Annotated in this window: 55 protein-coding genes and 5 pseudogenes (1 of these 60 cut by a window edge); 34 read left to right on the top strand and 26 right to left on the bottom strand. The window is 62.3% G+C overall.

Annotation, left to right across the window (positions count from 1 at the left end):
• Both QD408_RS19510 and QD408_RS19505 read right to left on the bottom strand, forming a co-directional pair.
• Window positions 1-2,013 carry the 5' portion of a glucose/quinate/shikimate family membrane-bound PQQ-dependent dehydrogenase gene (locus QD408_RS19510; protein WP_414140432.1) on the bottom strand. The gene continues 327 nt to the left of window position 1, outside the view, so only the first 2,013 of its 2,340 coding nucleotides appear in the window; its start codon is at window positions 2,011-2,013; its stop codon lies beyond the left edge, outside the window.
• A gap of 196 nt (window positions 2,014-2,209) precedes the next feature.
• Window positions 2,210-3,712, bottom strand: coding sequence for a protein adenylyltransferase SelO (locus tag QD408_RS19505; protein ID WP_414140431.1), 1,503 nt, complete (start codon window positions 3,710-3,712; stop codon window positions 2,210-2,212).
• Between the two features lie 270 nt (window positions 3,713-3,982).
• On the opposite strand from QD408_RS19505, the gene QD408_RS19500 reads away from it, so the two are divergent.
• Window positions 3,983-5,440, top strand: a complete 1,458-nt coding sequence (locus QD408_RS19500; protein ID WP_414140430.1) for an MFS transporter — start codon at window positions 3,983-3,985, stop codon at window positions 5,438-5,440.
• A gap of 35 nt (window positions 5,441-5,475) precedes the next feature.
• Here QD408_RS19500 and QD408_RS19495 read toward each other — a convergent pair whose 3' ends face one another.
• Window positions 5,476-6,000, bottom strand: coding sequence for a DUF1697 domain-containing protein (locus QD408_RS19495; protein WP_414140429.1), 525 nt, complete (start codon window positions 5,998-6,000; stop codon window positions 5,476-5,478).
• A gap of 40 nt (window positions 6,001-6,040) precedes the next feature.
• Window positions 6,041-8,152: a S9 family peptidase gene (locus QD408_RS19490; protein ID WP_414140428.1), complete on the bottom strand. Its 2,112-nt coding sequence runs from the start codon at window positions 8,150-8,152 to the stop codon at window positions 6,041-6,043.
• 251 nt (window positions 8,153-8,403) lie between these two features.
• Here QD408_RS19490 and QD408_RS19485 point away from each other — a divergent pair, with 251 nt between their 5' ends.
• Complete coding sequence (locus QD408_RS19485) at window positions 8,404-8,793, top strand: DUF930 domain-containing protein (RefSeq protein WP_088682251.1); 390 nt, start codon at window positions 8,404-8,406, stop codon at window positions 8,791-8,793.
• A 102-nt stretch (window positions 8,794-8,895) separates the two neighbouring features.
• Window positions 8,896-9,693, top strand: coding sequence for a polysaccharide deacetylase family protein (locus tag QD408_RS19480; protein WP_414140475.1), 798 nt, complete (start codon window positions 8,896-8,898; stop codon window positions 9,691-9,693).
• Window positions 9,694-9,742: 49 nt separating this feature from the next.
• On the opposite strand, the gene QD408_RS19475 is transcribed toward QD408_RS19480, so the two are convergent.
• From QD408_RS19475 to QD408_RS19465, 3 genes are all read right to left on the bottom strand, one after another.
• Window positions 9,743-11,035: an NAD(P)/FAD-dependent oxidoreductase gene (locus QD408_RS19475; protein ID WP_414140427.1), complete on the bottom strand. Its 1,293-nt coding sequence runs from the start codon at window positions 11,033-11,035 to the stop codon at window positions 9,743-9,745.
• A gap of 17 nt (window positions 11,036-11,052) precedes the next feature.
• A complete protein-coding gene (locus tag QD408_RS19470) occupies window positions 11,053-12,219 on the bottom strand; it encodes an AI-2E family transporter (protein WP_088682254.1) in 1,167 nt (388 codons plus the stop codon).
• 137 nt (window positions 12,220-12,356) lie between these two features.
• Window positions 12,357-13,322, bottom strand: coding sequence for a VOC family protein (locus QD408_RS19465; RefSeq protein ID WP_414140426.1), 966 nt, complete (start codon window positions 13,320-13,322; stop codon window positions 12,357-12,359).
• 190 nt (window positions 13,323-13,512) lie between these two features.
• Between QD408_RS19465 and QD408_RS19460 the strand changes: the two genes are divergently transcribed.
• The 4 genes from QD408_RS19460 to QD408_RS19445 all read left to right on the top strand — a co-directional run bounded on the left by QD408_RS19460 (window position 13,513) and on the right by QD408_RS19445 (window position 16,233).
• On the top strand, window positions 13,513-13,932 hold the full coding sequence (locus QD408_RS19460) for a universal stress protein (RefSeq protein WP_088682256.1): 420 nt from the start codon (window positions 13,513-13,515) through the stop codon (window positions 13,930-13,932).
• 172 nt (window positions 13,933-14,104) lie between these two features.
• Window positions 14,105-14,773: a PAQR family membrane homeostasis protein TrhA gene (trhA, locus tag QD408_RS19455; protein ID WP_414140425.1), complete on the top strand. Its 669-nt coding sequence runs from the start codon at window positions 14,105-14,107 to the stop codon at window positions 14,771-14,773.
• Window positions 14,774-14,873: 100 nt separating this feature from the next.
• A complete protein-coding gene (locus QD408_RS19450; protein ID WP_414140424.1) occupies window positions 14,874-15,389 on the top strand; it encodes an N-acetyltransferase family protein in 516 nt (171 codons plus the stop codon).
• A gap of 142 nt (window positions 15,390-15,531) precedes the next feature.
• Window positions 15,532-16,233, top strand: a complete 702-nt coding sequence (locus tag QD408_RS19445) for a pentapeptide repeat-containing protein (RefSeq protein WP_414140423.1) — start codon at window positions 15,532-15,534, stop codon at window positions 16,231-16,233.
• Window positions 16,234-16,487: 254 nt separating this feature from the next.
• On the opposite strand, the gene msrB is transcribed toward QD408_RS19445, so the two are convergent.
• Complete coding sequence (msrB, locus tag QD408_RS19440; protein ID WP_414140422.1) at window positions 16,488-16,901, bottom strand: peptide-methionine (R)-S-oxide reductase MsrB; 414 nt, start codon at window positions 16,899-16,901, stop codon at window positions 16,488-16,490.
• A gap of 190 nt (window positions 16,902-17,091) precedes the next feature.
• Here msrB and QD408_RS19435 point away from each other — a divergent pair, with 190 nt between their 5' ends.
• From QD408_RS19435 to QD408_RS19395, 9 genes are all read left to right on the top strand, one after another.
• Window positions 17,092-17,307 (top strand): hypothetical protein, encoded by a 216-nt coding sequence (locus QD408_RS19435; protein WP_088682262.1) that lies wholly within the window; start codon window positions 17,092-17,094, stop codon window positions 17,305-17,307.
• Between the two features lie 129 nt (window positions 17,308-17,436).
• Window positions 17,437-19,803, top strand: a complete 2,367-nt coding sequence (locus QD408_RS19430) for a putative monovalent cation/H+ antiporter subunit A (protein WP_414140421.1) — start codon at window positions 17,437-17,439, stop codon at window positions 19,801-19,803.
• Window positions 19,804-19,807: 4 nt separating this feature from the next.
• Window positions 19,808-20,227 (top strand): Na(+)/H(+) antiporter subunit B, encoded by a 420-nt coding sequence (locus tag QD408_RS19425; RefSeq protein ID WP_414140420.1) that lies wholly within the window; start codon window positions 19,808-19,810, stop codon window positions 20,225-20,227.
• Window positions 20,227-20,604: a Na+/H+ antiporter subunit C gene (locus QD408_RS19420; RefSeq protein WP_088682265.1), complete on the top strand. Its 378-nt coding sequence runs from the start codon at window positions 20,227-20,229 to the stop codon at window positions 20,602-20,604. The genes QD408_RS19425 and QD408_RS19420 overlap by 1 nt, the downstream gene beginning before the upstream one ends.
• Before the next feature lie 240 nt (window positions 20,605-20,844).
• Entirely contained in the window at window positions 20,845-22,395 is a 1,551-nt protein-coding gene (locus QD408_RS19415; protein ID WP_414140419.1) for a Na+/H+ antiporter subunit D, read from the top strand.
• Entirely contained in the window at window positions 22,392-22,865 is a 474-nt protein-coding gene (locus QD408_RS19410) for a Na+/H+ antiporter subunit E (protein ID WP_088682267.1), read from the top strand. The genes QD408_RS19415 and QD408_RS19410 overlap by 4 nt, the downstream gene beginning before the upstream one ends.
• On the top strand, window positions 22,862-23,215 hold the full coding sequence (locus QD408_RS19405; protein WP_414140418.1) for a cation:proton antiporter: 354 nt from the start codon (window positions 22,862-22,864) through the stop codon (window positions 23,213-23,215). The genes QD408_RS19410 and QD408_RS19405 overlap by 4 nt, the downstream gene beginning before the upstream one ends.
• Complete coding sequence (gene mnhG, locus QD408_RS19400; protein ID WP_414140417.1) at window positions 23,212-23,544, top strand: monovalent cation/H(+) antiporter subunit G; 333 nt, start codon at window positions 23,212-23,214, stop codon at window positions 23,542-23,544. Before QD408_RS19405 ends, mnhG begins: the two co-directional genes overlap by 4 nt.
• Before the next feature lie 438 nt (window positions 23,545-23,982).
• A complete protein-coding gene (locus tag QD408_RS19395) occupies window positions 23,983-24,414 on the top strand; it encodes a MucR family transcriptional regulator (RefSeq protein WP_008528845.1) in 432 nt (143 codons plus the stop codon).
• A 273-nt stretch (window positions 24,415-24,687) separates the two neighbouring features.
• On the opposite strand, the gene QD408_RS19390 is transcribed toward QD408_RS19395, so the two are convergent.
• Window positions 24,688-25,110 carry a SufE family protein gene (locus QD408_RS19390; protein ID WP_088682270.1) on the bottom strand — a complete coding sequence of 141 codons (423 nt, stop codon included), beginning with the start codon at window positions 25,108-25,110 and terminating at the stop codon, window positions 24,688-24,690.
• Window positions 25,111-25,400: 290 nt separating this feature from the next.
• A complete protein-coding gene (locus QD408_RS19385) occupies window positions 25,401-25,895 on the bottom strand; it encodes a DUF5330 domain-containing protein (RefSeq protein WP_414140416.1) in 495 nt (164 codons plus the stop codon).
• A 412-nt stretch (window positions 25,896-26,307) separates the two neighbouring features.
• Here QD408_RS19385 and QD408_RS19380 point away from each other — a divergent pair, with 412 nt between their 5' ends.
• From QD408_RS19380 to QD408_RS19365, 4 genes and pseudogenes are all read left to right on the top strand, one after another.
• Window positions 26,308-27,888 carry a sensor histidine kinase gene (locus QD408_RS19380; RefSeq protein WP_245313532.1) on the top strand — a complete coding sequence of 527 codons (1,581 nt, stop codon included), beginning with the start codon at window positions 26,308-26,310 and terminating at the stop codon, window positions 27,886-27,888.
• Window positions 27,860-28,780: a peptidoglycan-binding protein gene (locus QD408_RS19375; protein WP_414140415.1), complete on the top strand. Its 921-nt coding sequence runs from the start codon at window positions 27,860-27,862 to the stop codon at window positions 28,778-28,780. Before QD408_RS19380 ends, QD408_RS19375 begins: the two co-directional genes overlap by 29 nt.
• A gap of 124 nt (window positions 28,781-28,904) precedes the next feature.
• Window positions 28,905-30,351, top strand: a pseudogene (locus tag QD408_RS19370) (methyl-accepting chemotaxis protein).
• Window positions 30,352-30,409: 58 nt separating this feature from the next.
• The gene (locus QD408_RS19365; RefSeq protein ID WP_414140414.1) at window positions 30,410-30,757 is read left to right on the top strand and encodes a DUF1491 family protein; all 348 of its coding nucleotides are present in this window, start codon (window positions 30,410-30,412) and stop codon (window positions 30,755-30,757) included.
• A gap of 126 nt (window positions 30,758-30,883) precedes the next feature.
• On the opposite strand, the gene QD408_RS19360 is transcribed toward QD408_RS19365, so the two are convergent.
• The 5 genes from QD408_RS19360 to QD408_RS19340 form a co-directional block, all read right to left on the bottom strand.
• Window positions 30,884-31,933, bottom strand: a complete 1,050-nt coding sequence (locus QD408_RS19360) for a DUF2336 domain-containing protein (protein WP_414140413.1) — start codon at window positions 31,931-31,933, stop codon at window positions 30,884-30,886.
• Between the two features lie 249 nt (window positions 31,934-32,182).
• A complete protein-coding gene (locus tag QD408_RS19355; RefSeq protein ID WP_088682277.1) occupies window positions 32,183-32,389 on the bottom strand; it encodes a hypothetical protein in 207 nt (68 codons plus the stop codon).
• Window positions 32,390-33,055: 666 nt separating this feature from the next.
• A complete protein-coding gene (locus QD408_RS19350) occupies window positions 33,056-33,604 on the bottom strand; it encodes a DUF1254 domain-containing protein (RefSeq protein WP_088682278.1) in 549 nt (182 codons plus the stop codon).
• A complete protein-coding gene (locus QD408_RS19345; RefSeq protein ID WP_414140412.1) occupies window positions 33,597-34,184 on the bottom strand; it encodes a DUF1214 domain-containing protein in 588 nt (195 codons plus the stop codon). Before QD408_RS19345 ends, QD408_RS19350 begins: the two co-directional genes overlap by 8 nt.
• Before the next feature lie 142 nt (window positions 34,185-34,326).
• The gene (locus QD408_RS19340) at window positions 34,327-36,528 is read right to left on the bottom strand and encodes a transglycosylase domain-containing protein (protein WP_414140411.1); all 2,202 of its coding nucleotides are present in this window, start codon (window positions 36,526-36,528) and stop codon (window positions 34,327-34,329) included.
• 189 nt (window positions 36,529-36,717) lie between these two features.
• Here QD408_RS19340 and QD408_RS19335 point away from each other — a divergent pair, with 189 nt between their 5' ends.
• The 3 genes and pseudogenes from QD408_RS19335 to QD408_RS19325 all read left to right on the top strand — a co-directional run bounded on the left by QD408_RS19335 (window position 36,718) and on the right by QD408_RS19325 (window position 39,077).
• Window positions 36,718-37,194, top strand: coding sequence for a YcgN family cysteine cluster protein (locus tag QD408_RS19335; RefSeq protein WP_414140410.1), 477 nt, complete (start codon window positions 36,718-36,720; stop codon window positions 37,192-37,194).
• A gap of 177 nt (window positions 37,195-37,371) precedes the next feature.
• Entirely contained in the window at window positions 37,372-38,355 is a 984-nt protein-coding gene (locus tag QD408_RS19330; protein WP_414140409.1) for a TerC family protein, read from the top strand.
• Window positions 38,356-38,455: 100 nt separating this feature from the next.
• A pseudogene (locus QD408_RS19325) lies at window positions 38,456-39,077 on the top strand (exopolysaccharide biosynthesis protein).
• A gap of 16 nt (window positions 39,078-39,093) precedes the next feature.
• Here the strand turns inward: QD408_RS19325 and QD408_RS19320 are convergent.
• On the bottom strand, window positions 39,094-39,654 hold the full coding sequence (locus QD408_RS19320) for a TetR family transcriptional regulator (RefSeq protein ID WP_414140408.1): 561 nt from the start codon (window positions 39,652-39,654) through the stop codon (window positions 39,094-39,096).
• 113 nt (window positions 39,655-39,767) lie between these two features.
• Between QD408_RS19320 and QD408_RS19315 the strand changes: the two genes are divergently transcribed.
• Window positions 39,768-40,682, top strand: coding sequence for an SDR family oxidoreductase (locus QD408_RS19315; protein WP_414140407.1), 915 nt, complete (start codon window positions 39,768-39,770; stop codon window positions 40,680-40,682).
• Between the two features lie 21 nt (window positions 40,683-40,703).
• Here the strand turns inward: QD408_RS19315 and QD408_RS19310 are convergent, their stop codons facing one another.
• The 7 genes and pseudogenes from QD408_RS19310 to QD408_RS19280 all read right to left on the bottom strand — a co-directional run bounded on the left by QD408_RS19310 (window position 40,704) and on the right by QD408_RS19280 (window position 46,400).
• Window positions 40,704-40,850, bottom strand: a complete 147-nt coding sequence (locus tag QD408_RS19310; RefSeq protein WP_190237432.1) for a hypothetical protein — start codon at window positions 40,848-40,850, stop codon at window positions 40,704-40,706.
• A gap of 77 nt (window positions 40,851-40,927) precedes the next feature.
• A pseudogene (locus QD408_RS19305) lies at window positions 40,928-41,305 on the bottom strand (hypothetical protein).
• 96 nt (window positions 41,306-41,401) lie between these two features.
• The gene (locus QD408_RS19300; protein ID WP_088682285.1) at window positions 41,402-41,782 is read right to left on the bottom strand and encodes a VOC family protein; all 381 of its coding nucleotides are present in this window, start codon (window positions 41,780-41,782) and stop codon (window positions 41,402-41,404) included.
• 116 nt (window positions 41,783-41,898) lie between these two features.
• Entirely contained in the window at window positions 41,899-43,170 is a 1,272-nt protein-coding gene (otnK, locus tag QD408_RS19295) for a 3-oxo-tetronate kinase (protein WP_414140406.1), read from the bottom strand.
• Between the two features lie 185 nt (window positions 43,171-43,355).
• Window positions 43,356-44,519, bottom strand: a complete 1,164-nt coding sequence (locus QD408_RS19290; RefSeq protein WP_414140405.1) for a Gfo/Idh/MocA family protein — start codon at window positions 44,517-44,519, stop codon at window positions 43,356-43,358.
• 10 nt (window positions 44,520-44,529) lie between these two features.
• Window positions 44,530-45,453: a TIM barrel protein gene (locus QD408_RS19285; RefSeq protein ID WP_414140404.1), complete on the bottom strand. Its 924-nt coding sequence runs from the start codon at window positions 45,451-45,453 to the stop codon at window positions 44,530-44,532.
• A gap of 32 nt (window positions 45,454-45,485) precedes the next feature.
• The gene (locus tag QD408_RS19280; protein ID WP_414140403.1) at window positions 45,486-46,400 is read right to left on the bottom strand and encodes a sugar phosphate isomerase/epimerase family protein; all 915 of its coding nucleotides are present in this window, start codon (window positions 46,398-46,400) and stop codon (window positions 45,486-45,488) included.
• A 134-nt stretch (window positions 46,401-46,534) separates the two neighbouring features.
• On the opposite strand from QD408_RS19280, the gene QD408_RS19275 reads away from it, so the two are divergent.
• Window positions 46,535-47,539: a LacI family DNA-binding transcriptional regulator gene (locus tag QD408_RS19275; protein WP_414140402.1), complete on the top strand. Its 1,005-nt coding sequence runs from the start codon at window positions 46,535-46,537 to the stop codon at window positions 47,537-47,539.
• A gap of 21 nt (window positions 47,540-47,560) precedes the next feature.
• Here the strand turns inward: QD408_RS19275 and QD408_RS19270 are convergent, their stop codons facing one another.
• Window positions 47,561-48,466 (bottom strand): S1C family serine protease, encoded by a 906-nt coding sequence (locus QD408_RS19270; RefSeq protein ID WP_414140401.1) that lies wholly within the window; start codon window positions 48,464-48,466, stop codon window positions 47,561-47,563.
• A gap of 205 nt (window positions 48,467-48,671) precedes the next feature.
• Here QD408_RS19270 and QD408_RS19265 point away from each other — a divergent pair, with 205 nt between their 5' ends.
• Together QD408_RS19265 and QD408_RS19260 are read left to right on the top strand one after the other, a co-directional pair.
• Entirely contained in the window at window positions 48,672-50,072 is a 1,401-nt protein-coding gene (locus tag QD408_RS19265) for a PLP-dependent aminotransferase family protein (protein ID WP_414140400.1), read from the top strand.
• A gap of 175 nt (window positions 50,073-50,247) precedes the next feature.
• Window positions 50,248-50,616 carry a DUF983 domain-containing protein gene (locus QD408_RS19260; protein WP_414140399.1) on the top strand — a complete coding sequence of 123 codons (369 nt, stop codon included), beginning with the start codon at window positions 50,248-50,250 and terminating at the stop codon, window positions 50,614-50,616.
• Between the two features lie 2 nt (window positions 50,617-50,618).
• Here the strand turns inward: QD408_RS19260 and QD408_RS19255 are convergent, their stop codons facing one another.
• The gene (locus QD408_RS19255) at window positions 50,619-51,512 is read right to left on the bottom strand and encodes a LysR family transcriptional regulator (protein WP_414140398.1); all 894 of its coding nucleotides are present in this window, start codon (window positions 51,510-51,512) and stop codon (window positions 50,619-50,621) included.
• A 141-nt stretch (window positions 51,513-51,653) separates the two neighbouring features.
• On the opposite strand from QD408_RS19255, the gene QD408_RS19250 reads away from it, so the two are divergent.
• The 7 genes and pseudogenes from QD408_RS19250 to QD408_RS19220 all read left to right on the top strand — a co-directional run bounded on the left by QD408_RS19250 (window position 51,654) and on the right by QD408_RS19220 (window position 55,833).
• On the top strand, window positions 51,654-52,265 hold the full coding sequence (locus QD408_RS19250) for a glutathione S-transferase family protein (RefSeq protein WP_414140397.1): 612 nt from the start codon (window positions 51,654-51,656) through the stop codon (window positions 52,263-52,265).
• A gap of 43 nt (window positions 52,266-52,308) precedes the next feature.
• Complete coding sequence (locus QD408_RS19245) at window positions 52,309-53,241, top strand: pyridoxamine 5'-phosphate oxidase family protein (RefSeq protein WP_414140396.1); 933 nt, start codon at window positions 52,309-52,311, stop codon at window positions 53,239-53,241.
• Between the two features lie 79 nt (window positions 53,242-53,320).
• On the top strand, window positions 53,321-53,782 hold the full coding sequence (locus QD408_RS19240; RefSeq protein WP_414140395.1) for a DUF1348 family protein: 462 nt from the start codon (window positions 53,321-53,323) through the stop codon (window positions 53,780-53,782).
• 15 nt (window positions 53,783-53,797) lie between these two features.
• Window positions 53,798-54,358 (top strand): TetR/AcrR family transcriptional regulator, encoded by a 561-nt coding sequence (locus QD408_RS19235; protein WP_088682297.1) that lies wholly within the window; start codon window positions 53,798-53,800, stop codon window positions 54,356-54,358.
• 105 nt (window positions 54,359-54,463) lie between these two features.
• Complete coding sequence (locus tag QD408_RS19230; RefSeq protein ID WP_210191795.1) at window positions 54,464-54,748, top strand: hypothetical protein; 285 nt, start codon at window positions 54,464-54,466, stop codon at window positions 54,746-54,748.
• A gap of 73 nt (window positions 54,749-54,821) precedes the next feature.
• Window positions 54,822-55,507 (top strand): annotated as a pseudogene (locus tag QD408_RS19225) (hypothetical protein).
• Between the two features lie 20 nt (window positions 55,508-55,527).
• A complete protein-coding gene (locus QD408_RS19220) occupies window positions 55,528-55,833 on the top strand; it encodes a Dabb family protein (RefSeq protein ID WP_088682298.1) in 306 nt (101 codons plus the stop codon).
• Window positions 55,834-56,036: 203 nt separating this feature from the next.
• Here QD408_RS19220 and QD408_RS19215 read toward each other — a convergent pair.
• Window positions 56,037-56,295, bottom strand: a pseudogene (locus tag QD408_RS19215) (MFS transporter); the annotation flags it as partial.
• Window positions 56,296-56,350: the final 55 nt, after the last annotated feature.

Genomic DNA, 56,350 nt, shown 5'->3' with positions numbered 1-56,350 from the left:
TTTGCCGGTCCGCAGGTCCACGCCCGCGACATAGCCCCATGGCGGCGCCTGGCAGGGGATCTTGAGCAGCCCGAGGAACGGGCCCATGAAGACGCCGTAAGGGGCGCCGTCATTGCGGTTGAGCCCTTGTTCGCTGCCCTTCTCATCCTGGCCCTTCGGCGGGATGTCGGCGGCCGGCACTAGGCGCGAGGTGAAGGCGAGGTAGGTCGGCATGCCGAACATGATCTGCCGTTCCGGGTCCACCGCCACGCTGCCCCAGTTGAAGGTGCCGAAATTGCCGGGATAGACGATCGTTCCCTTAAGCGAAGGCGGCGTGTAGCGGCCTTCGTAATAGTAGCGGTGGAAATCGATGCGGCAGGCGAGCTGATCGAACAGCGATACGCCCCACATATCCTTTTCCTTGAGCGGCTCGGGCGAGAAGGTGAGGTTCGAGATCGGCTGCGTCGGCGAGGTATGATCGCCGGAGATTGCGCCGCCCGGCGCGGGAATTTCCTTGACCGGGATGATCGGCTCGCCGGTGCGCCGGTCGAGCACATAAATGTCGCCCTGCTTGGTCGGGCCGACGAGCGCGGGAACGACGGTGCCGTCCTCCTTCGTCAGGTCGATGAGCGCCGGCTGGGCCGGGACGTCCATATCCCAGAGATCGTGATGCACCGTCTGGCGCACCCAGCGCAGTTGGCCGGTGGCGATGTCGAGCGCCACGATCGAGGACGAGAATTTCTCGACATTGTCGCTGCGGTTGATGCCGAGCTGGTCCGGCACCTGGTTGCCGAGCGGGATGTAGACCATGCCGAGCCCCTCGTCGACGCTGAAGACAGACCAGCTGTTCGGCGAGTTGGTGGTGTAGGTCTGGCCCTCGGCGATCGGCGTGGTCGCATCGGGATTGCCGGAATCCCAGTTCCAGATCAGCGCGCCGCTATTGATGTCGAAAGCGCGGATGACGCCGGACTGCTCCTGCGTCGAATAATTGTCGTTCACGGCCCCGCCGATGATGATCTTGCCGGCCACCGCGACCGGCGGCGAGGTGGAGTAGTAATAGCCGGCCGGATTGTAGCGCATGCCGGCTTCGAGATGCAGCACGCCCTGATCGGCAAAGCTGGTGCAGACCTTCCCGTCGGCCGCATCGAGCGCGATCAGCCGGGCGTCTGATGTCGGCAGGTAGACGCGCTCGGCGCAGGGCTGACCGGCGGCGACCGTTGGATCGGCATAGTAGGTGACGCCGCGGCAGGTTTGGTGCTGCCGGTTGGGATTCATGCCGGAATTGGCGTCGTATTTCCATTTCTCCTTGCCGGTCTTGGCGTCGAGCGCGATCGCCCAGTTATGCGGCGTGCAGAGGTAGAGCGTGTCCTTCACCTTGAGCGGCGTGACCTGATAGGTCGTCTCGCTGATATCCTCCGGCCGCTTGACGTCGCCGGTCTGGTATCGCCACGCTTCCTTCAGCGTCGAGACGTTCTGCACGTTGATCTGGTCGAGCGGCGAATAGCGCTGGCCGAAGGGCGTGCGGCCATATTGATGCCATTCACCATCGGGCACGCTGCCGCCGAAGGCGGCGTTGGCGGCGACGGCATCCGTCGGCAAGTCGCCGGCAAGATCATGGGGGTCTGTCGTCATCGAATAGAGGGCGACGAGGACGGCGAGGATCAGGGGCACGGCGAGCGGCCATGGGTTGGCGCCATAGGTGATGCCGGTCGGGCTGCGAAAGCCGAGCGGTTGGCGGATCCATGGCGTCAGCAGCCAGAGCCCGAGCAGGATGACGACGCCGCCGCGCGGCCCGAGCTGCCACCAGTCGAAACCAACCTCCCAGATCGCCCAGGCGAGCGCTACGACGACGAGCACCGCATAGACCCAGAGCGCCACCGCCTTGCGCATCAGGAGCAATCCGGCGGTGAAGAGGAACATCAGGCCGGCGAACAGATAAAAGGCGCTGCCGCCGAGCGTGACGAGCCAGAGCCCGCCGCCACCGAGGGCCAGTCCGATGATGATGAAGAAAATGGAGGTGATGACGATCGCCATAAGGCTCTCTCCCGCTTGATTTAGCCGGGTGAATGAATGGCGGAAAGTCCCCGCCGATCAGCCAGATAGCGCGAAGGAGATGCCTTTCAACGGCCACATTTGCCGCAGCGGACCCGTCAATGCGGAGGCTTGGAATAGGCCGCCGGCCGGATGGAGGCGGTCGCTACGCACGGGTGTAAAGGGAATGACGCCGTCGTCACGTCCCGCAGAAGGTCGCCAGCACCCGTTCGTTCGGCTTCGGCGGTTCCATATAGGCGGCAAAATCCGGCTGGTCCTCATAGGGTTTTGCAAGCACTGCCAGCAGCGCCTCGAACAGCGAGAAATCCCCATCCTCGACCGCTGCGTCGATTGCCTGTTCGACCCGGTGATTGCGCGGAATGAATGCCGGATTGACGCCGCGCATGGCGCTGGCGCGTTCAGTGGCGGTTTGCCGATCGCGAGACAGTCTTTCGCGCCACCGCGCCAGCCATTCGCGGCAGGCCTCCGGTTCCCGGAAGCTCGCCGAGAAGGCAGGCTCTGCAGCCTCATCGCCTGCCAGATCCGACAGCCGCCGGAAGGTCAGCGTGAAATCCGCGTCTTGCGCCTGCATCAGCGTCAGCAGCGCCTGCACCAGCTCGAGATCGCCGTCCTCTTCGCCGCCAAGCCCGATCTTTGCTCGCATGCCCTTCAGCCAATGCGCCTGAAACCGTTCGCCATAGGCCCGGATCACGGCATTCGCCTTGTCGACCGCACTGTCGGGCTCGGCGTCGATCAGCGGCAGCAGCGTTTCGCCGAGCCTTGCGAGGTTCCATTGGCCGATCGCGGGCTGATTGGCATAGGCGTAGCGCCCATGATGATCGATCGACGAGAAGACGGTCGCCGGATTGTAGCTGTCCATGAAGGCGCAGGGGCCGAAATCGATCGTCTCGCCGGAGACGGTCATATTGTCCGTGTTCATGACGCCATGGATGAAACCGACATGCAGCCAGCGGGCAATCAGCGCCGCCTGGCGGTCAGAAACGGCCTCGAAGAAGGAGAGGTAGGGATTGTCGGCGTCTTTCAGCGCGGGATAGTGCCGGTCGATCACATAATCGGCCAGCGCCCGCACGCCTTCGGTGTCGCCCCTTGCCGCGAAGAACTGGAAGGTGCCGACCCTGATATGGCTTGCCGCCACGCGGGTGAACACGGCGCCTGGCAGCACTTCCTCGCGATAGACCGGTTCCCCGGTCGTTACCGCCGCCAGTGCCCGCGTCGCGGGAACGCCGAGCGCAAACATCGCCTCGCTTATGATATATTCCCGGAGCACCGGGCCGAGTGCGGCGCGGCCATCGCCGCGGCGCGAAAACGGCGTCTGCCCGGCGCCCTTCAACTGGATATCGTAGCGCTTGCCGTTGCGGCTGACGACCTCGCCGAGCAGGATCGCCCGCCCGTCGCCGAGCACCGGTGAGAAGCCGCCGAATTGATGGCCGGCATAGGCCATCGCCAATGGTTCTGCCCCTTCGGGAACGAGATTGCCGGAAAAGATTGCCGCCCCGTCACGGCGCAACGCCTCGATGTCGAGCCCGAGTTCTTCCGCCAAAGGCTCATTGAGCTTGATCAACCAGGGTTCCGCCACCCGGGTCGGCGTTTGCGGCGCAAAGAATCGCTGGGGCAAACCGACATAGCTGTTGTCGAAGGGAAAGGCCGCGCCGGGCCGGTTTTTCTCAAGGGCGGAGGTCATGGTTCATAGGTAGGGCCGGGGTGCCCCTGGCGCAAGCCGGTTCCGCCCGAGGGAGGATATTCACTTCCAAAGACCTCACGAAGATCAGGCCGATGCAAGGAATCGTGATCCGCCTTTCCCTCTGGTCAAAGCTGCTTTGCCATAAAGGACATAGCGCCGCCATGATCGCAGGCGTATACGAAATCGTCTCCCCTTGGCCTTGCGCCATGTCATCTCCGCGGCCTTGCTGCCTCCCGCGCTCCGCCGCGCTACCGCGAGTGAATCCGGACGATGTCGGATCAGATTTACCAGGCGCCGATGGTTCGGCGCGCCGCGCCCAATTTCCGGGTGATCGCGATGATCGTCGCAAGCGCGATGCTGATGGAAAACATCGACGCGACCGTGCTTGCGACCGCACTGCCCACCATGGCGCGCGATTTCGCCGTCAGCGCCCCGGCCATGTCGATTGCGCTGATCTCCTATCTCCTGAGCCTGGCGATCTTCATTCCGGCCAGCGGCCGGATGGCCGACAGTTTCGGTTCGCGCACCGTCTTCCGTGCGGCCATCGCTGTTTTCGTGGTCGGCTCCATCCTCTGTGCGCTGGCGCCGACGCTGCCCTTCCTGGTGCTGGCGCGGCTGCTGCAGGGCATGGGCGGGGCGATGATGATGCCGGTCGGCCGCCTGGTGCTGATGCGCAGCGTCGCCCGCAAGGATATGGTCAGCGCCATGTCGTGGCTGTTGGTGCCGGCGCTGATCGGCCCGATCGTCGGCCCGCCGCTCGGCGGCTTCATCGTTACCTATCTCGACTGGCGCTGGATCTTCTACATCAACGTGCCGATCGGCATCATCGGCATGATCTTCGTCTCGATCTATATCGATGAGGTAAAGGGCAAGGCGGCCGGCCCCTTTGACACGATCGGCTTCATCCTCTCGGGCATTTCGCTCGGCTCGCTGCTCTTCGGCTTCGAAATGTCGAGCCATGAAGGCGAAGGCGCTTTCTCGATCTTCCTGATCGCCCTCGGCCTGATCTTCGGCATCGGCTATTTGAGGCATGCCCGCAGGCATCTGTCGCCGATCATGGATTTTTCGCTGATGAAGGTGCCGAGCTTTGGCACCTCGGTCATTGCCGGTTCGCTGACGCGCATCACCCAGGGCGCGCAGCCTTTCCTGCTGCCGCTGCTGTTCCAGATCGGCTTCGGCCTTTCCGCCGCCGCGGCCGGCCAGATCGTCATATCAACCGCACTCGGCGCGCTCGCCATGAAGCCGATGGCGAAGTTCGTCTTCAGCCGGCTCGGCTTCCGCAGAAGCCTCATTCTCAACGGCATTCTCGGCACGGTCGGCTACGGCCTCTGCGCCGCCTTCCGGCCGGATTGGCCGATGCCGCTGATCTTCGTCGTTCTCGTCCTCAGCGCCTTCTTCCTGTCGTTCCAGTTCACGGCCTACAACACCATCGCCTATGACGAGATCGAAAAGGAGCGGATGAGCTCGGCCACCAGCTTCTACACCACCTTCCAGCAGCTGATGCTGTCGCTCGGCATCTGCATCGGGGCCTTGGCGCTGCACGGCTCCATGGCCTTGTCAGGTACCGAAACGCCTGATCTCGGCGATTTCTCCGCTGCTTTCATCGTCGTCACCGTCATCTCGATTACCGCCACCGTCTGGAACCTGCGCTTCTCGCCGACGGCGGGCGAGGAGATCAGCGGCTATAAGGCGAAGCGGACGAAGGTGGCTGGAGAAACAAAGACTTGAAGCGCGTCGCTTGAATCAAATTCTGCGCGTAGCACTCAGTCCTTCTCTTCCATGTCAGCTGCCATTTCCGCGAGTTTGCGCACGGTGTTGAGATTGCGCGAGGTTCCAAGCTTCAGCGCCGGCAGCTTCAGCTTCAATCGGCCGGAGCCGTTGGGATAGTGGACATAGATTTCCCGTCCCGCGAGCTTCGCCTCCTCGCCGTCAGGCGCCACCATTTTCTCCAGCGCATCGGCCGGCGCCTTTTCGGGCAGGAAATAAACCAGCACGAAGCTCGGCTTGGCACCGGGAAAGGGCGCGTTGGCGGCAATTGCTTCGAGTTCTTTCCGGCTGCGCACCATCACGCCCGGAGGTTTGCCCATCTTTTTCCCGAGCGCCTCGTCGAGCTTCTCCTCGACCGCTTTTTCGGTTTCATCAGAGCGGAAAAGCACATTGCCGCTCTGGATGTAGGTCTTCACGTCGGCGAAGCCGAGGTCCTCGCAGATGGCCTTCAGCTCCGTCATCGGCAGCGAGCCGGTCCCGCCGACGTTTATGGCGCGGAGAAGGGCGATATGGACGGGCATTTCTCTCTCCGTTGACGATTTGCCGCAGCCGCCCCAGCGCTTACATCTTCCCGGCCACCTTGATCGCAAACGCGTACTCAAACGCGATTTCCTCCAGCCGCTGGAAGCGGCCGGACGCGCCACCGTGGCCGGCGTCCATGTTCGTCTTGAGCAGAATCGGCGCTTCACCCGTCGTCTTGTCGCGTAGTTTCGCGACCCACTTGGCGGGCTCCCAATAGGTGACGCGTGGATCGGTCAGGCCGCCGAGCGCCAGGATCGGCGGGTAGAGTTTTGCCTCGACATTGTCATAGGGCGAGTAGGAGGCGATCTGCTCGTATTCTTCTTTGCTGTCGATCGGGTTGCCCCATTCCGGCCATTCCGGCGGGGTCAGCGGCAGCGTGTCGTCGAGCATGGTGTTCAGCACGTCGACGAAGGGGACGGCGGCGATGAGGCCGGCGAATTTCTTCGGTGCCATGTTGGCGACGGCGCCCATCAGCATGCCGCCGGCCGATCCGCCCTCGGCGATGATCTTCGCGTAGGACGTGAACTTCTCCTGATTCAGATAGTCAGCGGCGGCGATGAAATCCTTGAAGGTATTGGTCTTCTTGTCCATCTTGCCGTCTTCGTACCAGGCAAAACCCTTGTCCTTGCCGCCGCGGATATGGGCGATGGCATAGACGAAACCGCGATCGGCGAGCGACAGGCAATTGGTGTTGAAACCGGCCGGAATGGTGATGCCGTAGGCGCCATAGCCGTAGAGCAGGCAGGGCGCGCTGCCGTCGAGCGGCGTATCCTTGCGATAGAGCAGGGTGACCGGCACTTTCTCGCCGTCCCACGCCGGCGCGAAGACGCGGCGGGTGACGTAGTCGTCGATATTGTGGCCCGAGGGCACTTCCTGCGTCTTCAAGAGCGTGCGCTCACGCGTCACCATATTGTAGTCGTAGAGCTGCGACGGCGTCGTCATCGAGGAATAGGAAAAGCGGATGACATCCGTGTCGTATTCCGCCGCTCCCGAGAGCCCCAGCGAATAGGCTTCCTCGGCAAAAGCAATCGCATGCTCCTCGCCGGTCCTGCGGTCGCGGATCATGATGCGCGGCAGCCCGTCCTTGCGCTCCAGCCACAGGAGATGGCGGGCATAGGCCATATGGCTGATGATGAGCGTGCCGGGCTTGTGGGCGACGACTTCGCGCCAGTTTTCCTTGCCCGGTCTGTCAACCGGCGTTTCCATGATCTTGAAATCCTTGGCGCCGCCGTCATTGGTGAGGATGTAGAAGACGTCGCCGCCCTCGGTCAGCGAATATTCGATGCCTTCCTCTCGCACCGCCACGAGCTTCGGCTCGGCTGTGAGGTCCTTGGTCGACAGCAGCCGGTATTCGCTCGTCTCGTGGTCGTGAATGTCGATATAGATGAAGTCGTCGAGCAGCGAGCCGCCGACGCCCATGAAGAAGCCGGCATCCTCTTCCTCGTAGACCAGCCGGTCTTCGGACTGCGGCTGGCCCAGAATATGGTGGAACACCTTCGAGGGCCGGTGGTTCTCATCGAGCGCCGAATAGAAGAAGCTCTTGCCGTCAGGCGCCCAGACACCGCCGCCGCCGGTATTCTCGATCCGCTCCCCCTCAAGGTCCTGTCCCGTCGACAGATCGCGTACCTTCAGCGTGAAGAATTCCGAGCCCTTGTCGTCATATCCCCAGATGCCGCGGCTGTGGTCGCTCGAATGATCGAGGCCGGCGAGGCGGAAATAGGCCTTGCCCGATGCCTCCTTGTCGCCGTCGAGCAGCACGGTGCGGATCGCCTCATCGGCAACCTTGCCGTCGCGAGGAATGCGGAAATAGCGCGGCTGCTCGCCGCCGGTCACGTAAAACGTGCCGTAGGCATAGGCGCCATCCTTCATCGGCACCGAGCTGTCGTCTTCCTTGATGCGGCCGCGCATCTCGGCAAACAGCACCTTCTGCAACGGCTTGGTGTCCTCCATCGCCGCGTTCATATAGACGTTTTCGGCTTCCAGATGCCGGCGGATTTCAGGGTCGAGGATCGACGGATCCTTGAACATCGCCTGCCAATTGTCGGCGCGCAGCCAGGCATAGTCGTCCGTTCGGGTAATGCCGTGGCGCGTATCGGAGACGGGCTTCTTCGGTGCGGCGGGCGGTGTCGGCAGGCTCTTGAAGACGGACAAGGAATGGCTCCGGGTCGATATGTCGGGATGGGAAGAGATAGAGGCGCGGCGACCCAGGATCAAGCGGCAAGGCTGCGCCAAGGGTGCAGACGACCTTCCACAGACAAGGAGGCGGCTGCATCGACGCTGCCTTGATGTCACCACAATGTTTAAGAAAGTCCGCTATCTCTGCGAATTTATACGTGCCAAGCCTCCGGCAAGCTGCCTGCGGCACAGTGAAATATGCACAACAGTAAGGGATTTTCTTCGAAATGCCGAAACGTCTGCTCCTGTTTGTATCCCTGGCCGCTATCGCCGCCCCCGCCTTTGCCGTCGATCCCGCCATCAAGAAGCAGCTCGAGAAACTCGATCCCTCCACCCGCCTGGAACAGAGCTGCGATACCGAGGCGATGAGCCGCATCAACAATGACAGCACCGGCTTCAAGCCCGACAAGGTCATTGCCTATACTTTCAAGGACCCGATCCCGGGCGACAATTCGTTGCAGGCGCCGGGCGCGGTCTTCCGCAGCAAGGGCGACTGGTACCATCTTTCCTATAACTGCATCACCGGTCCGCAGCATATCAACGTGCGCGAGCTCGACTACCAGATCGGCGAGAAGGTGCCGCGCGAGAAGTGGAATAAATATTATCTCTACGATTGATGCCGTTGCCCTTCCGAACGGCTGCGGTGACATCCGGCCACATGGCGCCGGATGATGACTGTCGGTAAAATCGACGGATCGAAACATAGAAATCCCCGCGACATGAACCGCATCCTGCCCGCTTCGGCGCTCTTTCTGATCACCGCTGTTACGGCATTCGCTGCCGAAGTGCCGTCACCGCCGACCATGGTCGATTCTGCTGCGGCCGCTGTCGCTCCGAAAGCTTCAAAGCTCGTCGAGCCGCATCTGCATATCGCCCGTTCCAACATTCCAGGCCATGCCCGTATCGCGCTCACCTTCGATGCCTGCATGGGGCAAGCCGACGAGCGCATTCTTTCCACATTGGTGCGTGAACGCATCCCGGCAACGATCTTCGTCACCGCCCGCTGGCTGAAGCGCAATCCCGCCGCTGTTGCCGTGTTCCTGCAGAATCCGGATCTCTTCGAACTTGAAAACCACGGCGAGAACCATATTCCGGCCGTCGACACGCCGACACTGATCTACGGGATCGCGTCTGCCGGCTCGCCGCAGGCGGTGAAGCAGGAGGTCGAAGGCGGTGCCGCCGCCATGGCCGCGGCCGGCATCCCGGCGCCGCGCTGGTTCCGCGGCTCGACCGCCAAATACGATCTGTCCGCCATCGGCGAGATCCGCGCCATGGGCTATCGCATTGCCGGCTATTCCGTGAATGGCGACGGCGGTTCGCTGCTGGGCGCCGTGATCACCGAAAAGCGCATCGCCTCGGCCAAGGACGGCGACGTCGTCATCTCCCACATCAACCAGCCCACGCATGCGGCGGGCGAGGGGGTGGCGAAGGCGCTGGTCGATCTCAAGGCCAAGGGCACGGAGTTCGTCCGCCTGGAGGATGTCGAGGATACCGGCGACGATAAGACGACGGAGTGATTCCGCGGTTGAAGGTGTGCCGTGTGGCACAACAACCAATGCGAAGACTTTATCTCAACTCATTCCCGGCCCGCGCCATATCCTCTCCAAGTTTCCGAATTCCCGGCCCATCCCTGTCGAGCGCAAAATCCTCGAACCAGTCGCGGTGGATTCCGGCCATCATCGCGCCGGTCATCTGCGCTGCGAGATAGGAAAAAGTGATGCCGTTGCCGCCGTAGCCGTAGGCTGCGAACACACGCGGCATGCCGGGCACCGGGCCGATCAGCGGCAGGCCGTCGACGGTCTCGCCGAAGGTTCCGCACCAGGCATGGGCAACACGCGTATCCGCCTTCGGCCACAGCCGTTTCATCTTCTCCAGGATCGCCATGGTCTTTGCCGGCAGCTTCCGGTCGCGGGCTTGCGCATCGACCGTCTCATCGTCCTCGCCGCCGGCGACGATGCGGTTGTCCGGTGTCGTGCGCATGTAGAGATAGGGATGGCTGTTTTCCCAGATCAGCGCCCTGTCACGCCAGAAAACTGCCGGGTCCTGAGGGACCGTGGCGAGCGCCCAGCTCGAACGGATGCGGTGCAGCTTCGGCATGTCGATGCCCGGCATGGAATAACCGGTCGCGAGCACGGCATGCCGCGCCTCGATCACTCTGGCGCTGGAAGTTTCCGCGCTCACGTGATTGCCTTCGGCGTGGAGTTCGGTCACGGAAGCGCTCACCAGCCGCGCGCCGCGACGGACGGCCCTCGCGATCAATGCCCAGGTCAGCAGCAGCGGGTCGGCCTCTGCCGAGCCGGGGGATAGGATGGCGCCGTCCCGGTCGAGCTCGAACTGCGTGAAGAGATCGGGATGTTCCAGATAGACGCCGGGTAGGCCGGCTCGGCGACGAAGCTGCCGCTCCTCGAAGAGGTCGCGCGCGCCTTCGCGATTGGCGGCGAGGTAGAGTGTGTTGCGCGGCCGGAAGCCGCAGGCAATGCCGTTGGCTGCGATCAGCTTGGAAAGGCCGGCGACCGAGGCGGCGCTGCGGCGGTAGATGCCGGCCGCGCGCTCGAAGCCGTAGTAAGCCTCCAGCTCGCCGAGCGTGCTGTCGATCTCCCATTGCAGCATGGCCGTGCTGGCGGCGGTGCTTCCGAAGCCCGGCTCTTCCCTGTCGATGATAACAACGGAAAAGCCGCGCGCCGTCAGATGTTCCGCGATCAGCGCCCCCGTGATGCCGCCGCCGATAACCGCGACATCGGTGGAAAAGCTCTGTTCGATCGGCTGCCATTGGGGCCGTATGCCGCTTCTTCCCCAAAGCGAACGGCCGCTCGTCATCTGGCCGTGATCGGATTCGTGAAGATCGAGATCAGATGCCACCAGCGTCTCCGTTCCGTCTATTTCGGCAATTGCGGCTGCGGTTTTTCTTCGATCAGCAATTCCTCGATCACGGTCATAACGATCAGCGAGAGCGGCAGCGCCAGCATCGCACCGACTGCACCCCACATCCAGGTCCAGAACAGAATGGCGAGGAAGACGATGAAGGGATTGATTTCCAGCCGCCGTCCCATGACCGCGGGAAAGATCAAGTTCTCCATGACGGCATGCACGGTGAAGAAGGCCGCAGCCGGCATCAGGCCGATAACGAGGCCGTCATGTGTGAGAATGCCGGCGACTGCCACGGAAAGCGTCATCAGCGTAATGCCGAGATAGGGGATGAAGCTCGAAAGGAAGGCGAAGAAGCCCCAGAGCACCGGTGCCGCCAGCCCGCCCGCATAGGCGATGACGGTCATGACGACGCCGAGCCCGACATAGATCAGCGAGGCGGTGGCGAAGTAGAAGCCCAGAACCTGCTCGACGGCATTGATGACGCGGATGGCGGCCAGCCGTTGCGTGCGGGTGCGGAAGGTCATGATAATGGTCTTGCGCAGGTTGACCCGGCTGGCGAGGAAAAGCAGCAGGGCCGCAAAGAAAATCAGCCCCTGTACCAGCGCCGGCGTCAGGCTTGTGGTCACCACATGCAGCACGTTGCCGGTGTTTTCGAGCAGCGCGCCAATCGACATCGGCCCGCTTTCGAAGGTCGCGGGCGTGATATGCAGCCATTCGATGCGTTCGAGATAAGGCATGATGCGGTTGATGGTCCGCTCGATGAAAGCAGGGGCCTCGTTGACAAGCACCGTCAGCGGGTCGGCGAGTGAGTTGACCAGCAGGAAGAGCACCAGCGCCACGGCGCTCGACAGGAGAAAGGCATTGGCAAGCCTCGGCACACCCATCTTGCCCAGATTTTCCGCGGCCATGCCGAGGATCATGCCGACGACGACGGCAAGCGTGACCGGGATGAGGATCAGCGACATCAGATAGACGGCGGCGAGCCCGAGTATGGCGAAGATGCCGATGATCGCCCAGGCCATGCTGATATCGAGCCCGTCCTTCTCCAGCCGATGGAGCGGCGGAGGCGGCAAGTCTTCTGCCGCTTCCCGCAGCGTCTGCGCCCAGGCGCTGGTGCGGCGTTCGCCGATGGCGATCTTCTTTGCCTGTTTGCGGATACCGTTGGCGATGCCCATGCGGAGGAGGTCCCCGAAGCCCCATTGCTTCGCCACGAAAACGCGCTGGCGCGGTTCCGGTTCCCTGGGAGCGTAGCGGGTTGCAAGGACCCATCCGCCAAGCCTTGTGCGGATGGTTTTATGCGAACGGCCGGGTATTACGCCGAAAGCGTCAGGCCGATGCCCCACGGATCTTTCAGAAATACGCCGCCATCGCGCTTCTCGCTCTTGATTTCGAGTTCGTCCAGCTTGGCGACGGCCTTGCCGAGCGTCTCGGCGTCGTTGAAACGGATCGTGTAGTCGGAGAGCCCGGTCATATTGTCGGCGCGTGCACCGGCGCCGCGGCTGTTCCAGATATTGGCGCCGAGATGGTGATGGTAGCCGCCGCTTGCGAAGAAGCTCGCGCCGGGATAGCGCGCCATCAGCTTGAGACCGAGCACGTCGCGGTAAAAGGCGTCGGCCTGCGGGATGTCGCCGACCTGCAGATGCAGGTGGCCGATCGCCGTCCCATCGGCCATACCGCCCCAGCGGTCTTCGGGGGCGCTGTCATAGAGCGCCTGCAGGTCGAGGCGCATCGTCGCCATCTCCACCATGCCGTCCTGCTGAAATTTCCATTGCTCGTGCGGCCTGTCGGCATAGATCTCGATTCCGTTGCCTTCAGGGTCGGAGAGATAGATCGCCTCGCTGACGAGGTGGTCCGATGCGCCGTCGAGAACGACGTTGTTGTGGGCGGCATGGCGCAGCCAGCGCGCCAGTTCGGTGCGGTCGGGCATCAGGAAGGCGGTGTGGAAGAGGCCCGCGGCATTGCGCGGCGCGATGCGGGCATTTCCAGCGGTCGTCAGGGTCAGCAACGGCAGATCGCCGGGACCCAGCACTTCGCCGCTTGCCGTCTTCTCGATGACCTTCAGGCCGAGCATCGACTGATAGAAGCCGGAAACGAGGCCGAGATCGGTAACGACGAGATGCGACCGGTCGATATAGGCGGGCCGTGTCAGCGCATAGGAAGTTTCGGTCGTCACGGATTGTTCTCCTGGCTCTGAATTGGCCCATAGAAGGGAAGGCGTACCGACGGTGGCGCCAAAGATGCCGCCTGTGGCAAGTCCGAGAAAGTTTCGCCGGTCCATTCGCTTCTGATGTCCTCTCGGCTGCTCTACTTGACCCCTATATGGCGGATTCCGATTGTTCACAGAAGATCTGTTTTTGAGGATGAAGCGTTGAGCAGACGTTGACGATGACTTGCGTCCACTTGATCGCGGTCAATGCGCTCATATCTTCTTTTAAGGAACTTACGCATGCATCGTCATGGAGGGCAGCATGTATAGGAAAATCATAGTAGCGATTGCGCTCGGCGGCATCGACAAGGGGGAAATAATCCTGCGCAAGGCCGCCTCCCTGCTGGACGCGGGCGGAGAGATCGTCGCGCTCAACGTCGTCGAGGACGTGCCGACATATGTCGCGGTCGAACTGCCGGCCAATATCGTTGAGGACGCGATGAAGGAGGGCCGTGATAAGCTGGCAGCGTTGATCGCCCGAACCGGTATCCCGGCAACGATCGAGATCCGCAACGGTCCACCCGCCAAAGCCATCATTTCGACCGCCGAAAGCCTGGGCGCCGACCTCATCATCGTCGCTTCGCACATACCGGACTTTTCCAATTACTTCATCGGCGCCACGGCCGACCGCGTCGTGCGCCATGCCAAATGCTCGGTGCTGGTCGACCGGCAGAAGGTTTGATGTTGCCGTTGGAGTAGGAGTGCGCGTCGATGTCCCACCGGCTCGCCGTCAAAGGCGGAGCCGGCTCCTACAGTCTGTCACGAAGATTTACCGCCCGCGCGGTTCGCCGCAGTTGCGCCTCTTGCCGTTCGATGCGACGATCTCCGTCGCGACATGAGACGGATGGGCGTGCATGGGCGAGTTCAACGGCATTCGCTGGGCTTATGATAAATACGAATTGATCGCCGACGGTATCGTCCATGGCGTCGGCCTCGTGCTGGCGCTGATCGGGGCTACCGCGCTGATCTTCTACGCCACGGTCTGGAGTTCCTACGGCGAACTTGCCGCCGCCTGGATTTACAGCGTCGGGCTGGTGCTGACGCTCGCCATTTCCTTTTCCTACAATGCCTGGCCGGTCTCACGCACGAAATGGTATCTGCGCCGCCTCGATCATTCGGCAATCTTCATCCTGATCGCCGCCACCTACACCCCGTTCCTCGAACGTGGCGCTGACGATCCGCTGCTGATGTTCATGCTGGTCGCAATCTGGACGTTCGCGGCCGCCGGCATTTTCGTCAAATGCGCTTTCCCCGGGCGTTATGACCGTCTCGCCATTCTGCTCTACCTCGCCATGGGCTGGAGCGGAGTGCTGGTTGCCGAGCCGGTCGCTTCGCGCATTCCCTTCGCTTCGATGCTGCTGATCATCATCGGCGGGGTCATCTATTCGCTCGGGGTCATCTTCCATGTCTGGGAGAAGCTGCGCTTCCAGAACGCCATCTGGCATGGCTTTGTCGTTGCCGCCGCAGCGGTGCATTATTCGGCGGTCTTCACTTGTTTCAGCTCCCCGGCGTCGGGTCTCTGACCTGCGGCCTTGGCCCAAATCGTCCTCATGTCGCATCGGCCGTTTACATCTGTCGAGGCGGAGCGTATGCCGCTTCGCAGACAATACGAGCCGGGCAATCATGACAGACGCCGTCCTCATCCGCGACGCCAGCGAAGCCGACCTTTCCGCCATCCGCGATATCTACAATCACGCCGTCGAGCACACGACGGCAATCTGGAACGACACGCTGGTCGATCTCGAAAACCGGCTGGAATGGTTCAGAGCGCGCAAGGCGCGCGGCTTTCCGGTCGTCGTCGCCGAAATATCAGGCAAGGTTGCAGGTTACGCCTCCTATGGCGACTGGCGAGCCTTCGACGGCTACCGTCACACGGTCGAGCATTCCGTCTATGTCGACAAGGACTGCCGGGGCGCAGGCATCGGCGAACTCCTGATGCGCGAACTGATCGCGCGTGCCGCGGCCGGCAACATCCATGTGATGATCGCCGGTATCGAGGCGGAAAACGCAGCCTCGATCAGGCTGCACGAAAAGCTCGGTTTTCGCATCGCCGGCAGATTTTCCGAGGTCGGCACCAAGTTCGGCCGCTGGCTGGATCTCACCTGCATGGAACTCCGTCTGCCCGGGCGAACGGATTGATCCGGCTGCCCCGGCGGACGGATTGATCCGCAAATCCATAGCGAGCGTTCGCCATCTTTTTATTGTAGTCTGAGCTGTGTAGAAATCAGAGCAGCCTGCTTCGCAGACGAAGCTTGAAAGCGTGACGGAGGTGAACAGTTCCATGGCAATGCACAGATCGCCCTTCGGCCTCCTTGCCTTCGCCTTTCTCGCCTTTGCGCCGATCTCCACGCATGCCGCCGATTGCGGCAGCACGGCCTCGCCGAAGCTCGACTGGCAGGATTGCACCAAGAAGAACCTGATGCTGCAGGGCAGCGATCTTGAAGGCGCCAATCTCTTCGGCACCGATTTTTCGCTGACCGATCTCGCCGGCGCCAACGTCAAGTCCGCCAACCTCGAAAAGGCGACGCTGGTGCGAGCCTCGCTCGAGGGCGCGCGTGCCGAAGGCGCCAACTTCGCCAAGATCGAGGCCTATCGCTCCAGCTTCGCCAATATCGTTGCCGAAGGCGCTTCCTTTGCCGGCGCCGAGTTGCAGCGCGCCAATTTCACCGGCGCCCGGCTCGCCGGAGCAAGCTTCGAAAAGGCCGAACTCGGCCGTGCCGATTTCGACAAGGCGGTGTTGACGGGGACGAAATTCTCCTTCGCCAACCTTTCCCGCGCCGATCTCTCCGGAGCGGCCTTCGAAGGCGCGGCCATATTCGATCGTGCCTTCATGTTTCTCACTCGCATCGAAGGCCTGGATCTTTCGGCCGCAACCGGGCTCGAACAGGCGCAGATAGAATTGGCCTGCGGCGATGCCTCGACCAAACTGCCGGCTGGCCTGAGCACGCCGGCAAGCTGGCCGTGCCCTGCCGAGCACGAGTGATCGGCAGGCGTCGATTGGCGCCGTTGAAAACCCCTCCCCAACCCCTCCCCACAAGGGGGAGGGGCTAAGCTGCATTATCCGGCGGTGACCAAAAGGACGGGTTTGCCGGCTGTTCCCGTTCAACGGATTGATACGATGGAGGGTTACGTGAAGCGGTGCTGCACGTTAGCCCCTCCCCCTTGTGGGGAGGGGTTGGGGAGGGGAGCGGCAGAGCCCATCACCTTGAGATGAGCCGCTTTTCGATTGCGGAATGCCTACTTCTCCGCCTCGAACACCATGGCGTGGCCATTGATGCAGTAGCGCAGGCCGGTCGGCGGCGGGCCGTCGGGGAAGACGTGGCCGAGATGGGCTTCGCAGGTGCCGCAGCGGATTTCGGTGCGCACCATGCCATAGGTCGTATCGCGATATTCGGTCACGGCATCGGGCGATACCGCTTCGAAATAGCTCGGCCAGCCGCAACCGGCATCGAATTTCGTGTCGGAGCGGAAAAGCGGCGCGTTGCAACCGACGCAGCGGTAAAGTCCCGTTTCGAAGGAATCCCAGTAGGGGCCGGTGAAAGCGCGCTCCGTGCCGTGCTGGCGCGTGATGCGATATTGCTCGGGGGTGAGCTGCTCCTTCCATTCGGCATCGGTCTTGTGGATCTTCGGAGTGGTTGCAGTTTCGGACATGGCGTGCTCCTTTTGCCGAGGGGCGGTTCCGTTTCGCAAGAAAATGTGGTGCCTCCCCCTCACTTCATCAAGGCTGCGGCGCCGCGCCAGGAGATTCGCGGCATAGCGCAATTGGGGGAAGACGTTTGCTTTTACATCCGTTAGGAATTTTCCGTTAGGGTTAATGTGACGTGCATTGGAGAAACCACTGGTGTTTGAAACCGTAATCTTCCTGCTTTATGGCCTGGTAGCCGCAGCCGCCATGGTGGTCACGATGTTGGAAGGCTGGGCCAACCATGACGGTTTGACACTCTATCGTCTCGCCGGGCTCATCGCCTGTTTGCTCTGGCCGCTGACGCTTTTGCTCTTCCTCCTGCACGGCTGCGTCGCGCGGCTGCTGACACGTTTTTCCCGCCGGATGGCCTGAACGGTTTCCGATACGCTCGTGCAGTTTCGCCCTGTGATCGAAATTGCTTGAGAGGTCCTGCCATTTCGCCTAAGTCAGAGACAGGCCGATTTTCGCTGGCCTTCGTCTATTGCCGGTAGAGGAGGAGACATGGCCGATGTCACGGCTCTGACATTTCTGGCCTTGTGTTTGCCGCTCGCCGGCGCTCTTGCCGCTCCCTTCGTCATCCGTGCTTTTGGCGCAAACGGCGCCTGGTTCCTGGCGATTGCTCCTTTCCTTGCCTTCCTGCATTTCCTGCGTTTCGTTCCCGCTGTCGCGCGTGGCGAGGTCGTTACCGGCGGCTATTTCTGGGTGCCGAGCTTCAACCTCTCTTTCTCATGGTTTCTCGATGGCCTGTCGCTGGCTTTCGCGCTTCTGATCACCGGTATCGGCACCCTGATCGTTCTTTATGCCGGCGGCTACCTCAAAGGTCATAAGGATCAGGGCCGCTTCTTCTCCTTCATCTTCCTCTTCATGGGGGCGATGCTCGGTGTCGTCGTGTCCGACAGCTTCCTGATGTTCTTCATCTTCTGGGAACTGACGTCGATCACCTCCTTCCTGCTGATCGGCTTCGACCATGAGCGCGAGGCGGCTCGCCGCGCCGCACTGCAGGCTTTGGTCGTCACCGGTGGGGGAGGGCTCTGCCTCTTGGCCGGCCTGCTGCTCCTCTGGAACATATCGGGCGTCACCGAGATGTCGCAGCTGATCCGATCGGGCGGTGCCGTGCGCGAAAGCCCGCTCTATCTCGCTGCCCTCATCCTGGTCCTCGGCGGCGCCTTCACCAAGTCGGCGCAGTTTCCCTTTCATTTCTGGCTGCCGAACGCCATGGAGGCGCCGACGCCGGTGTCGGCCTATCTGCATTCGGCCACCATGGTGAAAGCAGGCGTCTATCTGCTGATGCGGCTCAATCCCGTGATGGGACCGACGCCTGCCTGGGAAATGCTGCTGCCCTTCTTCGGCGGGCTGACGCTGGTGGTCGGAACAGCGCTCGCCATCCGCCAGACCGACCTGAAGCTGAAGCTCGCCTATACCACCGTCTCTTCCCTCGGCCTGCTCGTCATGCTGATCGGCTTCGGTTCGGATCATGCGATGGCGGCGGCGGCGCTCTATCTGGTGGCCCATTCGCTGTTCAAGGGCGCGCTCTTCATGGTCGCCGGAATCATCGATCACGAGACCGGCACGCGCGATATCACCAGATTGCGCGGTCTGAGGCGGACGATGCCGCTGACATGGATTACGGCCCTTGCCGCGGCATTCTCCATGGCCGGCCTGCCGCCCTTCTTCGGCTTCCTCGCCAAGGAGGAGATCTATACGGCGCTTCTCGGTGGCAATCTCCGCGCGCTGACCTTTACGTCGATCGCGGTCTTCGGCAATGCGCTGATGTTCGCCGTCGCTTTCGCCGTGGCGCTGAAACCTTTCCTCGGCCAGCCGATGGAGACGCCGAAACATCCGCACGAGGCCCCCGCGCTGCTCTGGCTCGGCCCCGCTGTTCTCGCCGTTCTCGGGCCGCTCGCCGCGATCTTTTCGGCCTTCACCCACGCCGGCATATCTTCGCCCATCGCTGCCGCCATCCGCCAGACGCCTGTCGATATCGATATTTCGCTTGTGCCGCATGTCGGCCTGCCGCTGCTGCTTTCCGTCCTGACCGTGCTCTTCGGCATCGGTGTCTATTGGCAGCTGGATCGCGCCCGTTTCCTGATGGCCGTCTTGCTGCGCGCGGCCGGTCCCGGGCCGGATCATGGCTTCGACGTCGCCGTATCCGGTCTTGTTCGCTTCGCCGGCCGCCTCATGCGTGTCCTCCAGCCGGGGCGGCTGGAGATCTATGTCACCTGTACCTTCCTCTGTGTCGCCGCCATCCTCATCATTCCGCTGGCGGCCTATGATGAGCTGCCGCGTCTTCCCGCCTGGCCGGCCGACGTGAGGCTGCATGAATGGGCCGTCTTCCTGATCGCCGCCTTGGGCCTTGCCGCTGTCCTCGTTGCCCGCGACCGGCTGACGGCTGTGGTCTCGCTTGGCATCCAGGGCTTCGCCGTCGCCGTCATCTTCCTGTTGTTCGGCGCGCCGGATCTGTCCTTCACGCAATTCATGGTCGAAACTCTGTCGGTCGTCATCCTCGCGCTCGTCATGACCAGGCTTCGGCTCTCCCCCGCCGATCATCGCCCTATGGCCGGCAGGCTTTTCGACGGCGCGATCGCGCTCGCCTGCGGCCTCGGCTTTACGCTTTTGCTGATGCGGGCGACGCAAGCGCCGTTCAACGACGCGCTGACGGTCTTCTTCAATAGCTATTCCAAATCGATTGCTCATGGCGCCAACGTCGTCAACGTCATCATCGTCGATTTCCGCGGCACCGACACGCTCGGCGAAATCGCCGTCGTCGCCGTCACCGGCCTCGCCATCCTGGCGCTGATCCGCATCCGCGCCGGTACGGAGCGCAAGCTTGCCGCCAATGATCCGGATGCGGTGGGGGCAGGAGAGTGATCCCGTGAACACCCTCATCTTCCGCACCGTCGCCCCGTTCCTCACCGCGCTGATGTTGCTGTTTTCCGTCTTCGTGCTGCTGCGCGGCCACAACGAGCCGGGCGGCGGCTTCATCGGCGGCCTGATCGCCGCCTCGGGACTGGCGATCTACGGCATTGCCCGCGGTGTCGCCGCCGTTCGCCGCGCGCTCTTCTTTCATCCGCTGACGATCGCCGGCGCCGGCTTGCTGCTGTCGACGATCGCGGGCCTTCTTTCCATCCTCTTTGCTGTTCCCTTCATGACCGGCCTCTGGGTCTACCCGAGCCTCCTGGGCACCGAGGTGGCGCTGTCGAGCGTGCTGCTCTTCGATGTCGGCGTCTATCTCGTCGTGCTCGGCGCCATCACCTCGATCGCGCTGGCGCTCGAGGAAAAGGAGGTGGAGTGATGGAGCCGCTTCTGGCAATCCTCGTCGGCCTGTTCTTCGCCGCCGCCATCTATCTGATGCTGTCGAAATTCTCGATCCGTATCATGCTCGGCATCGCCATCCTCGGCAATGCGGTCAATCTCCTGCTCTTTACATCAGGCCGGCTGACCAGCGAGGTGCCGCCGATCATCCCGGCCGGTCTCGACGCCCTGCCATCAGGCACGGCGAACCCGTTGCCGCAGGCGCTCATCCTGACGGCGATCGTCATCTCCTTCTCTTTCCTGGCCTTCCTGCTGGTGCTGACCTACCGCGCCTATCAGGACCTCGGCACCGACGACACCAGCGAAATGCACGCCGCTGAGCCGGACGACCGGCCGCTGCCGCCGTTGGGGTATTGAGGATGGACGTGGAAGTTTTGGCTGAAGCTCGGCAGGCGGCCTCCCTCTTCTCCCCAGCGGGGAGAAGGTGCCCGTCAGGGCGGATGAGGGGGGCGAGGAGCGATTGCGACGAGCGTCCGCAGCGCGAGCGAAGGACAGCGCGTGCCGTGCCGCCCCCCTCATCCGACCCTTCGGGCCACCTTCTCCCCGCTGGGGAGAAGAGGGAGCAAGGCGTGCCGAGCGGAAAAGAAGTCTGATTACATGGCCGCTCCAATCACCATAGATCTTTCCGCCGCTATGATCGCCGCCCCGGTGCCGATCGGCCATTGGCTGGTCATCCTGCCGGTCGTCCATTGCATCGCGCTCGGCGCCGTCCTGCTGATGGCCCGCGCCCATCCGCGTCTGCAGGGCTGGCTTGCCATATCAGGTCTTGCGCTGCTGGCCCTCATGGATGCGGCGCTGCTTGCCAAAGTTGCTGCCGAGGGGCCGCTGACCATGGTCATGGGGCGCTGGCTGCCGCCCTTCGGCATCGCCTTCACCGTCGATCTCTTCGGCGCGCTGATGGCGTTCACCGCAGCCCTTGCCGCGCTCGCCGCCGGCATCTATGCGCTGGCCGATATCGGTGAAAGCGGCCGGCGGTACGGTTTCTTCCCGCTGCTCATGCTGCTGATGGCGGGCGTCACCGGTGCTTTTCTCACCGGCGACGTCTTCAATCTCTACGTCTGGTTCGAGGTGCTGCTGATCTCCTCCTTCGGGCTGATCATTCTCGGCTCCGAGCGTGAACAGATCGACGGGGCGCTGAGATATGCGGTGCTCAATCTCATCGCCACGACGCTGTTCCTGATCGGTGTCGGCATTCTTTATGCCGCCTTCGGCACGCTCAACATGGCCGACATCGCGGCAAGGGCGAAGGATTTGCGCGGCACGGCGCCGCTGATGACGCTGGCAGGCCTCTTCCTGCTCGCCTTCGGCATGAAGGCGGCGGCGTTTCCGGTCAATTTCTGGCTGCCCGCCGCCTACCACACGCCGCGCATCGTCGTCTCGGCGCTGTTTGCCGGCCTGCTCACCAAGGTCGGCATTTACGCTCTGATCCGGGTGATGGTCATGCTGCTGCCGGTGGAGCGTGAGGAGCTGAACCTCGTCATTGCGCTTGCCGCGGCCGCGACCATCCTCGTCGGCGCCCTTGGCGCGCTTGCCGAAAACGATATCCGCAGGCTGTTCGGCTATGTCGTCATATCGGGAATCGGCAATATACTGGCCGGCGTCGCAGTCGGCAGCCCCGGCGGCATCGGCGGAGCGATCTTCTATGCCCTCCATTCCATCGTGCTGATGACCGCGCTCTACCTCGCAGCCGGCGAGATCGCCCGGCGGGGCGGCGGCTTTTCGTTGTCGGCCTTGGGCGGGCTCTACCGGCAAAGCGGCGGCTTTGCCGCGCTGTCTCTCGTGCTATTCCTCGCCGCCTGCGGCCTTCCGCCCTTTTCCGGTTTTTGGCCGAAGGTCATGCTCGCCAAGGCGTCGCTCGACAGCGGCGCCTGGTGGCTTGCGGCTTCGATCCTAGCGGGAGGTTTTCTGATGACCATCGTCTTCGGCCGCCTCTTTCTGCTCGCCTATTGGCGTCCCGCGCCGATGGCGCTCGCCCCGTCGCGAGCGTGCTGGCGCACCGGCCTGTCGCTTGCCGCGCTGACGGCACTGACCATCGGCTTCGGCATTCTGCCGGAACAACTGCTGAAACTGTCGCAATCGGCCGCCGCCGACATTGTCGATCCGCAGGCCTATCTTCACTCGGTCTTCCCGGAAGGAAGTACGCCGTGATCGTCTTCCTCTTCAATCTGCTGCTTGCCATTGCCTGGGTCGCCGTCACCGGCAGCGCCTCGCTGCTCAACCTCATCTTCGGTTTCCTGCTTGGGACCCTGGCGCTCATCATCATTCGCGAGCCCTTCGGAAGCAGAGGATATCTGCGCCGCGCCCGTCTGGTGCTGTCGCTTGCCGCTTTGTTCCTGAAGGAGTTGTCGCTGTCGGCCTGGAAGGTCACGCTCACCGTCCTCTCGCCGGATATGAAGCTGAAGCCCGGCATCTTCGCCTTTCCGCTGACGGTCACGAGCGATTTCGAGATCACACTGCTCGCAAACCTCATCACGCTGACGCCGGGCACGCTTTCGGTCGATGTTTCCACAGATCGCCGCACGCTCTATGTCCACGCGCTCGATTGTTCCGATCCGGAAGCGACGAGGCGGGACATTGCGAACGGTTTCGAACGCAAGATCATGGAGGCCTTCCGGTGATTACGCCCGACGCAATCATCGCGGCCGCATCGTCGGCCGCACTCGTCATCCTGAGCCTGGCGCTGCTTCTGACCGTCTGGCGCGTCATTGCCGGGCCGACCCTGCCGGACCGCATCCTCGCTCTCGACATGCTGACCGGGATAGCCATCGGTTTCATCGCCGTCATTGCGGTCAAAACAGGCTTTTCGCTCTATATCGATATCGCCATCGCGCTCGGCCTCGTCGGCTTCCTCGCAACTGTCGCTTTCGCCCGTTTCTTGCTGTCGCGCGGCAGCATCAAATCTGCGCCTTCCGCATCCGCGGCAAAAATTGACGCGAAGACCCGTCGGGCAGGGAGGAAGCGCAAATGATCGATTTCATCGTTGCCGTCATCACCGCCCTGCTCCTCATAACAGGCGCGCTCTTTGCTCTGTCGGCGGCGATCGGCCTGGTCAGGTTGCCTGATCTCTATACGCGCATGCACTCGGCCTCGAAGGCGGGCACGGTCGGCTCCGGCCTGCTGCTCTTTGCCGCCGGCCTTTATTCGCAAGACCCGGTGATTCTCGTCCGCGCCATTGCCGGCTTCGTCTTCTTCCTGCTGACGGCCCCTGTATCGGCCCACCTGCTCGCGAGAGCGGCTCACCATTCGGGATATGATCTTGGCGGCATTTCGGTGCGTGATGATATGCGCAAGCGCTGAGAACATATGCTGTTCGGCGCCTTAATCAGTTTTACGCGAACTTATGCACAGGAAGGAACGAATAAACCTTGCCGATGGCCTGCTCAATTCTTCATCTGACATTTTTTCTCAAGAAAAACGACAAATAATAATTGGCGTTTCCGCCAAACGATGGTATTTGAAAATGCAAGTAGAGTTCTGATTGTGAATGACAATCGTACTGCTTCCAAGTCCCTCAGTTTTGATTTTTAATGTCTAACTGAGGCCATCGCCTGGGGCATGACGTAGTGGCTTTCCATCAGGCAGTATAAGAACAGGTCTCGCTCTTCGGAATCTAGGGGTGGATTCGCGTTTTTCGGAACAGAAGTCGTTTCCTGTGCTTTTGCTGTTCGCTTCTACGAGGCGGGTCTTTGACGTGTCAGTCAAAGACCGTTTGAGCATGCTAACAGGAGAAAGAATATGACGGATATAGCGACCGGCAATGGGCCGGAGCTGCTTGTGGAACTGACGGCCGACATCGTCGCGGCTTATGTCAGCAACCATGTTGTCCCGGTCAGTGACCTGGCCAATCTGATTTCCGACGTGCATTCGGCATTGAGCAACACGTCCGTACCGCAGCCCGCTGCGGCGATCGTCGAAAAGCAGAAGCCTGCAGTTTCTGTCCGCAAGTCCGTGCAGGACGAGCAGATCACGTGTTTGGAATGCGGCGGTAATTTCAAGTCCCTCAAGCGCCACCTGATGACGCATCACAGCCTCTCGCCGGAGGAATATCGTGAGAAGTGGGACCTGCCGACCGACTACCCGATGGTAGCGCCCGCTTATGCCGAAGCGCGTTCGCGCCTCGCAAAGGAGATGGGCCTCGGGCAGCGCCGCAAGCGCGGCCGCGGCTGAGCTTTTTCGAAAGCCACCAAAGACAAAAGCCGGGTCCTATGCCCGGCTTTTTTGTATGCATTCAGGACGGAAAATAATCGCTCCAGTATTTCGTGCCCTGCCGCAACGAATCGCATGAACGGCAGGATAGTGGGAGAGGCCAGCCTTAAGCTTTGGCGCAAGGCGTAGAATGTATTCCTGTACTATCAGCAAGTGTTAATATACTCATCGCGGCCGGCAGGTCCGAATCGATCCTCTGCGGAGGGCTCTCAAATCAGGCCGGACGCAATCGCTTCAAGCCGCCGCCCGGACCCTTGCCTCTTCCCTGATTCTGTTCACCATCGACCGCAGACCGTTCGAGCGCTGTGACGACAGGTTTTCCACGAGGCCTATCCTCGAGAAGATCTCGAAGGCGTCGAGGCCGGCGATCTCGGACGCCGGCTTGCCGGAATAGGTGGCGAGCACGATGGCGACCAAGCCGCGCACGATATGGGCGTCCGAATCACCCTCGAAGCTCATGATGGGATTGTCGGGATCGCCCGTCGTATGCGTCACCAGCCAAACCTGGCTGGCGCAGCCCATCACCTTGTTCTCGGAGGTGCGCTTTTCCTCGGCCAATTCGGGCAATGCCTTGCCGAGTTCGATGACATAGCGGTAGCGGTCTTCCCAATCGTCCAGGAAAGTGAAGTCGTCGATGATCTGGTCGAGGGATGCCATGGAAAAGCCTTTCACCGTTCAAGCAGTCCCAGCAAAAGTGCGCAGCGGTTTTGCGTCCGGAATGCGTCAGGAAATGCTTCTAAAGTGCATATAGGTGAAAGACCGGCGGATTTGAACCGTTAAAAAAGAACGCCGTGAGGGATGGGCATCCTCACGGCGCAGCAACATGCTGAATTGAAACAGGGCAGGCACGTCAGGCATGGGGCATTTCCGCGTCATGCGGACCACCGATGCAAGCTGGAGAAACGGTACGCTAAATCCAAAAGGTTAGAGCGGCCGCAGAAATTTCGTCAGATGGCCGGCTTCGGCGTCGGCAGCGGGATAGCGCCGGTCACTACCGTCTCGGCCGTATCGCCGTCGTCGACCGGCGGACGGTAAGGCATCGGCTGGTTGAGGGCTGCCTTTGCCTCGCGCACCTTCTCCTGGATCGAAGGCGCGGCGAGAGAGGGCATGGCAAGCGTCGCCGGAGCCTGCGCCTCGGCAAGCTTCGCGGTCGCCGGCGCCTCGTCCTGGAATTGGCTGTCGAGCAGTTCGTAGGCAACGCGGGCGCCTTCGCGGGCCCGGTAGCCGAGGGCGGTGAAAGTCTCGGCGCCCTTGACGCAGACCTCGGGTTTTTCCGAGCACATGCCTGTCAGATAGTCATAGGCGCCGCTTGCCGCCGTAAACGCGTCGGAAAGCTGCAGTTGCGGGCCGCTGGCGAGCTTGTCGGAACTTTCCGTGCTGAAGACGGAAAGAAGCACGAGCACAAGTCCAAACCAGAAGGATCCTTTGATCAGAAACCACATTGTCGTTGCCCATCCTGTTTGTCCCGTCCGGTCTTGTCGCCGAATCAGGCCGGTTGTCCGGTGTGTTTTCACCCTATCGCCAAGTTGCGAATGCCGCTTTTCGAAACTCACGCGCATTTGCGGCAAATTTAATTCAAATTTTAGCGAATGAGATTTGAGCCGGATTTTAGTCGAATGCGAGCGATCGCCGTTAAGCATCAAGGCAGCACCTGCTTGCAATTGCACGGCTTTTGCGAACTCGCCTTGCCACAAGAGTTAACACTATGCTGAAATATGAAGGAAATCCGCTGCTTACCCGCTATTAACCACAAAAAGCAAAGAGCCTGCCAGATGCCTCAAAACGGGAATTTCGGCTCTTTCAGGCTGTGAAGAGGGCTTTTGCCTTATCCTTTCCTTAAGCCGCCAAGGCCTATTGTCCGGATCAACAGACAGCCTTTTCGGCGGGTATTGCGTGCGTGTATTGGGTAACATTGGCGGCTGGATGACAGCCCTCGTAGACCGGGCGGCGACAAGCTGGCTTTCCCGGACGGGAGGCGGCGAAGCCGTGCGCCAACGCGAGCTCGCCATCCTGCGCCGCCTCGTCCTGCTCTCCTCGGCCGCTCTCGTGGCCGCTCCGATCGGCCTGTCGACCGTCACCAGCCCGGCCGTCGCCCTGCCGGCGGGTGTCGCCATGGTTTGCGCCGCCTTTCTCTTTTCCGCCGTCGGAAGCATCGCGCTCGCCCGCCAGGGTTCGCCCGCCGGCATCGCCACCCAGTCGGCCGAGGATTTCCTCCTCGCGGTGACTCCCGGCCTCGTCTTTTTCCTCGACCCGCAGGGCAGTGTGGTGACGGTCGGTGGCCGTGACCACTGCGACTTCCTCGCCTGGATGCGCGATCCCCGGGGTAGAGGCTTCTTTGAGCAGGTACACGTCTCCGACCGTATCCTTTTCCTCCAGTCGCTCGATAGCCTGCGCCGGGGCGAGGACGCAGCAAGCGTCGACCTGCGGCTCGACCGGCCTTCCGTCGGACGCGGCCAGCGCCAGTTCGCACATCTGAGAATGGATATGACCGCGCGGCGCGACGCTGATGGCGAGCTTGCCGCTGTCGTCGCCCAATTGCGCGATGTCTCCGTCGAGCAGCAGCTGCGTGACGAAGCCCAGAACCGCGCGGCCGATGCCGAATCCGCAAACGACGCCAAATCGCGCTTCCTTGCTGCGGTCAGCCATGAGCTGCGCACGCCACTGAACGCCATTCTCGGCTTTTCCGATATCCTGATTGGCGAATATTTCGGCAAGTTCGAAAACGACCGCCAGCGCGAATATGTCGGCCTGGTCCGTGAATCCGGCGCGCATCTCTTGTCCGTCGTCAACACCATGCTCGACATGAGCAAGATCGAAGCCGGCCGCTACGAGCTGATCCTGGAAGCCTTCGATATATCGAGCTCCGTCAAATCCTGCGAATCGATGCTGGCATTGCAGGCCAAGACCAAGGGCGTCACCCTGACGAGCCGCATCCAGCGCGGCCTCGGCGAGATCGTCGCCGATCAGCGCGCCATCCAGCAGATTCTCATCAATCTCGTCGGCAATGCCGTGAAGTTCACGGAAGCCGGCGGCGTCGTCTCCATCGATGCGGCGGTGCGCGACGGCATCCTGAAGCTGACGGTCAGCGATACCGGCATCGGCATCCCGGCCGACAAGCTGGCATTGCTCGGCCAGCCCTTCGTCCAGATCCAGAACGACTACACCCGCCGCTTCGAAGGCACCGGTCTCGGCCTCTCGCTGGTCAAGGGGCTGGTGTCGCTGCATGGCGGAAACTTCGCTATCGCCAGCCAGCCGGGCGAGGGCACGATCATCACCATCGAGATCGCAGCGGACGGCTCGGGCGCCACGCGCGCCGATGAAGCCGGCCATGGCGCAACTGTCGAGTTTCCACCGCGGCTGAAGGGCGCGGTCAATACCGGCGCAGAAGTGGAAGAGGGGCTTTTCGATGGCCGCGCGCAAGCGAAAATCGCCTAAGGGGAAAAAGGGACGGCAGCAGCCGGGCCTTTTGATGACAGGTGCGGCCGCCCTCGGTGGCCTTAGCCTGCAGGGCGCGACCGTGCTCGGCGGTGTCATCGGCCGCAATCCGTCCGTCGCCGGCGGCACGATCGCCTTCGCCGTCATCTTCTCCTTCGTCGCCGCCAACGCGCTCTGGTATCAGCCCGGCCTGCATCCGCATCCGATTTTCCGTACCCGCGACCCGCAGTCTCCAAACGTGCTCGGCGCCCGCCGTCCGGCCGAGGAGCCGCAGGGCGACGTCACCACCTTCCGGATCGAACGGCCGGAGGATGGAGCCACCACCAATGCGACGCCGGCGCCGGCAGCAGCCGGCCAGCAGCCGAGCCAGCTCGTCATGGACATCCAGCAGCAACTGGTGCGCCGCGGTCTCTATAGCGGCACGCCGGACGGGATCATCGGCCCCCGCACCAGTGCGGCCATCCTTTTCTTCGAAGAAACCGTCGGCATGGCCCAAAGCGGCGACGCGACGCCCGAGGTTCTTGCGGCTCTGAAAACGGATGCCGCCGGCCCGACGACCGTGCCCGCCGAAAAGCCGCTCGAGGATGTGAGTTCGAAGGCGTCGTCGGAAGATCCGGTCGCAGCGGCGATCCGCAGCGCCGAAAAGACGATCAAGACGGCCCCGTCGGCTGTAAAACAGGTTCCATCAAGCGAAATCGCCAATGTCGATCTGGTGCTGAAAATCCAGAAGGGCCTCTCCAACATGGCCTATGCCAATGTCGGCGTCGATGGCGTCGCCGGAGAGCAGACCCGCGCGGCCATCCGCCATTTCCAGAAGCACTATAATCTGCCCGAGAACGGCGAACCGAACGAGGCGGTGCTGAAGAAACTCAAGGAAATCGGCGCGATCTAGCTCCAAAACGCGCAGTCGCGCCTTGGCCTTGTCCTACAACCTAAGTCTAAGACGCAGCTGCCGTTTGCAACTTGTTAACCATGTTGCCGGAAGCTTTTCTGATTGAGGCGGGGGAACGTCGGTCATGCATGCGCTGAAGGCGATAGACGATCGCCGGAGAGGCGGCGGCCGAGGCGGGAGGGCCTGACCCCGACGCTTTGCGCCATATTCTGTTGCGCCTTGCCGAAGAGGCCTCCACCCTTGGCATCGATCTCGTCGACATCGCCGGCGCCATTCAGGACATGGCGGCGATGTCGGCCAGGCATGCCTCTGCCTTCGACAACGTTACCCGCACCGCGCTTGCGATTGCCGAGACCAACCGCGCGGTGGCCGTCTCGCTGCGCGAGACAGACCATACGGCGGCCGAGGCCCGCCACATGCTGAAGGAATCGGCCGACCGCCTGTCCGGTTCGGTCGCCGAGATCGGCCACATGGTTCAGTCCTCCAATGAGATCGGCACCGAAATCGCCGGTTTTTCGAAATCGCTTGCCGATGTGGACAAGGTCGCCGAGGAGATCAGCACCATTGCGCGCCAGACCAACCTGCTGGCGCTGAACGCCGCAATCGAGGCCGCACGCGCCGGCGATGCGGGCAAGGGTTTTGCGGTCGTCGCCGCCGAAGTTCGTGCCCTGTCGCTGCAGACGTCGAAGGCGACCGGCTCCATCCAGGACACGCTGGACGAACTGCGCGTGAAGATCGATCGGCTGTCGGTCGCCGGCAGCGACGCGCGCAAGAGCGCCGCCGGCGTGCGCGACAAGTCGGAGGCGATGCGTGGAGCCTTCGACAGCATGGAAAATGTCATTACCCGCATCCTCGACAGTTCGACCGTGATGGCCAACACCACTGAGGCGGTCGACCAGCAATGCGCCGGATTCGTCCAGACGCTCAGCGATATGTCAGCCGAAGTCGCCGGCTCGAATGTCAGGCTGCAGCAGGCCGCCACACGTGTCGACAGCGTCGTCGGCCTTTCCGAAACCCTAATTCAGCTGACGGCGAGCGCCGGCGTCAAGACCGCCGACAGTCATTGGATCGAGGAGGCGCAATCGGTGGCAAGGCAGATTTCCGGCGCTTTCGAACGCGCCGTTGCCGAAGGCCAGATCGGCCTCGACGCTCTCTTCGACCGGCGCTACCGCCCGATTCCCGGTAGCGATCCGGCACAGGTGATGGCGGCCTTTACCGAACTTGCCGACCGCCTGCTGCCGCCGATCCAGGAACCGGTCGTCGCCGCGGACGAGCGCATCGCCTTCTGCGCTGCGATCGACGAGAACGGCTACCTCCCGACCCATAACCGGAAATTTTCCCAGCCGCAACGGCCCGGCGACACCGTCTGGAACACCGCCAATTGCCGCAACCGCCGCATCTTCGCCGATCGTGTCGGCCTTGCCGCCGGCCGCAGCACCGCGCCATTTCTGGTCCAGACCTACAGGCGCGACATGGGCGGCGGCAATTTCGTGATGATGAAGGATATCTCGGCTCCGATCACCGTCCGGGGGCGGCATTGGGGAGGCTTGCGGCTGGCGGTCAAGGTCTGACGCGGATCAAAGCCAGCCCCGGATTGCCGCCGCCCGCGCGCCGGTCTATACCGCGCCAATGAGATTGCGCGCCGACATTTTCGTTTCCGCCCTCCTGCGCCGCGTCTTCGCCAGCGGCGATTTCGCCGCCGTGGAGAAAAAGGGCGCGGAGGAAGCGGGTGCGATCTTCATCCGCCAGCACTTCCGCGATGGCCTGGAGACGCTCTATGCGCCGGCGCCGCAGACCGCCTTTGGCGATGAGCAGACCGGCAACCGCCTGTTCGAGATCCGCCTGCTGCGCACCAAGCCGGAAGCGGTGCGGGCGATGCTGGAGCGCGAACGCAAGTTCGACCCCGATCTCTGGATCGTCGAGCTGGAGGCGGAGGAACTGGGCGACCTGATCCCGCTCGCGAGGGATGGCGGCTGACGGGTCGAAGGCGTGCGTTAGAGCATGTCGCGCAAAAGTGTGCGACGGTTTTGCGATAACGACATGCTTAAAAACAAAGATCTAAAGCGCAAGGAGCGAATCTGAAAGATCGCGACGCGCTTTAGTTTAGCGTGACCGCCGCCCCAGGACGCGCATGTCGCGCTGCTGCGGCGTCTGGCGGATGAAGCGATAGTTGGCCGCTTCCTCAGTTGCGGGTGCAGCGGGCGCCTCGGGCTTGTACGTGTAGCGATCGGCGCGCCGCCAGGCTTCGACCCGTTCGTGGCATTCTTCCGGATCCAGCGCATCGAGCACCATCCAGCCGCGTGTGACGTTGTGCTGCGGCTCGGCAAGATGCGGATAGAGCTTTTCGAGCACGAAGACGGCATCGAGGAAGCCCATGCCGAGGCTCGTCAGCGTGGTGGCGAGCTGCTGGCCGGAAAGATCGAGCATGATGCGCTCGGCAAGCCAGCGGCTGGCGGACAGGGCATCGGCAAGCGCTGTTGCGAAATGCATGGCTTCGCGCGAGCGGGCAAAGCGCACCAGCAGCGCTTCCTGAATGTCGGTGAGCGTGCGCAGGCCGAGCCTGTCGTCGTCGCTGCGGCCGAGATGGCCGGCAAGGCCAAGGATGCGCTCGCGCAGCGCCTCTTCATTGGCGACCCGTTGTTCCTCGAGCGCCTCCGCCTCATTGGTCTCCACCGGGATCGGCGCAAGCGGCACTACCGGAGGCTCGGCGAGTTGAGTGACCGTGGCTGCTGCCCGCGGGCCGGCCTGGCGCAACGCCACCAATGCATCGATGACCTTCGGCGAAAGCGAATCACGGCTGACGATCGCCTTGACGTGGTCCTTGCCCTGGGTGCGCGCGATGGTGATCAGCGTCTCGTCGGCGATTGCCTTGGAGGCCGCAATGAAGGGCGCCGCGATTTCGATCGGCTGGCTGCCGATGAACAGCGCCACGGCCGCCGGTATGTGATCGCATTGAGACAGGGCGGCCACCGCCTGGCGCTTGGCCTCGTCGGAGGAGGCCTGGAACAACGGCGTGAAAAGCTCGGCGAACTGGCGCAGTTCGGATCGTGTCGGGTGAGACAGATTCTCGAAACTGCTGACGGTCGCCATCAATACCACGTCCTTTTTCCTGACGGCCAACGGGCCTTCTAGGTCTCGAAACCGGTCACGCACAAGAACACCCTGAAAACGCGGAACAAGGGGAACCAGGGATCGACATGCGCTGGCGGAACGCATGCCGGGCCACACGGTTATGAACAAATCCTACACCGGTACGGTTAATGCATGCTGAAGATTTTATTAAAATGCAACAGAAAGATACACGCGCTGCGTGTTGCCAAATGATTAGCCGGCAATGCGAATGGTTTTGTTTTGAAAGGCGTCGCGATGATCGTGCATTCGCGATGCAACGGTGGAAATGGTTCAGGCTTTCCTGTGATCGCGCAGGGCGTGCAGCAGCTTTTCGCGGCTGTCGTAACCGGCCTGATAGAGGTCGAGTGCTGTCGATGCCGCAGACTGAGCCTCGACGCTGACGATATCGATGTGCCGTTCCGTGCACCAGGCGTCCAGCGCGCTGCACAGCACGTCGAAATCCTGGGATGAGAAAGATGAATTCACGAGCAAAGACACAGCCTGCCCTCCGCATCGACATCACGAAGATACGCTGATCGGTCTGAGCCGCAATGAATATTTTCGTGACGTATATTTGCAACAGCTGTCCGTGCAACGCGAGATAACAGCGGCATTGTCGCCAACTCTATGAATTTCTTCTGATTTTATACTTTGTCTCCGTTCGCGCTTTTGTGCGGGCGGCGTGAAACCAAAACAACTGTCCGAGCGTTACAAGAAAATCAGGTGAACCGGTGTTTGGCTTCAGTCGAACATTAGGAAACTGTTAACTATCGTGTGTCTCAATTCGGATAGGAACGACGCGATTTGAGTAACTGGATCGTTGAAACTCCGCATCACGGTATTTCAGTCAGGTGCCGTGGGAAAGGCGCGAATGCCCTCGGTCCGGTGATCCCGGCGCCGCAGGACGCGTCGGCCCGCAGATTGGCGGGCAGGGTGAAATCCATCGCAAGTTCATCCGTCTCGGGCAGTGCATGGAGACGAGAATGGCAATAGTAGTCGCATTGGCGGATCGGCGGCCGCGGGCGCCGCGTCGCCCGGATAAAGAGCCCCGCGAAGCCAAGATCCTTTGGTTCACCGGCGTCCGCTATGAGCGGCTGGCCGAGAGCCCGAAGCGTCGCCCGGCGCCTCAGCCGCGCGTCAATAAAAAGTAACGCGCTTTCAACCTCAGCGCGTGGTGAACTGTTCGCAGCCGGCTTCCGTGAGGAAGTTCCGCGCGGCTTCATCGAAGCTTGCCTGCGGCGCCAGCGTCCGCAGCACGGCATAACCGTCCGGCCGCGCCATCTCCACCAGGATCGTCTGCTGCAGTTCCTGCGGCAGGTTCTTGCGAAGGTCCGTCAGCTGGATCGGGCCGCCCGCCAGCACATCGAGCGCGCCGCCGACCGATGTCCGGTCGTTCATGCTGAAGACCTCGTTGGAGGCGCTGTCGTAAATCGCGATCGACCAGAAGGGCACATTGCCCCTGGCGGTGAAGTGCACCGGCGCATCTTCGACGTCGAAGGAGCAGACGGCAGTGCGCACGAAAGGATCGCCGTTGGCGAGGCCTGCCTCGTCATACTGGCCGCTCAGCAGGTAGAAATTATTGAGGTCGCCTTCTGCCTCCACGCGGGTCGCCGCATCCCTGCCGGTGAAGTGCGGCAGCGAGAGGATGATGACGAGATGCAGCAGCGCTGCGCCGAAAAGGCCGGTGAGAACGGCGAATATGATTCTAAGCATTGCCGCATCCGGTCTTGGTGAGCTTCGGCATGGCGAGATCGATCACGCCGGAACTGCCGGCGGTCGGCGTGTCGAACAGCGTCAGCACGAGCCGGAAGGTGCCGGCCTGCGGCAGCGCCAGCCAATTGCCCGGCTGCGCGACGGCTGAGATCTCGATCGAGAAGCTGCTGTCGGGCTGGCGCAGCACCGTCCAGGAATTCAGTGCCGAGGGAAGCCCGGTCTTCACCGCCGCCGGATTGCCGCCATTGTCGGCGGTAAAGAGCGTCCAGAGCCGGGCAGGCGGCGTCTGCCCGCTGAGGCGGTAGCGGCAGCCGGCATTCAGCCGCGCGCCGTCGTCGTCGACGCTCGCCGTAAAAGTTAGCCCTTCCGCGCTGCCGTAGAGCAGCTTGCCGGCGCGCGCCCGGTGCGACTTGGCGTAAGGGTCGGCGTCCACCGTCTGCAATGCCGGAAAGGCTTCCCAGGCGCCGAGCTTGATGGCGCCGAAACCCTGTGTCGCATCCAGCGCATACTGCGTGATCATGATCCCGCCGCCGAAGGCGACGATCAGCGTGATCAGGATGAAAAGGGGGAATCGAAACACGTCAAAACCTTGGAAACCACATCGGATGAAAGGGTTACCACTGATTCTGGCAGGGTGGAATGCCATGCGACGACATGGACGCCAATCAATCCACGGTCACGCGGCGCGCACGAATGCTTGCCTGGGGACCAGGCGGCGCCGACTATCCGGCGCTCGCCACCTTCTGCGGCGTGAGAGGTGCTGCCTCTTTCAGCTTCTCGCCGAGATCCTTGAGGATGGTGGTGGATGGAACCGAGAGCATGCGCGGTCGGATGAGTTGCGGCAATCCGTCCTGCGGCTTGGCGGCGACGGTCTTGGCGGCATCCTTTTCCGAGGGCAGGGGGTTTTCGACGCCGGGAATGGCGCGCAGCGTCACACCCTGATGGGCATAGTCCATGGCGCGCTTGAAGGTCATCGCCGGCAGCGAGCCGCCGGTCATCTCGTTGGTTGAGGTGTAGTCGTCATTGCCGAACCAGACGGCGCAGGTGTAGTTGCCGGTGAAGCCGACGAACCAGGCGTCGCGATAGGCCTGGGTCGTGCCGGTCTTGCCCGCCGTCAGGATGCCGTTGTCGAGCGCCGCCTTTCGCGCCGTGCCGACATAGGGAACGCGCGACAGCATCTGGTTCATATAGGCGTCGGCCTGTTCCGACAGCACCCGTTTCGGCGCCGGCTCGTCGCGGTCGAAATCATAGAGCACGTCGCCATCGTAATCGAGGACCTGAGTGATGCCGTGGCGGCGCGACTGGTAGCCGCCGGCCGGGAAGGTGGCATAAGCGGTCGCCTGATCGAGCACCGTCACCTCTGACGTCCCGATCGGGATGGTGACGTCGTCGCGGATCGGCGTTTCGACGCCGAGGTTCTTGGCCATGGCCCGGATCGGCTGGATACCGAGCTTCTCCTTGGCTAGCCGCACCGGGATCGTGTTGATCGACTGGGCGATCGCGGTTTCGAGCGTGATACGGCCGACATAGCGATTGGCATAATTGTGCGGGCTCCAATTGCCCCAGTAGATCGGCGCATCGACGATCGTCGTCTGCGGCGTCATCCCGCTCTCCATCGCCACTGCATAGGTGTAGACCTTGAAGGAGGAGCCCGGCTGGCGCAGCGCCTTGGTGGCGCGGTTGAACTGGCTCTCGCCGTAATCCCGTCCGCCGACCATGGCGCGCACGGCGCCGCCGTTTTCGATCATCACCATGGCGCCCTGCTTGGCGTGATAGGCCTCGCCATATTCGCGCAGCGACGTCTCGACCGAATCCTCGGCGGCCTTCTGGATGCCCATGTCGATCGTCGTGCGCACGATCAGCGAATGCTGGTGGAAGCGCGGCGAAAGCCGCTGTACCTCGTCGAAAGCCCAATCGAGGAAGAAATCGGGCGATTCAACCTCGTTGCGGTCGACGACGGTCGCCGGGCTGCGCCTAGCGGCGATCACCTGGCCTTCGGTCATCAGCCCGCTCTGCACCAGATTGGTCAGCACCTCGTTGGCGCGCGCGCGCGCCGCCGGCAGGTTGACATGCGGCGCATATTTCGCCGGCGCCTTGAAGAGGCCGGCGAGCATGGCGGATTCGGCAAGGTTCACGTCGGTGATGTTCTTGCCGAAATAGAACTGAGCGGCTGCCGCAGCGCCAAAGGTGCCGCCGCCCATATAGGCGCGGTCGAGATAGGTGGAGAGGATTTCTTTCTTGGAGAGGTTCGCTTCGAGCCACAGCGCCAGGAAGGCCTCGGTGATCTTGCGGTCGATCGAGCGCTCGTTGGAAAGGAAGAGGTTCTTGGCGAGCTGCTGGGTCAGCGTCGAGCCGCCCTGGACGACTTCGCCGGCCTGGGCGTTGGTGACCATCGCGCGGAAGAGGCCGATGACGTCGATGCCGAAATGGTCGAAGAAGCGCCGGTCTTCGGTGGCAAGCACCGATTTGATCAAGGAATCCGGCAGCTCGTCGATCGGCACGGAATTCTGGTGAATGACGCCGCGATGGCCGATGACGTTGCCGTAGCGGTCGGTGAAGGTGACGGCGAAATCGCCGCGGTTGCGCCAGTCTTCCTTGGTCGCTTCGAAGGCGGGCTGGGCGAGCAGCAGCATCAGCACCGAGCCGGCCGCCCCGAGCGTCAGCCCTTCGCCGGCAAGTTCGAAGACCATGCGCTTCCAGCCCCGCACGCGGAAGCGGCGGAAGAAGATGGTGGTGTCTTCCCAGATCTCGCCGGCGCGGAAGCCGGCGTTCCAGACGGTCGAATCGATCCACGAATCGATGCGCAGCAGGATGTGACGTTTTTTCGCCGGCCGCTTGGCCGCCGCATCTGCCGTCTCTTTTCCTGGCCCGTTTTCTGGCTTGTCCGGATCCTGCACGTCCTGTATTCCCGCCTGATCGCGCATCGCTCATGTCCGGTCGCCGGAAAGCGAAGAAAGCGCGAGGCCCATGGGGCCGAAAAGCTCTCCGGTATCGGGAGAGGTTCCTCCGATATCAGGGGCATGCTGAAGAATTGATTGATTTCTCAGCCGATAACAAGAGAGATACGGGAGCGGTCACGTGAATTTGCGGGCCGCTGTTGCAAGAAACGGACGATGAACGATCTGCCCTTCTGGAAGAGCAAGACTCTTGCCGAAATGACCGCCGCCGAATGGGAGAGCCTCTGCGACGGCTGCGGCCTCTGTTGCCTCAACAAGCTCGAGGAATGGGAGAGCGGCGACATCTATTTCACCTCCGTCCGCTGCAAGCTGCTCGACGGCGAAAGCTGTCGTTGCTCCAGCTATGAGAACCGCTGGGATTTCGTGCCGGATTGCGTGCAGCTGACGAAGGAGAACGTGCCTGAAATCGCCTGGCTGCCGCCCACCTGCGGCTACCGGCTGGTCAGCGAGGGCCGCGATCTCTATTGGTGGCATCCGCTCGTTTCCGGCGATCCCGAAACCGTCCATGCCGCCGGCATTTCCGCGCGGGGGCGCACGATCAACGAAAACGAGATCGATATCGACGATCTCGAGGATTACGTCGTCGATTGGCCGCTGACGGTCGGCGAGGATAAGGATGATCCGGAGGATTGATCTCGCGGCCCTTGTCTCCGTGCGCCGTAAAATTGGCGCTGCCCGCCGCTTGATTATCGAAAAGCGGGATCCCATCTGGGGTGCGACCCGCTGGTCCGGGCCCCTCTGGCGAGAGCTTCGGCACTCTTGCGATGTCGGACCTCTTTTCCGACAACCAGTGCCGACAGGGGACCATCCTTGGATTTCTCTTTTTTGTTCGTCGAGTGGCTGGGAACGCCGCTCTGGATGTGGTCGAGCTTTTTCGTCCTCGTCATCGCCATTCTATCGTTCGACCTCGGTATTCTTCATAAGCAGAACAAGGAGATCGGCGTCCGCGAAAGCATCAAGCTTTCTGCCCTCTATATCGCTCTTGGCCTCGCCTTCGGTGGCTGGGTGTGGTGGTATCTCGGCTCCGATGCCGGTCTTGCCTATCTGACGGGCTTCGTCGTCGAAAAGACGCTGGCGCTCGACAACGTCTTCGTCATCGCCCTGATTTTCTCCTTCTTCGCCGTGCCGCGCCTCTACCAGCATCGTGTGCTCTTCTGGGGCATTCTCGGCGTCATCGTGCTGCGTGCCATCATGATCGGTGTCGGCGCGACGCTGGTCGCCGAATTCGCCTGGCTTCTCTATATCTTCGCCGCATTCCTGATCGTGACCGGCATCAAGATGCTGGTCGTCAAGGAGGCTGAGCCCGATGTCTCGAAGAACGTGCTCGTTCGCTTCATGCGCAGCCGATTCAACGTCACCGAGGAACATCACGGCGAGCGGTTCTTCGTCAGAAAGGCAAACCCGAAGACGGGCAGGATGACCTGGTTCATCACGCCGCTCTTCATGGCGCTCGTCATGGTCGAAGTGGCCGACGTCATCTTCGCCGTGGATTCGGTTCCCGCGATCTTCGCCATCACCACGGATCCGTTCATCGTCTACACCTCGAACATCTTCGCGATCCTCGGCCTCCGCGCCCTCTATTTCGCGCTCGCGGCGATGATCCATCGCTTCCGCTACCTGAAGCCGGCGCTCGCCATCGTGCTGATCTTCATCGGCTCGAAGATCTTCCTCGCCGATCTGCTGGGTATGGAAAAATTCCCGGCCGCGCTGTCGCTTGGGATCACATTCGCCATCATTGCCTCGGGCGTGGTCTGGAGCCTCATCAAGACGCGGGGTCCCCAGCAGCCCGCTTGAGCGGGCTGTAGCCGAAGACCCGCAATGCGCAGCCGCTATCGGCATCCTGAGCCGGCCCGGCCTGGATGCGTGACCGCCACCAGTTGGAATGGACTGTATGATGTCTGATCGAAACGGAAGTGCACGGCCATCCCAAGGGATGGCCAGCGCGCGGCTCCGAGAGATGCTGGAGCTCGCCCGGGAGAAAGGTAGTCTCTCCATCGGCGAGGCGCTGGAAACGATGGGCAGGACCAGCATTGCCTTCACCATCCTCTTCCTGGCAATCCCGGCGCTGACGCCGATCCCCGGCCCGTTCGGAATGGTGTTCGGCACCGCGCTTGCGCTTGTCTCCCTCCAGATCGTCGCGGGCGGCCGGAAGGTGTGGCTGCCCGCCGTCATTTCGCCAGGTATCTCCGGCAGCGCTCGACCTTGTCGTGCGTCACGCGGTTCCCGTCATTGCCCGGGTGGAGAAGGTGGTCCGTGCCGGCCGGCTGAAAGCGCTCACAGGCCCGAGGGTGCAGGTGCTTCTCGGCATTCCGGTCTTCCTGCTCGCGGTGGTAATCGCGCTGCCGATCCCCTTCGGCAATATCCTTCCGGTATTTTCGCTGGTGGTCCTGGCCGTTGCGTTGATGGAGCGTGACGGGCTCGTCACCTTGATTGGGCTGCTGCTGACAACGGTGACCATCGGCGTGACCGCCGCTCTGCTTTATTTTATCCAGGCCATGATCGTAACAGCCTATTAGGCTCAGCGGAGCAGGGTCAGAGCTTCACCACGGCGAGGAAGCGCCGCAGTTCCTTTTCCACATGGGCGTCCACTGGTCCTTCCGGGCCGAACCCCCACCAGGTAAGCGAACCTTGCCATTGGGACAGCATCAGCCGGGCGATGGTCTCCGGCGCTTTCGCCGAGCCGAAGCATTGCGCGATCGCCGCCGTCAGCGCCGTTCCCCAGGCCGCGCCTCGGGCGCGCAGCACCGGATCGCGAAAATCCTCGCGAAGCACCAGCAATCCCTCGCCATAGGCGGCGGGATTGTCGCCGTAATCCTGCGACAGGCCGACGAGCAGCGCGACGGCGCCTTCCGGGGTCTTCGGCACGGTTTCGGCAAGCCGTGCCGTTTCCGCGTCCAGCCTGTCCCAGGCATGGAGCAGTGCCGCGCGCAGCATCGCCGCCTTCGTTGCGAAACGCTGGACCAGTGTCGAGCCGGAGAGGCCGCTTGCCTTGGCGACCGCCGCAAAGGTCGCCGCATCCGGCCCTTCGGCGTGGATCAGGGCCAGCACCATGGCGAGAAGCTGCTCATCGGAAAGGGTGCGCCGGCGCGGCATGAAATTCCTCTTGCATTCATCATTAATATGAACGAACGTTCGTTTATATACAATAGAGATCGGCCGTAGCCGGCGATCGGTATGACGGACGTTCTAGCGTGGAGGATGGAAAAGTGACAGTGGACTTGCGAGGCAAAGTGGCTTTGGTTGCCGGTGCGACGCGCGGCGCCGGCCGAGGTATCGCGATGGAACTGGGTGCTGCCGGCGCCACCGTCTATGTCACCGGGCGTACCACGCGCACCCTGCAATCCGAATATCTCAGGCCGGAGACGATCGAGGAAACGGCCGAACTGGTGACGTCGGCAGGCGGCAAGGGCATTGCCGTGCAGGTGGATCATCTCGTTCCGCAACAAGTCGAGGCGCTCGTCGCCCGTATTCGCGGCGAGGCCGGCCGGCTCGATATTCTCGTCAACGACATCTGGGGCGGCGAGAAGCTGTTCGAATGGGACAAGGCCGTCTGGGAACATTCGCTGGACAGTGGCCTGCGCATGTTGCGGCTCGGCATCGAGACACATCTGATCACCGCCCACTACGCCCTGCCGCTGATGATCGAGCGGCCGGGCGGGCTGCTGGTGGAAGTGACCGACGGCACGGCGGAGTACAACGCCACGCACTACCGGCTTTCGCCCTTCTATGATCTCGTCAAGACAAGCGTCACCCGCATGGCCTGGGCGCATGCGCAGGATTTGGCAAAACATGGCGCCACGGCCGTTTCGATCACACCCGGCTGGCTGCGCTCCGAAATGATGCTGGATGCTTATGGTGTGCGTGAAGAGAATTGGCGCGACGCTACGAAGGTACAGCCGCACTTCGCCATTTCCGAAACGCCGCGCTTCGTCGGCCGCGCCATTGCGGCCATATCAGCCGATCCCGATCGCGCCCGCTGGAACGGTCAGTCGCTGTCGAGCGGCGGAATGGCCAAGGTCTACGGCTTTGACGACATCGATGGTTCGCGGCCGGATTGCTGGCGCTACATGGTGGAAGTCCAGGAGGCGGGTAAACCTGCCGACGTAACGGGTTACCGGTGACGCCGTCTGTTACACGCCGTTTTATTTCTTGGGCGCGCTGCTTCCCTGCGGAGCGGTTTGGGCCGCTGTCTTCATCTGGGCTGCGAATGTCCCTGCCGTCTTCGGCGCCAGCTTGTCCTTCTTCGGTTTGCGAGCCTCGCGATTGCTTCTCAGCTGTCCCTTTGCCATGGATCGATCTCCTCTGTTCAGACGAAGTTTCTGCGGTCTGCGCCGTGATCACCCACGGGTTTCTGAGCGCTCACCTCCTAGCTGGCGGCGCGCCTTTCGCGGGGCAATCCCTGTATTGCATATCGGTCGTAAACCGGCGTTACCGCTTTCGGCGGCGTCTTCAGTTTGCCGAAATGATGTTCGAGCGCCAGGGAAAGCATGGCTGGAGACCTTACGCCCTCCTGGAAGAGCTTGACCAGCAGCATCGCCGCCACGTTGGGGCACTTTTCGTCATCGATCAGGATCTTCGCCTGGTAGCCGGCATCGTCGAGCACGGACTGAAGCATGTCGAGATCGGATGACGTAAGATATGGTTTTTCGGAAGTGGAAGACATCGGGTCCTCCTTTCGTCGGGGTTAGGGTATCAAACCCTCAGTCGGCAGCGCCCGTGCGATAGCTGCCGAAGGCCGGATCATGCGCTTTTCCTCCCTGCAACACAACGGGATTTTTGCCAACGCTTTCCGGGGCCGGCAGCCGTAAGCAGGGTGGTTGCGACGCGCTTTAACGACTTTTTACAGTTCGCCCTTGTGGAAATAGGCTTCGAGACGGTAGCCGTCCGGATCGATGACGAAGGCGGCGTAATAGAAGCGCCCGTAATCCGGCCGGATGCCCGGCTCGCCATTATCCGTGCCGCCGGAGGTGACGGCGGCCGCATGGAAGGCGTCGACTGCGGCTTCATCAGGGGCGACGAAGCAGAAATGCAGTCCGGACCGCATGTCGGCGACAACGGGGTGCTCGACCTGCATCACCCACAGCCCGACGCTTTCCAGCCCATAGCCGATCATGCCGTCGGAATTGGAGAGGCGCTCGTATCCGAGCGGCCTGAGCGCCGCGTCATAGAAATGACGGGCTCTGTCGAGATCTTTTACGCCGATCGAGACGTGATCGAACATGGATTGCGAACTCCTCTTCGTCGGTTCATGCCTGAAATGGATGGCCCATCCCCAGGAGATGGCGCGACGCCAGCCTCTTTCAACGGCTGTCTCAGGTCAACGAAGAAGCACACCTCTCAGAGCACGGCGAAATGGCGTTCGAGGCCGGCGATTCTGTCCAGCGCCCGGATGAAGAAATCGGGCGTGCCGAGATTGCCGCTCTTCAGCGCAAGCCCGAGCGGCCCGGAGCGGTCGGCGATGAGAACCGGCAGGCCGGGATCGATCTCCGGCCCGACCGTCATGCTTTTGAGGCCGAGCGCGTCCACCACGGCGATAGAGGTTTCGCTGCCGCCGACAACGATCTGCCGTATGCCGGCATCGGCGAGCCGTCGCGCCAGCCCACCGAAGAAGGCTTCGATCTTTTTGCCCACATCCGCCTGTCCGAAGCGCTGCTGCACGAAATCCACCACTTCGGGAGCGGCTGTGGAATAAACGATCGGATTTTCGGCGGCATTCAACTCCACCCAGCGCGCGGCGCGCTCCACCGACATCGAGCCGCGCATCAGCACGGCAGGATCGATCGCAAGACCGGGATGGTTCTGCAGATGGCAGGCGACCTGGTTCTGCGAGGCCGTCGAGCAGGAGCCGCAGAGCACGACGCCGGGCCCGTCCACTAGAGGCACCGCGGCGGCCGTGCCGGAGAGTTTGCCCTGCTCGCGGAAATTCTGCGGCAGTCCCTGCGCGATTCCGAGGCCGCCGGTGACGAGCTTGTGGTCTGCGATCGCTGCGGCGATTGCCGCGAGGTCGCTGTCCTCGATGGCATCGACGACGACGAGGCGATGACCGGCCGTCAACTCGGCGCGCAGGCTGTTGCGCAAGGCTGCCGTACCCGAGCGAACGACGTCGAGCGTGATCCCGCCGATTTCGCCCCGCGTCTGCTGCCGCAGCCAGCGGCGGATGTCGGGATCGGTCATCGGCGTCAGCGGATGGTCCTGCATGCCGCATTCGCTGAGCAGCCGGTCGCCGACGAAGAGATGCCCCATGAAGAGCCGCCGGCCCATCGCCGGAAAGGCAGGGCAGACGACGGTGACACCGGCGTTGGTGAGGCGCAGCAGCGCTTCGGTCACGGGCCCGATATTGCCGGCCTGCGTTGAATCGAAGGTCGAGGAATATTGGAAGAGGATCTGTTCGCAACCCTGGTCGAGCAGCCAGCGCGCTGCCTCCAGCGACTGGCGCACCGCATCGTCGACCGGCGCCGAGCGCGTCTTCAGCGCGATGACGCCGGCCTCGCAATCCGTCTTGCCGCGGCCGGCGCCGACGAACTGCGTGGTCGACATGCCGCCTCGAGCAAGAGCGTTGGCAAGATCGCTGGCGCCGGTGAAATCATCGGCTATGGCTCCAAGCAGCATATCAGGAAAGCTCCGGCAGGCAAAACACATCGATGCCGGCAAAGCCGACATTCCGGTGCGAGTCGGCCCCGACCGGCAGAGCTTTAGTTATGATAAGGCGAGCGACGCTGTCACGTGATTTTGGGCGGGCGCGATGCGAATCCATTCGACGGCGGACTCGGTTGCCTCGGTGCCCGCTGCCGGGATTAGCGATAGTCCAGCCAGACTCCGCCGGCATCGGCGGAACGCACGCAGTTTTCGACCCAGCGCACCCCTTCCAATCCGGCATCGACATCGGGAAAGACGAGGTCTTCGATACCGGCGGGCGCAAGGCCGCGCTCTTTGTTGATGGCAAAGCCGAAGCGGCGATAGAGGTTCGCCCAGGCTTCGAAAAGACCCTCGGGATGGCCGCCGCCGATGCGATCGTCGATCCTGGCCTCGGGATAGAGATAATCCATGCCGCGCTCGAGAATGCGAGCGGGTTCCCCCTGGATCTCGTAGGAGAGCTGGTTCGGCCGCTCGTCCCACCATTCGATGCTGGCCTTCGAGCCGACGATGCGGACCTTCTGGCCGTGCATGGAGCCGGCGTTGACGGCGCTCGACCAGACGGTGGCGATGGCGCCGTTGTCATATTCCATCAGGGTCACCGCATTGTCTTCCAGCGGCGCGCGGCTCTTGACGAAGCTCTGGCGGCTGCAGAGCAGGCGCCTGATCTTGAGATGGGGAAGAATGACCTTGGCGATGTAGAGCGGATGGGTTCCGATGTCGCCGAGGACATAGCTCGGGCCGGCGAATTTGGGATCGACGCGCCAGCGCGTCGAGGGGTTCTCTTCCTCCACCGCGGCGCTGTGGAAGCCATGGGCGAATTGCAGGTTGACGATGCGGATCTCGCCAAGATCGCCCTTGGCGACCATCGCCCGCGCCTGCTCGATCATCTGGTGGCCGGCATAGCCATAGGTCACGCCGACGATCCGGCCCCTTGCCAGGGAAAGTGCCTTCAGTTCTTCGGCCTCGCTGACGGTGAAGCAGAGCGGCTTTTCGCAGATCACATGCAGGTCGTGTTCGAGCGCGGCCTTGCAGATTGCAAAATGCGTATTGTTGGGCGTTGCGATCGAGACGGCATCGATACCGTCCGGTCGCTCGGCTTCGGCCGCAAACATCGTTGCATAATCCCGGTAGCTCCTGGCTTCATCGAGCCCGAGATCGACGCCGAAGGCGCGGCCGCGCTCCGGATCGATGTCGAAAGCGCCCGCAGCAAGGGCAAAGACATTGTCGCGAAGGGCGGCCGAGCGATGGATGTAGCCGATCTGGCTGCCTTTGCCGCCGCCGACCATGCCCCAGCGGATCGGCTTTCTGCTGTTGTCGTTCATGTCATTTTTCCTAGAAACCAACCGAGCTGAGATAGTCGCGGCTCTGCTTCACATCTTCGAGGCTGCCCGCGACGTTTCGTGGATCGCGCTCCTGCTCGACGGTGATGAAACCGTGATAGCCGATCTCCTCCAGCACTCGCTTGACCGCGGGATAATCGATGACGCCGCGGCCGATCGGGCACATCACGCCTTGTCCGCAAGCCTCGAAGAAGCGGATTCTCTCGCCGAGCACGCGGTCGAAAACGGCCTGGTCGATATCCTTGAAGTGGACGTAATCGAGCCTGTCGGCATAGCGCCGAAGTGTATCGACTGGGTCCATGCCGGCATAATAGGTATGGCCGGTGTCGAGGCAGAAGCCGGCAATCTCGCTCGGAATATCGTCTGCCACCCGCTCGATCTCATCGGCGAATTCGATATAGCCGCCCGCATGCGGATGAATGACGGCGCGCACGCCGTATTTGTCTGCGGCAAGTTCGGCGATCGCCTTGATGTTGGCGATCATCCCGGCCCAGGCGTCGTCGGAGAGCCGCGGCGCGCGATCGGAATGGCCTGCGGCGTAATCCCGCTCGTCATGACCCCAGTCCATGACGGTGAGATAGGGCGTCCTGAAGCGCTGGCCCGCCGCCTGCGCCGGCTGCGGCAGCCGGGTGATGACGGCGCAGATTTCGTCCGTCTGCCGCAGCAAGTTCTCCCGGTTCTCAGGAGAGACGAGATCGTCGAAGATCGTGCCGGCGACGATGAAGAGATTGCGGTCGGCCAGAGCCTTCGCGACGAGCGCATCGTCGAGGGGCACGTAGCCGTATGGGCCGAGTTCGAGGCCGCCATAGCCGGCGGCGGCCGCTTCGTCGAAGACGCGCTGCCAGGCGGGAAGGTTGGGATTGTTGACGTCATCAACGCCCCAGCAGCAAGGGGCTGTCGTAATCGTGATGGTCACGGTCTTGTTCCTGATAATGGTGATAGCGACAGTCAGCCGACTTTGCCGGGCCAATATTTGTCGACATATTTCTGGATTTCGGAGCGCATGAAGCGGCCGGATCCGTCGGCGCGGTCCTCCCAGCCGAAGACGCAGGCGGTGATGATGCCGTCGAATCCGACCTCGGCCAGCGAGGAGAAGAAGACATCCCAGTTGATCTCGCCCTGGTACATGTCCATGTGCTGATGGATCGTGACCTTCACGCCCGGCGGGTTGATGATGTAGCGCAAGCCCGACGATTTCTTGTGATTATAGGTATCGGCCACATGCACATGCGCGATCAACGGGCCGGCATCGCGGATCATCCGGGCCATGTCGTCACCGAAATAGAAGGTGTGCGGCGCGCAGTAGAGGAATTTGACATTCTTCGAACCGATGGTCTTCAGCATGTCGATCGCCGGATGCAGCGTTTCGCACCAGTCTTCCGGATGCGGCTCCATGTTGAGTGTTACGCCCTCGCGCTCGAAGACGGGAACGAGCTCTTCCATCGAACGCCACCAGGCCGCCTCGCTATGCTCATGCGTGTGCATGCCGCCGCAACAATTTGAACGGTGGCTGCGATCGGGCGACGGGCCGCGGCCGAACTCGGAATTCATCGTATCGCACCCCATCTCCGCCGCGATCTCGATAGCTTCCTTCCAATAGCGGACGGCTGCCTGCCGTTCGTCTTCATGCGGGCTTGCCCAGCGATACATCGGCAGAAGCGAGGCAAGTTGCACGCCATGCTCTTTCAGCGCCGCCTTGAACTCGGCGATGCGTTCCTTGTGGGCTCGCGGACGCACCCACCAGGGCAGAAAATCATTGCGCGGCGAAAGCTCGATGTGGTCGTAGCCAAGCTCGGCCGCCTTGCGGCAGAGGTCGCGCAGGTTGAGGTGACGGTGCATATGGGGGTCGAGTGCGATCTTCATGGGGCTCCTCCTGATGTCAGGCACGATAATGTCCGGGCGCCTCCGCATTCCAATGCTTCGATGATCAAATTTGATCATTGACCGCGCGGGCAACGGATGCTCTGCTATTTCGGGTTTGGCAGTGAGAAAGCCTCGTGACGAAGGTGACTTTGAAGGATGTGGCCCGGGAGGCCGGGGTCGGCACCGCGACGGTGGAGCGCGTCCTCAACAATCGCGGCGGCGTGCTGCCGGAGACCGTGGAAAAGGTGGTTCTCGCGGCGAGACGGCTCGAATACCGGCAGAGCCTGCAGGTCGCCCATCGCGGCCTGATCCGGATCGAGGTGATCCTCGTTCGCCCGGAAACCAACTTCTATTCGCGGCTGAACCGGGCCTTCGAACGCATCGCCGCCTCGCTCGACGACAGCATCGTCGTTCACCGCACCTTCATTCGCGAGAACGAGCCGGCTGAGTTTGCGCGTTACATCGCCAATCCGACGGCGCGACGGTCGGCGCTGATCGTGGTTGCGCCTGATCATGCCGATGTCGTCACCAGCGTGCGCAAGGCCGCGGACCTCGGCATTCCCGTCGTCCAGATCATGACCCGCCCGGCTCCGGAACTGCCCTATGTCGGCATCGACAACTATGCCGCCGGCCGCACGGCAGCCCATTACATGTCGGGCATGCTGGCCAAACGCTCCGGTTCCTTCGTCGCTCTCTGTCACAGCGGAGCCTACGAGAACCACAAGGAGCGGATACGCGGCTTTTCCGCCTATCTCGCGGACAGAGGTTCGGACGAACACCGTTTCACCGAGGTCATGTTCGACCTCGACGACGAGCACAATGCCATGGAACTGCTGCGTTCGGCATTCCGCCGGGAGCCCGGCATCATCGGCGTCTACAGCGCCGGCGGCGACAACAAGGGTGTCGCCAGGGTGCTCGAGGAAGGCGGGGCAGGGCGGCCCTTCTGGGTGGGCCATGAACTGACGGGAGAGACGCAGAGCTACCTGCGGCGCGGCATCATGTCGATCGTGCTCGACCAGGCGCCGGAGGTTCAGGCGAGGCGATCGATAGATCTTGCGCTGAACAGGCTGGGGCTCATTGATGTCGAGGTGAGCGCCGAACCTGTGCGCTTCCTGACGATCACGTCGGAAAATCTTTGAGGCGGGATAGCCCGCGCGGCCCTATTGCAACTGCGGCTTCCTGAGAAAGCTGTTACGGTCGGCGGACTTGATGCGCAGCCATGCTTCCCGGCCGTTCCGCAAAATCCGCAAGGGAATTTCGGCGCCGGCGGGACCGCTGCTCCACACTTTGCGATAAAAATCGGCCAGCCCGTCGACCTCTTCATCCCGGATCTCGGATATGATATCGCCCTGGCGCAGGCCTGCCTGGGCGGCGGGACCGCCTTCGGCGACGCTCATGACCACCACGCCGCCATTGCTTTCGGCGGAGAATGCGCCGAGCCACGGCCGCGGCGGCTTGTTGACCTGGCCGCGATTCAAGAGATCGTCGAGGATCGGCGTGAGCAGGTCGATCGGTACGGCCATGTTGATATCGGCGGTCTCGGCGCCATCGCTCATCTGCAGCCGCAGCGAGCCGATGCCGAGGAGCTTGCCGTCCGAGCCGATCAGCGCCGCGCCTCCCCACGCTGGATGGGCCGGTGCGGTGAAGATCGCCTCATCAAGCAGATATTCCCAGTAACCGGCGAATTCCTGCCTGGCGACGATATTTGCCTCGACGAATTCGCCCATTCCGTCGACGAGCACGACGGGATCGCCCGGCTTGGCTGCGGCCGCATCGCCGAAAAGCACCGCCGGAGCGCTGAGCGCGCCGAGCGCCTGCACCAGGCCGAAGCCGCTTTCCTGATCATAGGCAAGGGGATGGGCGGGAACCACGCGCCCGTCACGGGTGGTCAGCCACACCTCATCGGCCTCGGTGATGAGATAACCGATGGTCAGCACCAGCCCGTTGTCGCGGATGACCACGCCGCTGCCTTCCCGGACGGTGCCCAGCGTTTCTGCGGTGTAGGCATCTTCCGGAATTGAGGAGCGCACGGCCACCACGGACCGCAAGATCGGATCGATATTCATGCTTTCATCCCAATGGGGCGCCGGCGCGGAAGGCTGACCCGGACGCATCCCACCTTGAATAGGTAAGGAGATGGATGGATGGAGGCAAGGCTTGGCGAACGGATTTTCCGCAACGGCCCGTGGCGCCACATTTTTGATGACAGGAGGCAAGTGCAACAATATACAGTCAATCTTATCGGAAAGCGATAGCGACAGGGCTCACGAAATGAAGGACTGGCATCCCGATCTCAGCCGCAGCAGCAGCCCCCGCTACATGGCGATTGCCGATCTGATCGAAATGGATCTGCGCAGCGGGCATCTGGTGGCGGGAGACCGGCTGCCGCCGCAACGCGAACTCGCCAAGCGGCTGAATGTCGACTTCACCACCGTGGCAAGAGGTTATGTCGAGGCGCAAAAGCGTGGCCTCGTCGATTCCCACGTTGGCCGCGGCACCTTCGTCACCGGTGGCGCGGACAGGGAAGGCCGAGGTTTCGCGCTTGATGCCGCGCCCGATCCCCGCCGCGCATCCGTCGTCGATTTCTCGATGAACCTGCCGCCGGAACCGGATGACCCGGAGCTGATCGGGCGCATGCGGGACGGCATGTCAGCGGTGGCGGCAAACCTCGTTCCGCTTCTGCGCTACCAGGGTTTCGGCGGCTCTGGCATGGATAAGGAAGCCGCTGCCGCCTGGCTCGGCCGTCGCGGGCTCAAACCTTCGCCGGAGCGGATCTTCGTCACGCCGGGCGCCCATCCGGCGCTGCTTGCGATCTTCGGCCTCCTTGCAAAGCCCGGCGAGACCGTAGTTTCGGAAAACATCACCTATCCCGGCATGCGCTCGATCGCCGCCCAGTTGCGGCTCAATATCGCCGGCCTGCCGATGGACGGAGACGGTATCCTGCCGGATGCCTTTGCCGGAGCCTGCGAGAGATTGAAGCCGAAGGCGCTCTATCTCAATCCGACGCTGCAGAACCCGACGACACTGACGATCCCTGCCGCGCGCCGCGAGGAAATCTCAGCCGTTGCCCGCAAATATCAGGTGCCGATCGTCGAGGACGATGCCTATGGCTTCATCCCGGTGGAAGGTCCGCCGCCGCTTGCGGCAACGGCGCCTGATCTGACCTGGCATATCGGCGGACTGGCGAAATGTATCGGCGCGGGCCTGCGCCTTGCCTATGTCGTGGCGCCGGATACCAAGGCCGTGTGGCCCTTCGTCAGCGCCATGCGCGCCAGCAATGTGATGGCCTCGCCGCTGAACGTCGCGCTCGTCACTCGCTGGATCGAGGACGGTACGGCTGATGCGATCCTGAGGTTCATCCGCGCCGAGGCTGCCGCCCGCCAGAGGATGGCCGCTGAAATCCTGCCGGCCGGCAGCTACCGCGCCGATCCGCTGAGCTTCAACATCTGGCTGCCGTTATCGAGCGGCTGGACCCGCTCCACATTCAGCCACATGCACTCTTCCGGTATCGGCGTCGTGGCAAGCGACGCCTTTACGGTCGAAGGCGCTGCCCCGGAAGCTGTGCGGGTCTGCCTCGGCGGCCCGATCACGCGGGAGAAATTGCAGGGCGCGCTGGAATTCATGGCCCACGCGCTCGAAGGCCCGCCGGAGATGGCGGCCTCGTTCTTCTGACGAGCAAGCCCACGGACATCATCACTTACGGCAGGCGCGGTTTCCATGCTGCGGCTGTGGATCTGCGTCATTCTGACGAATTGATTGGCGATATCGACTTAATGTAACCATATTGAATGCATACATTTGTAGCATTGATTGCATCAATGCCTGAGGATCTGAAAGCGAGAACATCATGGACACCGAATATCCCCCACTTCCTCCGATGCAGGCCGGTATCAGAGGGCGCTGCCCGCGCTGCGGCCAAGGTCACATGTTCAAGGGCTTCCTGACGCTGCGGCCGGAATGCGAGGTCTGCGGCCTCGATTATTCCTTCGCCGATCCGGCCGACGGTCCGGCCTTCTTCGTCATCTGCTTTGCCTGCATTCCGAGCGTGCTGCTCGGCGTCTGGCTGGAGGTGGCCTTTTCCGCGCCGATCTGGGCGCAGTTTCTGTTCACCGGCCCCTTCATGCTCGCGACTTGCATTCCGCCGCTCAGGCCGCTCAAGGGTTGGCTGGTCGCCAGCCAGTATTTCTACAAGGCGGAAGAGGGCAAGCTCGCCTGAGCCTACTTCAGCGTTGCGCGCAGGCGCGGTGTTGCGAAATCGATGAGCGCGCGCAATTTCAAGGGGACCAGACCCTGCGAGGGGTAGACGAGCTGCACCGGCGCCGGCTGCGGCTCGAAATCGGCAAGCAGCGGCACCAGCAGGCCCGCCGTTTCGGCGCGAGCGGCCTGGTAGGAGAGAACGCGCGTGATGCCGAGACCGGCGACGGCGGCATCGACCGCGGCTTCGGCTGTATTGACGGCAAGCCGTGAGCGGATCGGCACGGCGAGATCGTGTTTCCCGTCGATGAATGTCCAGCTTCGCGTCGAGGCCATGCCCTCGAAGGTGATGCAGTCATGCGTGGAGAGATCGCTCGGATGCCGGGGCGCCGTGTGCTGCGCAAGGTAATCCGGGCTGGCATAGACGGTGCGGCGGATGGCGCCGAGCCTCGTGGCGATCAGATTGCTGTCCGGCAGGTGGCCGATCCTCAGCGCCAGATCGATATGATCCTCGACGAGGTTCGATAGCCGGTCGCCAAGCATCAGTTGCAGATTGATCTCGGGATAGGCCTTCAGGAAATCCACCACGACCGGCAGGACGTGCAGCCGCCCGAAGACGATCGGCGCGGTCATCGTCAGTTCGCCCTTGGGCGCACTGTATTCACCGGCGGCCGTCCGCTCCGCTTCCTCCACCCGGCCGAGAATCTCGCGCGCCGCCTCCACGTAGGCGCGGCCGGCTTCCGTCAGCGCGACCCTTCGGTTGGTCCTTTGCAGCAGCCGGGCATTGAGATGAGCTTCCAGTTCCGAAACCTTGCGGCTGACGGTGGCCAGCGGTGAACGCAGATGCCGTGAGGCGGCCGACAGGCTGCCCTGTTCGACGACGGCGAGAAGCACGCTCATGGCGTCGAGACGGTCCATTCCAGCCTTCCATAAATTGAGAGAACGCTTTCCAAATTAGCATTCTACTGCGTCTGGATGGAAGGCCGTAAATTACCTCTCGGATGGTCGAGCGGCCATCGCCGCAAGCCTAGCCTCCATCAGAAGCCCAGAGGAACCGCCATGAAACTTTACCATCACCCGCTGTCCGGCCATTCGCATCGGGCTCACCTGTTCCTGTCGCTGCTCGGCGTGTCCTATGAATTGATCGAGGTCGATTTGGCGGCAGGCGGCCATAAGGCTCCGGAGTTTCTCGAGCTCAACCCCTTCGGCCAGGTGCCGGTTCTCGATGACGACGGCACGGTCATTGCCGATTCCTCCGCCATCCTCGTCTATCTCGCGCGCAAATATGGCCGCACCGACTGGCTGCCGGAGGATGCCGTTGCGGCGGCACGGATACAGAAATGGCTCTCGGTTGCCGCGGGCGAAATCGCCTACGGACCTTGCGCTGCCCGCCTTGTTACCGTCTTCGGCGCTGATTTCCGCACCGAGGAGGTGATCGCCCGGGCGCACCGCATCCTCGCACTGGTCGAGGCAGAATTGCAGGACCGCGACTTCCTGCTCGGCGCCAAGCCCACGATCGCCGACATCGCGCTTTACAGCTACATCGCCAATGCACCGGAGGGTAATGTCGATACCTCTCCCTATCCGAGCGTCCGGGCATGGCTTGCGCGCATCGAGGCGCTGCCGGGTTTCGTCGGTTTTCGCAAGACCAGGATCGGTCTTGCCGCTTGAGGGATCGTCCCGGTTTCCGAAGTGGAGCTGAAGGAGAGTCGCTATGCTGGAGCAGCCAAAACAAGACGCCGCATCGCCCTGGCACGAGGGTGAACTCGCCATGCAGCGCAGTGTCGGCGTCGTCGAACGCATGGACGGGCCCGGGCGGAATTTCGTCCGCCGGGCGATGCCGGAGCAGCACCGTGCCTTCTTTCCGATGCTGCCCTTCATCGTGCTCGGCGCGGTCGATACCAGGAGAGATGTCTGGGCAACTGTGCGGTCTGGGCAGCCGGGCTTCATGTCCTCGCCGGACCCGGCGGTTCTTGATATCAGCCTGCCGCGCGACCCGGCCGATCCTGCCGATGCCGGTATGGAAGATGGCAACGCGATCGCGATGCTTGGAATCCAGCTGGAGACCCGCCGGCGCAACCGGCTGAACGGCGTGATCCGCAGGGCAGGTGCTGACGCCTTTCAGGTGGGTGTCGGCCAGAGCTTCGGCAATTGTCCGCAATATATCCAGCTTCGTTCTGCTGCTTTCGTTCGAGATCCCGATGTCCTGACGGCGGTGAGGCCTGCTCACTCCGATCAACTCGACGATCGGGCGCGGCGGATCATCGAGGGCGCCGATACGTTTTTCGTCGCCTCCTTTGTCGATCGCGACAATGGCGAGCGGCAGGTGGACGTGTCCCATCGCGGCGGCCATGCCGGCTTCGTGCGCGTCGGCGCCGATGGGGTGCTCACCGTTCCGGATTTTCCCGGCAATCGGTTCTTCAACACGCTCGGCAATTTCCTGGTCAACCCGAAGGCTGGGCTGGTCTTCGTCGATTTCGAAACCGGCGATCTGCTGCAGATGACGGGGAGGGTAGAGGTGCTGCTCTCTTCGCCCGAAATGGCAAGCTTTCAACGGGCGGAAAGGCTGTGGCGTTTCACGCCGGAACACATCGTTTTTCGCCAGGATGCTCTGCCGCTGCGTTGGCGCCCAGGTCCCGACCTCTGAAGCCGGACAATACGCCAAACCAGCTTGTCAATGACTGTACTGATCGGTAAAGTAAAGTCTGATCAGTACAGGAGATCTCATGTCCAGCCTCGTCCCGCCTTTCACCTTGGAGACCGCCACCCAGAAAGTCCGTCTTGCCGAAGACGGCTGGAACAGCCGCAATCCCGAGCGCGTCTCGCTCGTCTATACGCCGGATAGTCGCTGGCGGAACCGCGCCGAATTCGTCACCGGCCGCGCCGAAATCGTTGCTTTCCTCAGCCGCAAATGGGCGAAGGAGCTGGATTACCGGCTGATCAAGGAGATCTGGGCCTTCACCGACAATCGCATCGCCGTGCGTTTCGCCTATGAATGGCGCGACGACAGCGGCAACTGGTTCCGCTCCTACGGCAACGAGAACTGGGAATTCGATGCCGCTGGCCTGATGCAGCGCCGCTTCGCCTCGATCAACGATCTGCCGATCCGCGAATCGGAGCGCAAATACCATTGGCCGCTCGGCCGGCGACCGGATGGCCATCCCGGTCTGACAGAACTCGGACTTTGAACGGGAAGTCCAGCGGTGAAGACCGTCTATGAACGCGCCGACATCGTCCCCCTCCTGGCGGAAATCTTCCGCGAGCTTGGCTATGAGGGCGCCTCGCTCAGCCGGATCACCGAGCGCACCGGCATCGGCAAGGGCAGCCTCTATCACTTCTTTCCCGGCGGCAAGGAGGAGATGGCAGGCGCCGTCATCGCCGAGGTCGATGCCTGGTTCGAGCATGCCGTCTATCGGCCGTTGAGACATGACGACGCCGGTGAGGCCATCGCGGCGATGTGGACGAATGTGAACGACTATTTCCGCTCCGGCGGCCGCATCTGCCTCGTCGGGGCCTTCGCGCTTGACGAGACACGGGAACGGTTTTCGGCAGCGATCGGCGGCTATTTCATCCGCTGGATCGGCGCATTGCGCTCGGCGCTGGTGCGGGCAGGCTATCCCGAGGAGGAGGCGCTCGCGCTTGCCGAGGAAAGCGTGGCCGGCATCCAGGGAGCGCTGGTCCTGTCGCGCGCCTTGAACGACAAAGCGGTTTTCACTCGGGCGCTCGAAACGCTGGCAAAACGGCTTGACGCGGCGGCGCGATGAGCCGCTATCAATCAGGCGCGGCCCGGCTTATTCAATAAAATACCCGGCAGCGAGGAACTGGCCGGGCATTTGTCGGGCGTTGGCGGCGCACGAATTGGAGAGGGGATGAACCGCGAAGGCGGACACGCGGCCGATCAAGGGTTGCCTTACATCGGCAAGGCTTTGTGGTATCTCTCAGCGCTGTTGCTGAGGCTGCTGGGCCGGACGGGGATTTTCCCGTTCAAGGCGAATCTGGCGCCACTCATTTTCCATCTGGTCGACCACATGCTGGGGAATGGTGGTTTGGGTATTGGCGGGCATCTGCATCGGAAGTCTCCTCTTTCGGGGTCAAGGCTTCAGGGCAGGCAGATGCATTGCACAAGACAAATGGTGTGTAAATCAGTGGCTTAAACACTTTAAACGATTAAGTTGATTTTAATCGATTAAGACGGTTTTAACCACGTTATTTTCCGAGGAGCGCGGAATGGTTGTTCACATGGATCGGACATTCTTTTTTGATGTGGTGCAGGAAGCGCTCTTCGAGGGTGCAATGACTCAGCCTCAGGTAGTGGGCGCGACCGCGATTCTCGACGCTTGGGAACAGCGCTTTGCGCATGCGGACCGTCGTTGGCTCGCCTACATCCTGGCAACCGCTTATCACGAGACCGCCTATACGATGCAGCCGGTGCGTGAGACGCTGGCTGAAAGCGATGTGCGCGCGGTCGAAATCCTGGAGACGGCCTTTGCCGCAGGCCGGCTCTCCTGGGTGAAGATGCCCTACTGGCGGCCGGATGAGGATGGCCGCAGCTGGCTCGGGCGCGGGCTCGTGCAGCTCACCCACAAGCGGAACTACGAGGCGATGAGTGTGCTGACGGGTATCGATCTCGTTGCTGATCCCGACCGGGCGATGGAGATGGACGTGGCGGTCATGATCCTGATCGAGGGCATGCTGCAAGGCAGCTTCACCGGCCACAAGCTCGAAGATCATCTGAATGCGACGACCGAGGATTGGGTGAACGCGCGCCGGATCGTCAATGGCATGGATCGGGCCGAGAAGCTTGCGGCCTATGCCGTCGCCTTCGATGCGGCGATACGTCCGGATGCCGCATCCGGCCGCTTGCGCGGTTGAAGGCCAGGGGCTTGCGTGTTATCGCGCGGCTGACCCTCTGAAATCTGACAGGAGCTTCCGCGTGATCCGCCACATCGTCTTCTTCACCGTGCCGGAGGAACATCTGGAGGAGGTCAGGGCCGGGCTTTCCATACTGACCGGCATTCCGTATGCGCGGCTGCTGGAGATCGGCACCAATGTGAAGACCGATCAACTGGGCACGGAGATCGATCTGGTGGTTTACGGCGAATTCGACGATGAGGCGGCGCTTGCCGCCTATAAGGCGCATCCGGATTACCAGCTCTCGATCGAGCGGGTGCGGCCGCTCCGGGAAAAGCGCATCGCAGCCGATTATGACAGCAGCGCTGCGGTGAAGCGGGCGCTCTGATTCTGCAAACCCTGATGGGGTCTTAGATTATTCCATTGAAATTCAGATAGATGACAGGATTTCCGGATTCAGATCCTGCCAAAGGTGACTCGATTTCTGAGCCATCGAATTGAACTTCGAAAAAGTGGCGGCAAGCGATTCAAAAGATTCGCCAAAGATGGCCGGTCGTTTGGAGATCTATCCCGTTCTGCCTCGGCGAGGTCTCACGAAACGACCGGGCTCGGCTCCGCTGCGCGGGCGCCGCGCACCAGCGCCATCAGCATGAGCACGAAGATCAGCGCCAAGGCTGCGAGAACGGCGCAGGCAAAGAGCGCCGGGCCGGTGCCGGCACCGGTCGAGGATGGCGGTGAAGATGACAGGCGCGATGGCATTGGCAAGGTTGTCTAATCGCATTGCCTTAGTCAAGGCTGTTTTGTCATCAGGCATCGACGCCGCTTTTGGGGACGGCGTAGCGAGGGGGATTCGAATGTTTGGGCGATGTTGTCTTCAAAGCTGTCCAGCGCCGGGAGCAGGGTTG

Origin of the sequence: Rhizobium sp. BR 249, assembly GCF_047445895.1 — a bacterium.
GTDB lineage: Bacteria > Pseudomonadota > Alphaproteobacteria > Rhizobiales > Rhizobiaceae > Rhizobium.
This window is presented reverse-complemented; position numbering and strand designations above follow the sequence as displayed.

Coding starts and splice junctions, on each gene's coding strand:
- QD408_RS19505 (WP_414140431.1), bottom strand. CDS start 3,712: ATGACCTCCGCCCTTGAGAAAAACCGGCCCGGCGCGGCCTTTCCCTTC.
- QD408_RS19500 (WP_414140430.1), top strand. CDS start 3,983: ATGTCGGATCAGATTTACCAGGCGCCGATGGTTCGGCGCGCCGCGCCC.
- QD408_RS19495 (WP_414140429.1), bottom strand. CDS start 6,000: ATGCCCGTCCATATCGCCCTTCTCCGCGCCATAAACGTCGGCGGGACC.
- QD408_RS19485 (WP_088682251.1), top strand. CDS start 8,404: ATGCCGAAACGTCTGCTCCTGTTTGTATCCCTGGCCGCTATCGCCGCC.
- QD408_RS19480 (WP_414140475.1), top strand. CDS start 8,896: ATGAACCGCATCCTGCCCGCTTCGGCGCTCTTTCTGATCACCGCTGTT.
- QD408_RS19470 (WP_088682254.1), bottom strand. CDS start 12,219: ATGGGCATCGCCAACGGTATCCGCAAACAGGCAAAGAAGATCGCCATC.
- QD408_RS19465 (WP_414140426.1), bottom strand. CDS start 13,322: ATGGACCGGCGAAACTTTCTCGGACTTGCCACAGGCGGCATCTTTGGC.
- QD408_RS19460 (WP_088682256.1), top strand. CDS start 13,513: ATGTATAGGAAAATCATAGTAGCGATTGCGCTCGGCGGCATCGACAAG.
- trhA (WP_414140425.1), top strand. CDS start 14,105: ATGGGCGAGTTCAACGGCATTCGCTGGGCTTATGATAAATACGAATTG.
- QD408_RS19450 (WP_414140424.1), top strand. CDS start 14,874: ATGACAGACGCCGTCCTCATCCGCGACGCCAGCGAAGCCGACCTTTCC.
- QD408_RS19445 (WP_414140423.1), top strand. CDS start 15,532: ATGGCAATGCACAGATCGCCCTTCGGCCTCCTTGCCTTCGCCTTTCTC.
- msrB (WP_414140422.1), bottom strand. CDS start 16,901: ATGTCCGAAACTGCAACCACTCCGAAGATCCACAAGACCGATGCCGAA.
- QD408_RS19430 (WP_414140421.1), top strand. CDS start 17,437: ATGGCCGATGTCACGGCTCTGACATTTCTGGCCTTGTGTTTGCCGCTC.
- QD408_RS19420 (WP_088682265.1), top strand. CDS start 20,227: ATGGAGCCGCTTCTGGCAATCCTCGTCGGCCTGTTCTTCGCCGCCGCC.
- QD408_RS19415 (WP_414140419.1), top strand. CDS start 20,845: ATGGCCGCTCCAATCACCATAGATCTTTCCGCCGCTATGATCGCCGCC.
- mnhG (WP_414140417.1), top strand. CDS start 23,212: ATGATCGATTTCATCGTTGCCGTCATCACCGCCCTGCTCCTCATAACA.
- QD408_RS19395 (WP_008528845.1), top strand. CDS start 23,983: ATGACGGATATAGCGACCGGCAATGGGCCGGAGCTGCTTGTGGAACTG.
- QD408_RS19390 (WP_088682270.1), bottom strand. CDS start 25,110: ATGGCATCCCTCGACCAGATCATCGACGACTTCACTTTCCTGGACGAT.
- QD408_RS19385 (WP_414140416.1), bottom strand. CDS start 25,895: ATGTGGTTTCTGATCAAAGGATCCTTCTGGTTTGGACTTGTGCTCGTG.
- QD408_RS19375 (WP_414140415.1), top strand. CDS start 27,860: ATGGCCGCGCGCAAGCGAAAATCGCCTAAGGGGAAAAAGGGACGGCAG.
- QD408_RS19365 (WP_414140414.1), top strand. CDS start 30,410: ATGAGATTGCGCGCCGACATTTTCGTTTCCGCCCTCCTGCGCCGCGTC.
- QD408_RS19350 (WP_088682278.1), bottom strand. CDS start 33,604: ATGCTTAGAATCATATTCGCCGTTCTCACCGGCCTTTTCGGCGCAGCG.
- QD408_RS19340 (WP_414140411.1), bottom strand. CDS start 36,528: ATGCGCGATCAGGCGGGAATACAGGACGTGCAGGATCCGGACAAGCCA.
- QD408_RS19335 (WP_414140410.1), top strand. CDS start 36,718: ATGAACGATCTGCCCTTCTGGAAGAGCAAGACTCTTGCCGAAATGACC.
- QD408_RS19320 (WP_414140408.1), bottom strand. CDS start 39,654: ATGCCGCGCCGGCGCACCCTTTCCGATGAGCAGCTTCTCGCCATGGTG.
- QD408_RS19310 (WP_190237432.1), bottom strand. CDS start 40,850: ATGGCAAAGGGACAGCTGAGAAGCAATCGCGAGGCTCGCAAACCGAAG.
- QD408_RS19300 (WP_088682285.1), bottom strand. CDS start 41,782: ATGTTCGATCACGTCTCGATCGGCGTAAAAGATCTCGACAGAGCCCGT.
- otnK (WP_414140406.1), bottom strand. CDS start 43,170: ATGCTGCTTGGAGCCATAGCCGATGATTTCACCGGCGCCAGCGATCTT.
- QD408_RS19290 (WP_414140405.1), bottom strand. CDS start 44,519: ATGAACGACAACAGCAGAAAGCCGATCCGCTGGGGCATGGTCGGCGGC.
- QD408_RS19280 (WP_414140403.1), bottom strand. CDS start 46,400: ATGAAGATCGCACTCGACCCCCATATGCACCGTCACCTCAACCTGCGC.
- QD408_RS19270 (WP_414140401.1), bottom strand. CDS start 48,466: ATGAATATCGATCCGATCTTGCGGTCCGTGGTGGCCGTGCGCTCCTCA.
- QD408_RS19265 (WP_414140400.1), top strand. CDS start 48,672: ATGAAGGACTGGCATCCCGATCTCAGCCGCAGCAGCAGCCCCCGCTAC.
- QD408_RS19260 (WP_414140399.1), top strand. CDS start 50,248: ATGGACACCGAATATCCCCCACTTCCTCCGATGCAGGCCGGTATCAGA.
- QD408_RS19255 (WP_414140398.1), bottom strand. CDS start 51,512: ATGGACCGTCTCGACGCCATGAGCGTGCTTCTCGCCGTCGTCGAACAG.
- QD408_RS19250 (WP_414140397.1), top strand. CDS start 51,654: ATGAAACTTTACCATCACCCGCTGTCCGGCCATTCGCATCGGGCTCAC.
- QD408_RS19245 (WP_414140396.1), top strand. CDS start 52,309: ATGCTGGAGCAGCCAAAACAAGACGCCGCATCGCCCTGGCACGAGGGT.
- QD408_RS19240 (WP_414140395.1), top strand. CDS start 53,321: ATGTCCAGCCTCGTCCCGCCTTTCACCTTGGAGACCGCCACCCAGAAA.
- QD408_RS19230 (WP_210191795.1), top strand. CDS start 54,464: ATGAACCGCGAAGGCGGACACGCGGCCGATCAAGGGTTGCCTTACATC.